Source organism: Exiguobacterium flavidum, from assembly GCF_003344535.1.
Lineage (GTDB): Bacteria > Bacillota > Bacilli > Exiguobacteriales > Exiguobacteriaceae > Exiguobacterium_A > Exiguobacterium_A flavidum.
Map to the genome: position 1 here is coordinate 114,633 of NZ_QPKS01000005.1, position 56,309 is coordinate 170,941.

Annotated in this window: 57 protein-coding genes and 1 tRNA gene (2 of these 58 cut by a window edge); 22 read left to right on the plus strand and 36 right to left on the minus strand. The window is 52.4% G+C overall.

What is annotated here, in order from left to right; genetic code table 11:
• A protein-coding gene (locus DFG60_RS06320; protein WP_114570895.1) for an MBL fold metallo-hydrolase crosses the window boundary here: on the minus strand, positions 1-1,348 show its 5' portion. The gene continues 47 nt to the left of window position 1, outside the view; 1,348 of the gene's 1,395 nt are visible here — the first part of the coding sequence; it begins with the start codon at positions 1,346-1,348; its stop codon lies beyond the left edge, outside the window.
• 90 nt (positions 1,349-1,438) lie between these two features.
• Positions 1,439-2,290 (minus strand): sulfite exporter TauE/SafE family protein, encoded by an 852-nt coding sequence (locus DFG60_RS06325; protein ID WP_114570896.1) that lies wholly within the window; start codon positions 2,288-2,290, stop codon positions 1,439-1,441.
• A gap of 414 nt (positions 2,291-2,704) precedes the next feature.
• Between DFG60_RS06325 and DFG60_RS06330 the strand changes: the two genes are divergently transcribed.
• From DFG60_RS06330 to DFG60_RS06365, 8 genes are all read left to right on the plus strand, one after another.
• Positions 2,705-2,965: a metal-sensitive transcriptional regulator gene (locus DFG60_RS06330; RefSeq protein ID WP_114570897.1), complete on the plus strand. Its 261-nt coding sequence runs from the start codon at positions 2,705-2,707 to the stop codon at positions 2,963-2,965.
• Between the two features lie 64 nt (positions 2,966-3,029).
• Entirely contained in the window at positions 3,030-3,509 is a 480-nt protein-coding gene (locus DFG60_RS06335) for a DsrE/DsrF/DrsH-like family protein (RefSeq protein WP_114570898.1), read from the plus strand.
• An 18-nt stretch (positions 3,510-3,527) separates the two neighbouring features.
• Entirely contained in the window at positions 3,528-3,887 is a 360-nt protein-coding gene (locus tag DFG60_RS06340) for a rhodanese-like domain-containing protein (RefSeq protein ID WP_114570899.1), read from the plus strand.
• 30 nt (positions 3,888-3,917) lie between these two features.
• Positions 3,918-4,214 (plus strand): rhodanese-like domain-containing protein, encoded by a 297-nt coding sequence (locus DFG60_RS06345; protein ID WP_114570900.1) that lies wholly within the window; start codon positions 3,918-3,920, stop codon positions 4,212-4,214.
• Positions 4,215-4,324: 110 nt separating this feature from the next.
• Positions 4,325-4,840, plus strand: coding sequence for a sulfurtransferase TusA family protein (locus DFG60_RS06350; protein ID WP_408608654.1), 516 nt, complete (start codon positions 4,325-4,327; stop codon positions 4,838-4,840).
• A gap of 48 nt (positions 4,841-4,888) precedes the next feature.
• A complete protein-coding gene (locus DFG60_RS06355) occupies positions 4,889-6,028 on the plus strand; it encodes an MBL fold metallo-hydrolase (protein WP_114570902.1) in 1,140 nt (379 codons plus the stop codon).
• Between the two features lie 58 nt (positions 6,029-6,086).
• Positions 6,087-6,314, plus strand: a complete 228-nt coding sequence (locus tag DFG60_RS06360; RefSeq protein WP_114570903.1) for a sulfurtransferase TusA family protein — start codon at positions 6,087-6,089, stop codon at positions 6,312-6,314.
• A gap of 50 nt (positions 6,315-6,364) precedes the next feature.
• Complete coding sequence (locus DFG60_RS06365; RefSeq protein ID WP_114570904.1) at positions 6,365-7,141, plus strand: sulfite exporter TauE/SafE family protein; 777 nt, start codon at positions 6,365-6,367, stop codon at positions 7,139-7,141.
• Positions 7,142-7,185: 44 nt separating this feature from the next.
• Here the strand turns inward: DFG60_RS06365 and DFG60_RS06370 are convergent, their stop codons facing one another.
• The 10 genes from DFG60_RS06370 to gltB form a co-directional block, all read right to left on the minus strand.
• Positions 7,186-7,569, minus strand: coding sequence for a DUF302 domain-containing protein (locus DFG60_RS06370; RefSeq protein WP_114570905.1), 384 nt, complete (start codon positions 7,567-7,569; stop codon positions 7,186-7,188).
• A gap of 338 nt (positions 7,570-7,907) precedes the next feature.
• On the minus strand, positions 7,908-8,441 hold the full coding sequence (locus DFG60_RS06375) for a TraR/DksA C4-type zinc finger protein (protein WP_114570906.1): 534 nt from the start codon (positions 8,439-8,441) through the stop codon (positions 7,908-7,910).
• A 72-nt stretch (positions 8,442-8,513) separates the two neighbouring features.
• A complete protein-coding gene (locus DFG60_RS06380) occupies positions 8,514-9,314 on the minus strand; it encodes a hypothetical protein (RefSeq protein WP_114570907.1) in 801 nt (266 codons plus the stop codon).
• Between the two features lie 198 nt (positions 9,315-9,512).
• On the minus strand, positions 9,513-10,658 hold the full coding sequence (locus DFG60_RS06385; protein ID WP_114570908.1) for a mannitol-1-phosphate 5-dehydrogenase: 1,146 nt from the start codon (positions 10,656-10,658) through the stop codon (positions 9,513-9,515).
• Positions 10,659-11,099 carry a PTS sugar transporter subunit IIA gene (locus tag DFG60_RS13785; protein ID WP_114570909.1) on the minus strand — a complete coding sequence of 147 codons (441 nt, stop codon included), beginning with the start codon at positions 11,097-11,099 and terminating at the stop codon, positions 10,659-10,661.
• 21 nt (positions 11,100-11,120) lie between these two features.
• Complete coding sequence (locus DFG60_RS06395; RefSeq protein ID WP_114570910.1) at positions 11,121-12,557, minus strand: PTS mannitol transporter subunit IICB; 1,437 nt, start codon at positions 12,555-12,557, stop codon at positions 11,121-11,123.
• A 169-nt stretch (positions 12,558-12,726) separates the two neighbouring features.
• Positions 12,727-14,757 (minus strand): BglG family transcription antiterminator, encoded by a 2,031-nt coding sequence (locus DFG60_RS06400; protein ID WP_114570911.1) that lies wholly within the window; start codon positions 14,755-14,757, stop codon positions 12,727-12,729.
• Positions 14,750-15,031, minus strand: a complete 282-nt coding sequence (locus tag DFG60_RS06405) for a PTS sugar transporter subunit IIB (protein ID WP_114570912.1) — start codon at positions 15,029-15,031, stop codon at positions 14,750-14,752. The genes DFG60_RS06400 and DFG60_RS06405 overlap by 8 nt, the downstream gene beginning before the upstream one ends.
• Positions 15,032-15,243: 212 nt before the next feature.
• Complete coding sequence (locus DFG60_RS06410) at positions 15,244-16,713, minus strand: glutamate synthase subunit beta (RefSeq protein ID WP_114570913.1); 1,470 nt, start codon at positions 16,711-16,713, stop codon at positions 15,244-15,246.
• Positions 16,710-21,179: a glutamate synthase large subunit gene (gene gltB, locus DFG60_RS06415; RefSeq protein ID WP_114570914.1), complete on the minus strand. Its 4,470-nt coding sequence runs from the start codon at positions 21,177-21,179 to the stop codon at positions 16,710-16,712. The genes DFG60_RS06410 and gltB overlap by 4 nt, the downstream gene beginning before the upstream one ends.
• Positions 21,180-21,466: 287 nt before the next feature.
• Between gltB and DFG60_RS06420 the strand changes: the two genes are divergently transcribed.
• Positions 21,467-22,303 carry a transporter substrate-binding domain-containing protein gene (locus DFG60_RS06420; RefSeq protein WP_114570915.1) on the plus strand — a complete coding sequence of 279 codons (837 nt, stop codon included), beginning with the start codon at positions 21,467-21,469 and terminating at the stop codon, positions 22,301-22,303.
• Positions 22,304-22,307: 4 nt separating this feature from the next.
• Positions 22,308-22,985 (plus strand): amino acid ABC transporter permease, encoded by a 678-nt coding sequence (locus DFG60_RS06425; protein WP_114570916.1) that lies wholly within the window; start codon positions 22,308-22,310, stop codon positions 22,983-22,985.
• Between the two features lie 113 nt (positions 22,986-23,098).
• Here DFG60_RS06425 and DFG60_RS06430 read toward each other — a convergent pair whose 3' ends face one another.
• Positions 23,099-24,328 carry a putative bifunctional diguanylate cyclase/phosphodiesterase gene (locus tag DFG60_RS06430; protein ID WP_114570917.1) on the minus strand — a complete coding sequence of 410 codons (1,230 nt, stop codon included), beginning with the start codon at positions 24,326-24,328 and terminating at the stop codon, positions 23,099-23,101.
• Between the two features lie 158 nt (positions 24,329-24,486).
• Entirely contained in the window at positions 24,487-25,260 is a 774-nt protein-coding gene (locus DFG60_RS06435) for a GNAT family N-acetyltransferase (protein WP_157964494.1), read from the minus strand.
• 134 nt (positions 25,261-25,394) lie between these two features.
• Here DFG60_RS06435 and DFG60_RS06440 point away from each other — a divergent pair, with 134 nt between their 5' ends.
• A complete protein-coding gene (locus tag DFG60_RS06440) occupies positions 25,395-26,024 on the plus strand; it encodes an FMN-dependent NADH-azoreductase (RefSeq protein WP_114570919.1) in 630 nt (209 codons plus the stop codon).
• Positions 26,025-26,029: 5 nt separating this feature from the next.
• Here DFG60_RS06440 and DFG60_RS06445 read toward each other — a convergent pair whose 3' ends face one another.
• From DFG60_RS06445 to DFG60_RS06455, 3 genes are all read right to left on the minus strand, one after another.
• Positions 26,030-26,914 carry a helix-turn-helix domain-containing protein gene (locus DFG60_RS06445; RefSeq protein WP_157964495.1) on the minus strand — a complete coding sequence of 295 codons (885 nt, stop codon included), beginning with the start codon at positions 26,912-26,914 and terminating at the stop codon, positions 26,030-26,032.
• A 75-nt stretch (positions 26,915-26,989) separates the two neighbouring features.
• Positions 26,990-27,060: transfer RNA gene (locus DFG60_RS06450), tRNA-Thr, on the minus strand.
• 132 nt (positions 27,061-27,192) lie between these two features.
• Positions 27,193-27,390, minus strand: coding sequence for a hypothetical protein (locus DFG60_RS06455; RefSeq protein ID WP_114570921.1), 198 nt, complete (start codon positions 27,388-27,390; stop codon positions 27,193-27,195).
• A gap of 134 nt (positions 27,391-27,524) precedes the next feature.
• On the opposite strand from DFG60_RS06455, the gene DFG60_RS06460 reads away from it, so the two are divergent.
• Positions 27,525-28,706 carry a MalY/PatB family protein gene (locus tag DFG60_RS06460; protein WP_114570922.1) on the plus strand — a complete coding sequence of 394 codons (1,182 nt, stop codon included), beginning with the start codon at positions 27,525-27,527 and terminating at the stop codon, positions 28,704-28,706.
• Between the two features lie 304 nt (positions 28,707-29,010).
• Positions 29,011-30,483, plus strand: coding sequence for a sodium/proline symporter PutP (gene putP, locus DFG60_RS06465; RefSeq protein WP_114570923.1), 1,473 nt, complete (start codon positions 29,011-29,013; stop codon positions 30,481-30,483).
• Between the two features lie 76 nt (positions 30,484-30,559).
• Here putP and DFG60_RS06470 read toward each other — a convergent pair whose 3' ends face one another.
• On the minus strand, positions 30,560-31,357 hold the full coding sequence (locus DFG60_RS06470) for a class I SAM-dependent methyltransferase (RefSeq protein ID WP_114570924.1): 798 nt from the start codon (positions 31,355-31,357) through the stop codon (positions 30,560-30,562).
• 43 nt (positions 31,358-31,400) lie between these two features.
• On the minus strand, positions 31,401-31,715 hold the full coding sequence (locus tag DFG60_RS06475; protein WP_114570925.1) for a hypothetical protein: 315 nt from the start codon (positions 31,713-31,715) through the stop codon (positions 31,401-31,403).
• A 208-nt stretch (positions 31,716-31,923) separates the two neighbouring features.
• Between DFG60_RS06475 and DFG60_RS06480 the strand changes: the two genes are divergently transcribed.
• The 4 genes from DFG60_RS06480 to DFG60_RS06495 all read left to right on the plus strand — a co-directional run bounded on the left by DFG60_RS06480 (position 31,924) and on the right by DFG60_RS06495 (position 34,695).
• Complete coding sequence (locus DFG60_RS06480; protein WP_232818651.1) at positions 31,924-32,796, plus strand: cation diffusion facilitator family transporter; 873 nt, start codon at positions 31,924-31,926, stop codon at positions 32,794-32,796.
• Between the two features lie 76 nt (positions 32,797-32,872).
• Positions 32,873-33,352 (plus strand): GNAT family N-acetyltransferase, encoded by a 480-nt coding sequence (locus tag DFG60_RS06485; RefSeq protein ID WP_114570927.1) that lies wholly within the window; start codon positions 32,873-32,875, stop codon positions 33,350-33,352.
• 105 nt (positions 33,353-33,457) lie between these two features.
• Positions 33,458-34,156 (plus strand): queuosine precursor transporter, encoded by a 699-nt coding sequence (locus DFG60_RS06490; protein ID WP_114570928.1) that lies wholly within the window; start codon positions 33,458-33,460, stop codon positions 34,154-34,156.
• A gap of 149 nt (positions 34,157-34,305) precedes the next feature.
• Complete coding sequence (locus DFG60_RS06495; protein WP_114570929.1) at positions 34,306-34,695, plus strand: PilZ domain-containing protein; 390 nt, start codon at positions 34,306-34,308, stop codon at positions 34,693-34,695.
• Positions 34,696-34,791: 96 nt separating this feature from the next.
• Here DFG60_RS06495 and DFG60_RS06500 read toward each other — a convergent pair whose 3' ends face one another.
• Positions 34,792-36,462: a glycoside hydrolase family 13 protein gene (locus DFG60_RS06500; RefSeq protein WP_114570930.1), complete on the minus strand. Its 1,671-nt coding sequence runs from the start codon at positions 36,460-36,462 to the stop codon at positions 34,792-34,794.
• A gap of 177 nt (positions 36,463-36,639) precedes the next feature.
• Between DFG60_RS06500 and DFG60_RS06505 the strand changes: the two genes are divergently transcribed.
• The 3 genes from DFG60_RS06505 to DFG60_RS06515 all read left to right on the plus strand — a co-directional run bounded on the left by DFG60_RS06505 (position 36,640) and on the right by DFG60_RS06515 (position 38,622).
• On the plus strand, positions 36,640-37,257 hold the full coding sequence (locus DFG60_RS06505) for a hypothetical protein (RefSeq protein ID WP_114570931.1): 618 nt from the start codon (positions 36,640-36,642) through the stop codon (positions 37,255-37,257).
• Between the two features lie 88 nt (positions 37,258-37,345).
• Positions 37,346-38,140, plus strand: a complete 795-nt coding sequence (locus DFG60_RS06510) for a thymidylate synthase (protein ID WP_114570932.1) — start codon at positions 37,346-37,348, stop codon at positions 38,138-38,140.
• The gene (locus tag DFG60_RS06515) at positions 38,137-38,622 is read left to right on the plus strand and encodes a dihydrofolate reductase (RefSeq protein WP_114570933.1); all 486 of its coding nucleotides are present in this window, start codon (positions 38,137-38,139) and stop codon (positions 38,620-38,622) included. The genes DFG60_RS06510 and DFG60_RS06515 overlap by 4 nt, the downstream gene beginning before the upstream one ends.
• Before the next feature lie 75 nt (positions 38,623-38,697).
• On the opposite strand, the gene DFG60_RS06520 is transcribed toward DFG60_RS06515, so the two are convergent.
• The 3 genes from DFG60_RS06520 to fumC all read right to left on the minus strand — a co-directional run bounded on the left by DFG60_RS06520 (position 38,698) and on the right by fumC (position 42,098).
• Entirely contained in the window at positions 38,698-39,102 is a 405-nt protein-coding gene (locus DFG60_RS06520; protein ID WP_114570934.1) for a GNAT family N-acetyltransferase, read from the minus strand.
• A 12-nt stretch (positions 39,103-39,114) separates the two neighbouring features.
• Positions 39,115-40,629 carry a diguanylate cyclase gene (locus tag DFG60_RS06525; RefSeq protein WP_157964496.1) on the minus strand — a complete coding sequence of 505 codons (1,515 nt, stop codon included), beginning with the start codon at positions 40,627-40,629 and terminating at the stop codon, positions 39,115-39,117.
• A 74-nt stretch (positions 40,630-40,703) separates the two neighbouring features.
• A complete protein-coding gene (gene fumC, locus DFG60_RS06530; RefSeq protein WP_114570936.1) occupies positions 40,704-42,098 on the minus strand; it encodes a class II fumarate hydratase in 1,395 nt (464 codons plus the stop codon).
• Positions 42,099-42,215: 117 nt separating this feature from the next.
• Here fumC and DFG60_RS06535 point away from each other — a divergent pair, with 117 nt between their 5' ends.
• Positions 42,216-43,502, plus strand: a complete 1,287-nt coding sequence (locus tag DFG60_RS06535) for a hemolysin family protein (RefSeq protein WP_114570937.1) — start codon at positions 42,216-42,218, stop codon at positions 43,500-43,502.
• A gap of 5 nt (positions 43,503-43,507) precedes the next feature.
• Here the strand turns inward: DFG60_RS06535 and DFG60_RS06540 are convergent, their stop codons facing one another.
• Genes DFG60_RS06540 through DFG60_RS06550 form a run of 3 tightly spaced genes read right to left on the minus strand, consistent with a single transcriptional unit; the run spans position 43,508 to position 46,054 of the window.
• The gene (locus tag DFG60_RS06540; RefSeq protein ID WP_114570938.1) at positions 43,508-43,903 is read right to left on the minus strand and encodes a ribonuclease HI family protein; all 396 of its coding nucleotides are present in this window, start codon (positions 43,901-43,903) and stop codon (positions 43,508-43,510) included.
• Positions 43,896-44,855 carry a CobW family GTP-binding protein gene (locus tag DFG60_RS06545; RefSeq protein WP_114570939.1) on the minus strand — a complete coding sequence of 320 codons (960 nt, stop codon included), beginning with the start codon at positions 44,853-44,855 and terminating at the stop codon, positions 43,896-43,898. The genes DFG60_RS06540 and DFG60_RS06545 overlap by 8 nt, the downstream gene beginning before the upstream one ends.
• Positions 44,852-46,054, minus strand: coding sequence for an HD domain-containing protein (locus DFG60_RS06550; RefSeq protein ID WP_157964497.1), 1,203 nt, complete (start codon positions 46,052-46,054; stop codon positions 44,852-44,854). Before DFG60_RS06550 ends, DFG60_RS06545 begins: the two co-directional genes overlap by 4 nt.
• Positions 46,055-46,194: 140 nt before the next feature.
• Between DFG60_RS06550 and DFG60_RS06555 the strand changes: the two genes are divergently transcribed.
• Positions 46,195-46,686, plus strand: a complete 492-nt coding sequence (locus tag DFG60_RS06555) for a hypothetical protein (protein WP_114570941.1) — start codon at positions 46,195-46,197, stop codon at positions 46,684-46,686.
• A 247-nt stretch (positions 46,687-46,933) separates the two neighbouring features.
• Here the strand turns inward: DFG60_RS06555 and DFG60_RS06560 are convergent, their stop codons facing one another.
• From DFG60_RS06560 to DFG60_RS06605, 10 genes are all read right to left on the minus strand, one after another.
• Complete coding sequence (locus DFG60_RS06560; protein WP_114570942.1) at positions 46,934-47,503, minus strand: deoxycytidylate deaminase; 570 nt, start codon at positions 47,501-47,503, stop codon at positions 46,934-46,936.
• A gap of 42 nt (positions 47,504-47,545) precedes the next feature.
• Positions 47,546-48,796 carry a toxic anion resistance protein gene (locus tag DFG60_RS06565; RefSeq protein WP_114570943.1) on the minus strand — a complete coding sequence of 417 codons (1,251 nt, stop codon included), beginning with the start codon at positions 48,794-48,796 and terminating at the stop codon, positions 47,546-47,548.
• Complete coding sequence (locus DFG60_RS06570; RefSeq protein ID WP_114570944.1) at positions 48,783-49,529, minus strand: 5-bromo-4-chloroindolyl phosphate hydrolysis family protein; 747 nt, start codon at positions 49,527-49,529, stop codon at positions 48,783-48,785. The genes DFG60_RS06565 and DFG60_RS06570 overlap by 14 nt, the downstream gene beginning before the upstream one ends.
• A gap of 316 nt (positions 49,530-49,845) precedes the next feature.
• Positions 49,846-51,201: a sodium-dependent transporter gene (locus tag DFG60_RS06575; RefSeq protein ID WP_114570945.1), complete on the minus strand. Its 1,356-nt coding sequence runs from the start codon at positions 51,199-51,201 to the stop codon at positions 49,846-49,848.
• A gap of 164 nt (positions 51,202-51,365) precedes the next feature.
• Positions 51,366-52,253: a diacylglycerol/lipid kinase family protein gene (locus DFG60_RS06580; protein ID WP_114570946.1), complete on the minus strand. Its 888-nt coding sequence runs from the start codon at positions 52,251-52,253 to the stop codon at positions 51,366-51,368.
• Complete coding sequence (locus DFG60_RS06585) at positions 52,250-53,767, minus strand: ABC transporter permease/substrate-binding protein (protein WP_114570947.1); 1,518 nt, start codon at positions 53,765-53,767, stop codon at positions 52,250-52,252. Before DFG60_RS06585 ends, DFG60_RS06580 begins: the two co-directional genes overlap by 4 nt.
• The gene (locus DFG60_RS06590; protein ID WP_114570948.1) at positions 53,764-54,495 is read right to left on the minus strand and encodes an ABC transporter ATP-binding protein; all 732 of its coding nucleotides are present in this window, start codon (positions 54,493-54,495) and stop codon (positions 53,764-53,766) included. Before DFG60_RS06590 ends, DFG60_RS06585 begins: the two co-directional genes overlap by 4 nt.
• A gap of 143 nt (positions 54,496-54,638) precedes the next feature.
• Positions 54,639-55,325 (minus strand): 3D domain-containing protein, encoded by a 687-nt coding sequence (locus tag DFG60_RS06595; RefSeq protein WP_232818652.1) that lies wholly within the window; start codon positions 55,323-55,325, stop codon positions 54,639-54,641.
• Between the two features lie 421 nt (positions 55,326-55,746).
• Positions 55,747-55,950 carry a hypothetical protein gene (locus DFG60_RS06600; RefSeq protein ID WP_114570950.1) on the minus strand — a complete coding sequence of 68 codons (204 nt, stop codon included), beginning with the start codon at positions 55,948-55,950 and terminating at the stop codon, positions 55,747-55,749.
• Positions 55,951-56,010: 60 nt separating this feature from the next.
• Positions 56,011-56,309 carry the 3' end of an NUDIX hydrolase gene (locus tag DFG60_RS06605; protein ID WP_232818653.1) on the minus strand. 316 nt of this gene lie beyond the right edge of the window, so 299 of the gene's 615 nt are visible here — the last part of the coding sequence; its start codon lies off the right edge, out of view; its stop codon occupies positions 56,011-56,013.

Genomic DNA, 56,309 nt, shown 5'->3' on the forward strand with positions numbered 1-56,309 from the left:
CCGTCAGGTTTTTGACGTTACTGAATCCGGCACGCTGCATGACGCTCATCGCGATGGCGGAACGCGCCCCGGATTGACATTGCATGACGATCGGCCGATCTTTCCCGACCTCGTCGAGGCGATCCTCAAGATGACCGAGCATCAGGTGTCTCGCGCCTTCGATGTGCCCTTCTTCCCACTCCGTCTGGTTCCGGACATCGATCAAGACGACTTCGTCCTTCTCAAGTAACGGCGCAAGCGCTTCGGGACTGATCTCCTCGTACGAATCCGCACCATTCTTAGCGATGGCCGCCTCTGTGTCCGTAAAACCGATGACGTCATCGACGCCGACCGTCTGAAGTGCGCGCATCGCCTCTTTCGCGTCTGCTTCACTTCCGATCAACACGACATCGTTCGCACCGTCAAGCAGCCAGCCACTCCAGGTCGAGAATGATTTGTTCAGCGGAATGTTGAGAGCGCCCTTCGCGTGCGAATCCTTGAATTCCTTTGCTGCCCGTACGTCTACGAGTAGCTTCGATCCACCAAGCTCTTCTCCAGTGAATTTATCCAGTGTTTCCGGGTCGCGACGCAACTCTACGCCTTCCTTATTGATGCGCTTCATTCGCGCGAAATAGGTTGGCGGTTCCGGCTGACCCTCGAGCAGCTGTTTGACGAAGTCTGCTTCAGACATATCCTGCAGTGCCCAGTTGTTGATTTTCTCATAACCGACCGTCGACATCGGTACGGCTCCAAGTGACTTCCCGCATGCGCTGCCTGCACCGTGGGCCGGCCAGACTTGAAGATGATCCGGCAGCTCTTTGAATTTTTTCAGAGAGGCAAACATGTCCTTCGCTCCCGATTCTGCCGTCCCTTCGACCTTCGCTGCCTTCTCGAGCAAGTCAGGCCGGCCGATGTCGCCGACGAAGACGAAATCCCCGGTAAAGATGCCCATCGGGACACGAGAGCCACCGCCTTCATCCGTCAAGACGAAACTGATACTCTCAGGGGTATGACCAGGCGTATGCATGACATCGAAGCGAATGTTGCCGATCTTGAACTGGTCTCCGTCCTTGAGCAATGTATGCGGGTAGTCTTTTACGTATTCATACTTCCAGTCTGGACCGCCCTCATCAGACACATATAGGTGCACTCCAAGCTTCTCAGCCATCTCACGGGCACCGGACACATAGTCGGCATGGATGTGCGTCTCAGCGATCGCGCTTAGATGTAAGCCTTCAGATTTGGCGATTTCCTGGTAGACCTCGATCTGGCGGCCTGGATCGATGACGATCGCCTCACCGGTCTTCTGGCAGCCGACGACGTAAGACATATGAGCTAGACGTGAATCAAAATAGGAACGAAAGAACATGATTATTTCTCCCTTCTTTTAGTAACGATTTCCCCAGTCCATTATAGGTGGGGGGGTATAACTCATTATAGGATCATCCAACTCCAGTTGTCACGCGACAGGTTTTGGTGACCTAAAGGAAATATACCCGATGAGGTACAATGCGACACCTATAAGGAGGAATAGCGCGGAGGTCGAGGCATGGACAAGCTTCAACGTGACGCTCACCGCCACGACGACATAGAATCCCCCAAGCAACCGGTCGACCGTCCTGTCCTTGAAACGAAGGAGTCGCTTTGTTCCGAATGGCGTACCAAGCAATGCTCCCGCGATCAAAAAGATTCCGCTCATATATGGAAGCCCGGCACCGGTTCCAATATGTGTCGCCAGCCCGAGCGTCACGATCAGCATGGCGGCAGCGACGCCTGTCCCGATCGCCCGTTTCAAGTCATAACGCACCCATCCCGTCAGCAGCGGTGTCAGGACGAATCCTCCGCTTACGCCCATCAGGGACGATACGACACCTGCTGCGATCCCGATCACGGACAGCTTGGCGAATCCTGCACGCTGCCCATCGCTCGTCGTGTTCGCCGCCGTCCGCTTCTTCAGAAAACGATACGCGAAGACACTTAAGATGACGATATAGAGCAGCGATGTCAACATGCCCGCCCACTCGACGTTGTCCATCTTGACGACGAGCGGCGCGAGCACCATCGAAGTCAATGCCCCCGATCCGCCAATGATTGCCGCGTCGCGCCAGACGACGTTTTTTCGTTTGGCGTGCGAGAACGCTCCTGTCACAGTCGAACCCAGCGTCAACAGCAAGCTCAGCGCGATCGCTTCGCTCGGCGATTTCCCCATTATGAGCAGAAGAGGCGTCAGGATGATTCCCCCTCCGATTCCGAAAAAACCTGATAATACCCCGATACCTATACCTAATCCGATGAACATCACCATTTCCATGGTTAATCTCCCTTCTTATTCTCTCTAACACCATGTTATCCGCCAACAGTTAATTACGCTAATAAATCATTATTCATTAATTGATTATGTTTATAAATGAAAGAGTTCATCATTCCGTCATTTAATCTGCCCCGCCAAATAAATGTTTCGCCTCTTCGCGCACTTCAGACAACCGGCAATAAGCAGCAGGTTCAGGTAGCGTCATCCAATCTTCTTCATTAAATACGATTAAAAAAATTCACTACCTGTGTCCGTTCAACACGATCATAAACAGAACAAATCAAAAATAAAGCAAAACTTTTTTGCGTTTTTCGGTTGACGACATACCCCCTTAGGTATTAAGCTATGAATTGTTAAGCCATCACGTCACTGTAAACAATGTCACACGCTAACGAGGAGAGGACTTGATCACCCATGGAGTACACCGACAAAATGCAACATCGCATCAAACGGATCGAAGGTCAGTTGAGAGGTATTCTTCGGATGATGGAAAACAACGAGGAATGCAAGGATGTCACAACACAGCTTTCCGCCACACGGTCCGCGATCGATCGCGTCATCGGTGTCGTCGTCAGTGCAAATCTGATCGACTGCATGGAACGGTCCGAAGATGATTCGGCAGCGAATCAGGACTTGGTGGAAGAAGCAGTCAAACTGCTCGTAAAAAGCAGATAATTTTTTTATTCAAAAACATACCCTACCAGGTATAATTCAAACGCTCAATGCGCAGGAGGAAATCATGCAAGAAACTAAAAAAACAACAATCGTATTATTCAGTGGAGACTATGACAAGACGATGGCGGCCTACATCATCGCGAACGGCGCTGCCGCTTACGATCATGAAGTAACCATCTTCCATACATTCTGGGGATTGAACGCTCTCCGCAAGGACGAGGAACTTAAACCGGACAAAACGTTCATGGAAAACATGTTCTCGAAAATGATGCCGCGCGGTGCGGACAAGATGGGACTCTCGAAGATGAACTTCGCAGGCATGGGTCCGAAGATGATCAAGAACGTCATGAAGAAACACAATGCGATGCCGCTTCCCGACTTGATCGAAATGGCGAAGGAACAGGATATCAAACTCGTCGCTTGTACGATGACGATGGACCTGCTTGGACTTCGTCAGGAAGAATTGCACGATGGTATCGAATACGCCGGGGTCGCAGCATACCTCGCGGACGCTCAAGATGGAAACGTCAACCTGTTCATCTAATAAAGGAGGAGACAGTACATGGATTTCATCACCATCGCGTTTCTCGCAGTCGCAGCTTTTCTCGCGTTTAAAATGTTCGCACCGGCAAGAGGAGTCAAGAAAATCGATACCGCTACGCTGAAGCAGAACCTTGGCGACCGAAATCGATATTATCTCGACGTCCGGACGCCGGGAGAGTTCAAAGGCAACCATATCAAAGGGTTCAAGAACATTCCGCTTCAGACATTGCCGACCCAGCTCGACAAGCTGCCGCGCGACAAGGAAATCGTCGTCATTTGCCAAAGCGGCATGCGCAGTAAACGTGCCGCGCAGCTTTTGAAGAAGAACGGCTTCAATAACATCACCGAAGTGTCAGGCGGCATGAGCGCTTGGCGTTAAAAACCCATTCATCTCGAGGAGGAAACGATCATGAAACGACTTACAGCTAAAGAAGTGCAAACGAAACTCGAAAACGGCGAACAACTCAACATCATCGACGTCCGTGAAGTCGAGGAGGTAAAGGAAGGCAAGATTCCCGGTGCTGTCAACATCCCGCTCGGTCTCGTCGAATTCAAGATGAACGAGCTCGACAAGAAGAAGGAATATGTGATGGTCTGCCGCTCCGGCGCACGCAGCGGGCGCGCGTCCGAATATCTCCTTTCACAAGGCTACGACGTCATCAACATGGATGGCGGCATGATGTCTTACGAAGGCAAGACTGAATAACGACCGGTCATATCTGACTGATAACTAATAACCTATTTTCAAAAGGAGCGATTTTGTTGCAAACGATCAAAACCGATTTCGTACTCGACGCTAAAGGACTCGCATGCCCGATGCCGATCGTCCGTACTAAAAAAACGATGAAGACACTCGAACCGGGCCAAGTGCTTGAAGTTCAAGCGACAGACAAAGGCTCGAAGGCAGATCTTCGCGCCTGGGCAGAGAGCACTGGAAACCAGTATCTCGGAACACTTGAAGAAGGCGATGTACTCCGCCACTATGTCCGCAAGTCTTCCGGATCTGATCAGGAAGCACCTGCCTTCGCTGATACGGTCGACAACGAGACTGTCGAAGCAAAGCGTACGGAAAGCGATGCTCTCGTCCTCGACGTCCGTGAGACGGCTGAATACGCGTTCGCTCATGTCCCGGGCGCAGTCAACATCCCGCTCGGTGAACTCGAGTCACGCATCAGTGAACTGGATACGAACAAGACGATCTATGTCGTCTGCCGTACAGGAAGCCGAAGCGACCTCGCTTGCCAAAAACTGAGCGCGAACGGCTTCAACGTCAAGAACGTCCTTCCGGGCATGAGCTCGTGGACTTTCGAGACTGCCTCGACAGTCAACTAAGCATTCATTCAAATTCATCATACATTCGTTTTAGGAGGATATATAAACATGTCAGTTAACGCTATGTCTGCAAAAGAAGTCACACGTAAACTCATCAATCGTGAACCGCTCTTCATCCTCGATGTCCGTAACGCGGATGCGTTCCAGGACTGGAAGATCGAAGGTGAGAACTTCGAACACCTTAACGTCCCATACTTCGATCTGATCGACGGCGTCGATGAGATCCTGGGTGATCTTCCTACGGACCAAGACATCCTTGTCGTCTGTGCAAAGGAAGGCTCTTCGATCTTCGTCGCTGAAATGCTCGAGGAGGCAGGACGCTCTGTATCTTATCTCGCGAATGGGATGAAAGGATGGAGCGAACACTTGGAGCCGATTTCACTCGGTACACTGAATGAGACTGGAGCCGATCGCGGCGAAGTCGTCCAGTTCGTCCGAATCGGTAAAGGATGCCTTTCCTACATGATCATCTCTGAAGGGGAAGCTGTCCTCGTCGACGCAACTCGTATGACGGATACGTATCTCGACTATGCGAACGAACGCGGCGTCAAGATCACTCACGTGTTCGACACTCACCTTCACGCTGACCATATCTCAGGAGGACGCGAGATCGCGGAGAAGACCGGTGCGACGTACTGGTTGCCGCCTAAGGATGCGACTGAGGTGACGTTCGACTATGCAGCACTCGAAGACGGTGTCAACGTCAAAGTCGGCGACACACAAATCGACGTCCATGCTCTCTACTCACCAGGTCATACGATCGGTTCGACTTCGTTCGTCGTCGACGGCCGCTATCTCCTCACGGGAGACATCCTGTTCATCGACTCGATCGGACGGCCTGACCTCGCTGGTCTCGCTGAAGACTGGGTAGGAGACTTGCGCAATTCGCTCTATAAGACATACCGTGAGCTTTCGGACGAACTGATCGTCCTGCCGGCACACTTCATGATCATCGAGGAGTTAAACGCTGACGGCAGCGTCGCTGAGAAATTGAACGTCCTTCTCGCGAACAACCACGGCCTCAACATCGAAGACGAGGAAGTATTCCGTAAGATGGTGACAGAGAACTTGCCGCCGCAGCCGAATGCTTATCAGGATATCCGCGAGACGAACATGGGCAAGATGACTCCAGATCTCGAAACACAGCGTGAGATGGAAGTCGGACCGAACCGCTGCGCGGTTCGGTGATCAATCACAACGAAAACATTCACAACTAAAAAAACAACTTTCAGGAGGAATATCAATCATGAAATCAGAAATGGTACTTGACGCTAAAGGGCTTGCTTGCCCGATGCCAATCGTAAAGACAAAAAAAGCAATCGCAGGACTCGAATCTGGACAAGTCCTTGAAATCCATGCAACTGACAAAGGTGCAAAAAATGACCTTCAAGCATGGGCGACTTCTGGCGGCCACGAGTTGATCAAGCACGAGGAAGAAGCAAACGTCCTCAAGTTCTGGATCCAAAAAGGATAATCAAAGCGGGAGTCTACTTTCAGACTCCCCTTTTTTAAGGAGAGATACCAATGGAATTAGCGTTCATCATCACCATTTTCTTGATCGGCTTCGTCGGATCCTATATTTCCGGCATGGTCGGTATCGGAGGATCGATCATCAAATATCCGATGCTTCTCTATATCCCGCCAATGCTCGGTTTCGCGGCGTTCACTGCGCATGAGGTCGCAGGCATCAGCGCGATCCAGGTCTTCTTTGCGACGATCGGCGGCGTCTGGGCCTATCGCAAGGGCGGATACCTCAATAAGACACTCATCATCTATATGGGCGGGGCGATCCTGATCGGCAGCTTCATCGGTGCCTACGGCTCGAATGTCCTGTCTGAGGATATGATCAACATCGTCTACGGCGTGCTCGCACTGACGGCTGCGATCATGATGTTCGTGCCGAAGAAAGGCATCGACGACATCCCGCTCGATCAGGTCCGCTTCAATAAGTGGGTCGCTGCTGTCTCGGCGTTCATCGTCGGCGTCGGAGCCGGCATCGTCGGCGCGGCCGGTGCGTTCCTGCTCGTCCCGATCATGCTCGTCATCTTGAAGATCCCGACGCGGATGACGATCGCTTCCTCACTTGCGATCACATTCATCTCGTCGATCGGAGCGACGGTCGGTAAAATCACGACTGGCCAGGTCGATTGGGGTCCGGCTGCAATCATGGTCGTCGCAAGCTTGATCGCTGCTCCGCTCGGCGCGATCGCTGGCAAGAAGATGAACACGAAAGTTCTTCAAATCATCTTGGCTGTCCTCATTCTCGCGACGGCAATCAAAATCTGGATCGACATTCTTTGATCGGTAACTTAAAAGGGGCTTCGCTGACGCGAAACCCCTTTTTTTCATTTGCTTGCATCGATCGCCTTGATGAGGCGTTCCTCGACGTCAGAAGCGACTTGTTTGAGTTTTTCGTCCTCGACGAGAGCGATCAATGCGGTCGGACGCGGCATACCGATTTTTGTTTTGCCTTCCTCCGTGAAAACTGCGATCTTACAGGGCAGGAAGTAGCCGGCCGTCCGGTCTTCCGTCAGAACCCGGCTCGCTTCCTTCGGATTGCATACTTCTAAAATGCGATACTCCCCTTCGAAACCGAGTCCCTTCTCTTCCAGTTTGTTCGCAAGGTCAAAGTCCCAAAGGACTCCGAACGCTTCTTCCTTCAATTGTTCCGTGATGCTTTTGACCGCCTCTTCGACCGTTCGTTCAGTAGTGATCGTATAATCGAACATGGAAATACCCCCTTCAGTGTTTTCCTATGTTTGATTCCCTGTCCGGAGCCTGACGAACCGTACATTTACTGATCATCTAAGAAAAAGAGGATGATTCAAAAATCGATCAGTAAACGAAAAACGGGAGTGGATTCGAATCCACTCCCGTTTTCTCGTTCAGTCGACATCACTCGTCCCACTCGACTCCTGCAGGAAAAAGCGCGATATAACGCGCTGTCAGAGACGGACAAGACCCGGATTTCCTTTCCGCTTCGGAATGGGATCCAGCTGCTTGTGTCTCGCCTGAGGAAAGCGAGTGAAGGACGAGTGATGACTTTTGAGTCACCCTTTTGTTTATCTTACTTTCCTTCAGTTCTAGTCGGGTCGACTCCATCTTCGCGGTCAGCGATCGTGTCCGAGCTGCCGAATTCCTCGACCTGACTGAACCCGTCCGCACCTCCGTCGATCTGTTTCGACGTCGCCGTGATATCAGGATTGAGGACATCCTCCTCACTCGGTCTCGAACCGGGTTCATTCCCTCCCCTGCTCGTCTCTTCCTTGGCGTGCTCGAAGCAGAGCAAGGTCTCCGGGATGATGTCGAGGCGATCGAACTCGATTTCCTTGCCACACACTTTACAGATGCCGTACGTCCCTGCCTTGATCGCAGCAAGAGCTTCGTCGATCTCCTCGATCATATCCTCCTCGAGTTCAGTGATCGCATGGTCGCGCTCGCGCATGAACAGCTCGTCTCCAGCGTCTGCAGGATGGTTGTCGTAATGAGAGAGCTCACCGGTGTCGTAGCTTTCTTCCCGGTTCTCGATATAGCCGAGTGTCTTCTCTTTTTCCTTTACAAGCCTTTTCTTGAAATCGGCAATTTGTTCTTTCGTCAACATAGCGACCACTCTCCTCATTGTTCTCTACATTACAAATAGCCGAATTCGAGTCGAGATAAACAATCGCATGATTCAAGAACATTTATAGGAGCGGATCATCCCTCTCAAGTCACATGTTACCGTCAGGAGCTCATTGCCGTCTTGGAACCGGATTTGATGACTTCTTCCGTTCTTCGATGTCGTGATGTCATCAATCCAAAGTTGTTCAGGAGCGATGCTTGAGACGATCGCCACCTTCTCCCGGATGCAGAAGACGTCGAAAGGAAGAAGATTCAGTGTCTCGATTGAAAGCCCATGCTTTCGGAAGAGTGGATCGAGCGTGTATTTCGAGAGGCTGTAGAGCGATTTGCATGGGCCCCCGATCAATAATTGAATGAGGTGATCCGTCGACGTGCCGACACAGAAGCTCTCTTTCTGCAAGATGATCTCACCCGCGTTGCCGGACTCCTCGAAGATGCGTTGCATCATCTCACGGTCGAACACCTCGTCTCCGCGTGAGCTGAGCGTGATGTGGACGAATTCCTCATAATGTGGGGAGCCGATCTCAAAAGCCGGCATATGGCGCACTTCCTCCCGTTCGATCAGGTTGATCAGGTCATGGAGAACCGTGTTCATGTTCCCTGAGACTGTCAGGTCGACGACATGTTGACCGAGCACCATGTTCGCCTCGATCGAATAGAGCAGTGACGGATCTTTTTGTGCCTCGATCATCATCCGGTTCACCAATGTCCGGTGGAGGACACCGATCGTCGTCCGGGATGAGAATTGGCTCGTAAAATGCAACTGTCTGCTCGAAAAGTTCAATTCTCGTCCGACGAGATTTTTCCCCTTCGTCTGTCTGGCTATATATAAGTTCACTTTATAAGCGTACATGCTGGACCACCCGCTTCGCTTTAGGATCGTGTCACTTGGAGGTGACTCCTTTAGCGTAACTTCTGGCAACACTCCAGAATATTCGAAAACGAATATACAGCCAATCCTTGTCATTTTTTTTGAAGGGTCTTGTCGTCCACTGCAAAAATACACATCCTCTCCTCTTCAATGATGAAAAGGGGCAGGATGTGTATGTCTTCATGTAAGCGACTCCGTATTCAATTCGAGGGAATCATATTGTGCGACGATCAGGCGTTCGAGTTCGCTGCCTGATTCGAGTTTCAAATAGTTGCTCAACGCTTCATCGACCCCGCTCTCGGAAATGAACGCGCTCAACTCTACAGATTCCGCATCCTGAGCGTCTTCATATCCCAGCGCGCCGGCAATCCCGAACGCAAGATTGTAGGGAGCATATCCTCTTTCCATCAATTCACGTGCAGGTTTGACGAGCCTGTCCTGTGGACCGAGTTTGCGGATCGGCGAGCGTGCCACCCTGCCTACCTCATCGTGGATGAGGGGATTTTCGAAGCGTCGCATGATTTTTTGGATGTATTCGCTGTGCTCTGCAGCTGAAAATCCATACTTCTCGAGCAGGAGCCAGCCCGTTTCATAGAGCGCCCCCTGGACGACTTTTCGAACTCGCAAATCCTTCATCGCCTCTGCGATCGTCTCCTTCCCGTACTGGTGCCCGACATAGGAAGCGAGTGCATGTCCCGTGTTGACCGTGAACAATTTCCGTTCGATATATGGCGTAATCTCATCGACGAAGACGACATCCTGCAGTTCAATCCGGTTTTCCGGCAGTCCCTTCGTTTCGACGACCCATTCAAAGAATTCCTCTACCTCGACATAGAGCGGGTCTTCATGGTGCTGGAGCGGGACGATCCTGTCTACTGCCGCGTTAGGGAAGTAGATGTCGCGCCCATCAAGATCCGTCGTCTGTTCGACGAATCCCTTCAGCACTTCTGAACCTCCGATCATATTCTCGCAAGCGATCACGTACAAAGGGTCGTTCATGTCTCGCGCCGCGATACCTTCCGCGATGATCGGGGCGACCCGTTCAAGCAGATGTGGTCCGACAGCCGTCGTCACGACGTCTGCCTGCCTGATTTTTTCGATCACTGCCTCCCGTTCCTTCAAGCTCGAGAGCGCGTTGACGTTTTCGACCGTCACGGGATCGACCGACTCAGCGGCAAAGCCGACCTGATAAGAGTTCCGTAGTGCGAGCTCCTCAACGATCGCTTCATTGACATCTACGAACCACACTTCGTATCCGGACTTCGACAGTTGAAGACCGATGAAGCCGCGACCGATGTTTCCCGCTCCGAAATGGACAGCGATCATTTAAGCCACCTCCTGCGAGAGCAGCTCGATGATTTCTCGTTTAGTCGTGGCTGCGACGAGGCGCTCTACGTTATCCTCATCCGAACAGATGATGGCGATACGCGAGAGCAACTCGAGGTGTTCGTCACCGACACCGGCGATTCCGATGATGATTTTCGCCGACTCTCCGCCGAACGGTACGCCTTCAGGCACCTGCATGATCGAGAGTCCCGATTTCAAGACCTCTCCTTTCGCTGAGTCCGTTCCATGAGGGATCGCGACGCCGTTGCCGATATAGACACTCGACATCGCATGGCGTTCCTGCATCGATTCGATATAGGCCGGCTTGACGAAGCCGTTATCGACGAGCAGGCGACCGGAAGCATTGATCGCCTCCGCCTCCGTCTCGAATTTCCGGTTCATTTGAATCGTCTCTTCTGTGAGAAATGTTTGAGTTGCCATGGTATGATTCTCCTCCTGTTGTCAAGAAATCTTGTTGCGTTCCACTTTGATCTCCTCGACGAGCTGATCGTAATACGCCGCGTTCAAGAAGTTCTCTACGGAACGGTGAGTCGCATTCGGCACTTGCTGCATAGCTCGCTCCGTCAAGTCTTTATGTGTGATGACGAGTTGTGCGTCGCTCGGCAAGTTGCTGATCGATGTGTTCGTGACCTTGATCGGCAAGTTCGCCTTGTTCACTTTATTGCGCAGTACGGATGCTCCCATCGCGCTCGAACCCATACCCGCATCGCAGGCGAAGATGATATGCGAGACGTTCGCGAGGTCTTGCTTGCCCGCCATTCCTCTGACGAGTGAGGCAGCCACCGACGACTTGCCTTTCATCGCGCTGACGTTCTCAGTCGCATCTTCGAGCGATACTTCCTTTGCTGCGCTCGTCTTGAGCAGGACGCTCGACACGCCGAACGTGACTGCTGCCGATACGACCACGCCTGAAATCAATCCGAGGTATGAACCTTTAGACGCCATCGCAAGGACAGCGATGATACTGCCTGGTGAAGCTGGCGCGACGAGACCGACATCGAAGAGGACGAATGTGAACACACCGCTCGCTCCCCCTGCGATCATCGCAAGGAGCAAGACAGGTTTCATCAAGACATACGGGAAGTAGATTTCATGGATACCACCGAGGAATTGGATGATCGCAGCACCCGGTGCCGTCCGTTTCGCTGAACCTGTTCCAAAGATCGTGTAAGCTAGGAGCAAGCCAAGACCTGGACCCGGGTTAGCTTCGAGCAGGAACAAGACCGATTTGCCGGCTTCTGCCACCTGATCGATGCCGAGCGGGCTCAAGATCCCGTGGTTGATCGCGTTGTTCAGGAAGAGGATTTTAGCCGGTTCGATGAAGATGCTCGCTACCGGCAAGAGGTGCGCGTTGATGATGCCTTCGACTGCGGCAGCCATCACCTTGTCGAGACCCGTCATGATCGGGCCGAATAGTTTGAATCCGCCGAGCATGAGCAGTCCGCCGATGATTCCGACCGAGAAGTTGTTGACGAGCATTTCGAAGCCTGCCTTGATCTTACCTTCAGACCATTGATCGAATTTTTTGATGACATATCCGCCAAGTGGCCCCATGACCATCGCTCCGAGGAACATCGGGATGTCTGTTCCGACGATGACCCCCATCGTGGCGAGTGCACCGACGACGCCACCGCGGACGTCATGCATCAACTTACCGCCCGTAAACCCGATCAACAACGGGAGAAGATACGTGATCGTCGGACCTACGAGTTCTGCGAGCTCCTTATTCGGTGCCCAACCTGTCGGGATGAAGAGGGCGGTAATGATCCCCCATGCGATGAATGCTCCAATGTTCGGCATGACCATGCCGCTTAAAAAACTACCGAATCGTTGTACGTGGACGCGGACACCGCGCCCTGAATTAGCTGTAGCAGCCATTCGTTCAACCTCCATTCCATGATCGTTTTTTCCTATCGGTAAAGCGACCGGTTTCTTTACGATTTGATTGTATGATGATTGCAAGCGCTTACTCAATCATTCGCAGTTTCCGTTTTGTCATGAATTGATGACAGAAGAAAAAAAGCCCCGGCACGAATGTGCCGAAGGCTTACTGGGCGCCGATCTCCCGCTCGATGAGAAGGCGGAACGATTCATTGACGACCCGTCTGATTTCGTCCAGGTCACCATTTTCGAAGATCGATGTCTGGACGGGCGATTCGATGATTGCCCCGCTGATCGCGCTGAGCAGCATCAGCGCAGCGTCCGGTGCCTCTTCAGGTGCGATCAGCACGAGAAGACGCTCGACTGACTGCTCCGACTGATCCATCGAGGAGAGCGAAAGGGGGCCGGGCAGGTCGAAGACACGGAACGAGCTGCGTTTCACCGTGTCATCCCGTCCGTGAAAGAGCGCGATCGTCGTTCCTGGAATACCCAGACCCGTCATCTCATGACGGCGCAACAGCCGACTGGACAATTGGACGGCGGAGTCGACGAATTCTTCTGCTTCAAAATGGTTGCTGACTGCGAGAAGAACCTCCTCGACGCCGGCACCCGGATTCATGGCCAGTTTGCTCACACTCAATCCCTCATCGATCGAGTGCGCCTGATCAACGATTTCTTTCAGCCGCTTCAAATCGAGTATCTCTTTCTTCACCGGCTTCTTCTCTGCCTGGAACGATTTCGGGAGCGACAGGATCATCTTCCTGACGCGCTGGACTTCCTCCTGAGGCAACAGAGGGTTGACGATCAGATGCGGAATCGGCACCTCTGGAAGCGGTACGGTAGCCAGGATGAAATCGAATTGATCAAGGTTCAGTTGACCGATGCCGAATAAGGAGGAGTTCTGAAGTTCGGACAGCTCAGGGAATTCATGGCGCAACCTGTTCAACAGCATCTTCGAACTGCCGAGACCGGCAGAGCATACGACGAGGACGCGATAAGGGACCTTGACGTTCGGTTGGACGAGGACGGCCCCGAAGTGCATCACCCAGAATGCCAGGTCGTAGTCAGAATAAGAGTGGATTCCGAAGACGGCATGCGCGGCCTGCTTGACTGAATCGAACAACCTCGGATATTCCCGTTCGATCTGCTTGATGACGACCGCGGGATTCGGAGCATTCTGTTTCGTGTAGGACAGCAGATGAGAGACGAGCCCATTCTCGAGGGCATTATCATGCAGGAAGCTTCTGCCGTAGAGGAGAGATACCTGCTCGATCAACTTCTTCACGCGCAGTCGCACGACGATTCCTTCCCCCTCCTCGTTCGAGCCTTGCTCCTCGCTTTGGATCATCCGTTTGATTTCCTCGGATATCCACTGTCGTTCCGTGATCGGAAGGATATCCTCCCGTTTCGACTGGATCAAATCGACCCATTTCAAGACGTCGAGCGGATACGTCTTTAATTCGTACTGCATCTCTTTATGCTCGAACATCCGGATCGATTGGACGGCGAGCGCAAGCGTCCCCCGCATGATCAACCTGTCGCTCCGCTGCTGATCGAGCGGCAGCGTCGCGATGAGAGCGTACGATGAATTGAGGGCTTCGATCCATCGCTGTCGTCGACTTTGCAACAACGCTGGCAATTGGTTCAAGTCGCCTTGCAGAAACCGGAAGAACGCCAGAACATCCCATTGCGCAAAAAGCAAGGAAATCATCATTCGTCTCCGGTTGAATTCAGTGCCGATCACCTCTGCCCCGATCCCTTTTCGGCGATCAATCCGCAGGTTGTGCTCACTGAACCATCCATCGACTTTATCGAGGTCCTGACTGAGCGTGCTCGGGGAGATATGCATCTGATGCGCAAGCGCCTGAAGCTTGATCAGGCCGGATTCGTCCAGCAATCGCCAAGCGAGTTCCACCTGTCTGTCCTCTGTCGTCGGCGACGTCCCGTGAGACAGCAGGAGCTGCTCACGAAGCATTCGTCGCTCGTCTTCCTCCCCTTCGAGGAACCAGCCTTTGCCTCGAACGAGCAGGAGCTTCAATCCGAACGGCGCGAGCAGACGTTCAATCTGCTCACGTTCCCGATGAATCGTCCGCTCAGAAGTCTCGACTGCATCAGCGATCTTCGCCAACTGGACCGGCTCGTCCTGTGCGAGCAGATAGAACAGGATGCCGCGTTCACGCGTCGTGAATTCACTCATGTTCGTTCACCTTCGATTCCATGAACTTGATGACGGCGTCGTAAGCTTTTGCATCGAGAGGTGTCTCGACGGCAAAACGATACGGAGCGTCCACTTGATCAAGAAACTTTTGCGGTCCAGCGACGTATACCGCTGCCTCCGGCAAGTCCTTTGCCCGGCAAAAGCGGACCTCCAGGTCGAGGCATTCCGCAGCTAGCCGTTTTCGCAATATCGAAGCCCCCATCGCACTTGCGACGAAGCCCGATTCACATACGATGAAAATCGTTTTATCCATTCATATCGCCTACCTTCCCTTCCATACTATCTTACGGGAAGACGCAAAGAGAAAGAAAACGCTTTCTGTTTTATCGAGGGACAAAACATTTCCCGGCTTGTCCATCATTCGATGACATAGACTAAAAAGGTCCCATTCCATCAAATTCGATGAAAGGGGACCAGACGATCCATTCACATTCTAAAGACATATGTTAAGAGCGGAAATGCCGGTCAGCCGGTCTTTTCGATTCCCTTCATCATCCTTTCCTCCACTGCCTTCGCGACCTCTCGCCCCTCCCGAATCGCCCAGACGACGAGACTTTGACCGCGCCTTGCGTCTCCTGCGGCAAAGACTCCCGGGATCGACGTCTCATAGGAAGTCGTCGCAATCTTTCCGGCCTTTCCTTCAACTTGATGGATGCTGACCTGCTCCTGTTCGACCCCGCTGAATCCGATCGCGACGTAGATGAGATCCGCAGGGAAGAACTGCTCCGTCCCGTCCACACGGCTGAAAGTCACCGATCCGTCCGAATTTCTCACCTTTTCGTTGCGGACCGTCCATACGCCGTTCAACCTTCCGTCATCACTCGTCGCATAACGCTCGACTTGTATCAGGTATTCCCGCGGATCCTTTCCGAACTGATGCATCGCTTCCTCATAGCCGTAGTCAAGCGTGAAGACGTTCGGCGTGTCCGGCCACATGTTATCATCCGAACGGGTCGCTGGCGCCTCCTCGTGTTTGCCGAACTGGACGACCGATTTGCACCGTTGCCGAAGCGCTGTCGCGACACAGTCCGCTCCAGTATCACCTCCACCGATGACGATGATATCCTTATCCTTCGCGTCATGCTCGTCCAGCAAAACCTTCCCGTCCAGGTGATGCTTCGTCGAAGCCGTCAAGTAGTCCATCGCATAGACGAGCCCGCTCTTCACCGGCGTCTCGAGCTTCCTCGGTTCAGTCGCTCCGATGCACAGAATGACGGCATCGAATCTGGATTTCAGGGAGTCGAGCGTCTCGTCGACTCCCACAGTGAAGTTCAACTTGAAGCGGATGCCTTCTTCTTCGAGCAGGCTGATCCTGCGTTCGACTACTTTCTTGTCGAGTTTCATCGCCGGGATGCCATACGTCAGCAAGCCGCCTGCGCGGTCCTCCCGCTCGAAGACCGTCACGCTGTGTCCCGCCTGATTCAATTGATCAGCAGCCGCAAGCCCGGCCGGCCCCGATCCGACGACCGCGATCTTGAATGGCGTCCGAACAGACGGCTTTCTTGCCTTGACCCAGCCGTTCTCGAATCCGATGTCGATGATCGTCCGCTCGATCTGTTTGATCGCGACGGCCGGGCGATGGATCGCAAGCGTACACGAACCTTCGCACGGGGCAGGACAAACTCGGCCCGTGAACTCGGGGAAGTTGTTCGTCTGATGCAACCGGTGCAACGCCTCTTCGAAGTTGCCGTCTTCGACGAGTCCGTTCCATTCAGGAATCAGGTTATAGACCGGACAGCCGATCCGGACTGCCCCGAACGTCTCGCCGACGTGACAGAACGGTGTTCCACAGTCCATGCAGCGGCTTGCCTGGCGTTTCGCCTCGTCTTCCGTGAATCGTCCTTTGTATTCCTCGTAATCGGTAGTCCGGACACTCGGATGCCGCTCTTCCCCGGTATTCCGCTCTTCCGTCATGAAACCGTCACGTCGTTTCATCTTGCACCTCCATTTCCGCGCACATGCGTCTCGAACGCACGAAGCATCGCTTCTTCCGTATTCAATCCTGCATCCGCATATTCAGCCATCAGCCCCGTCACTTTCTCGTATGTCGCAGGTATGACTCTGCGGAAGCCGGAAGACAAGTGATCCCAGTTTGACAGGATGACGCTCGCCTGCTCGCTTCCTGTCCGTTCAGCATGCTTTCTCAAAAAAGATTTCAACCGGTCCATCTCTTCCGGATCATTGATTGTACCGACGGTGACGAGCTCCCTGTTCACATTGCGCTCGAACTGTTTCAAGTCATTCGGGAAGACGTAGGCGACCCCTCCGGACATTCCGGCAGCGAAGTTCCTGCCGACGTCACCGAGTACGACGACGGCGCCGCCGGTCATATACTCGAGTCCGTGATTTCCGATTCCTTCGACTACGGCGATCGCCCCGCTGTTTCGGACAGCGAAGCGTTCACCGGCCCGACCGTTTAGATAGAGCTCTCCGCTCGTCGCACCATACAGTGCGACGTTGCCGGCGATGACATGTTCCGATGCGACATAGTTGTTTCTCAAAGGAGGCGTGATGCTGATGATACCGCCCGACAACCCCTTGCCGACATAGTCGTTCGCGTCACCCTCGAGCGAAAGCGTGATGCCGCGAGGGAGAAAAGCCCCGAGGCTTTGACCGGCAGATCCGGTCAGCTGAAGCGTCAACGTATCCGACGCGACTCCGGTCCGGCCGGCTGTTCTCGTCAACATCGCACCCGTCTGGGTCCCGATCGCGCGGTCCGTGTTCGTGACCTTGAGTTGGTAGCGCTGACGCTGCTTAAAACCTGTCCCGTCCAAGAGCGGCAAAATCTCCCGCGCGTCGAACGACGCGTGTGTCCGGTGATCCTGTTGGGATTTCTCGTATCCTGTCTGGGCCTGCAAGAAGAGCGGGCTGAAGTCGAGCGTTTGCGCTTTCCAGTGACCCCGGTGTTTCGTCGAGGTCGTCAACAGTTCGGTCCGGCCGATCAGTTCGTCGATCGAGCGGCAGCCGAGCAGGGACAACCACTCCCTCACTTCCTCCGCTATGAAGCGCATGAAGTGGACGACATGATCCGCTGATCCGGTGAACCTTTCCCGCAGGACAGGATCCTGCGTCGCGACACCGACCGGACACGTATCGAGATGGCAAGCACGCATCATGACGCAGCCGACGGCGATGAGCGGTGCAGTCGCGAATCCATATTCGTCGGCACCGAGCATCGCCGCGATGACGACATCCCTTCCAGTCAGCAGCTTTCCATCCGTTTCAAGACGGACACGTTCCCGGAGCCCGTTGAGCGCGAGCGTCTGATGCGTCTCCGCTAGTCCAAGTTCCCACGGCAACCCGGTATGCTGGATGCTCGTCCGCGGGGATGCGCCCGTCCCCCCGTCATGTCCACTGATGACGATGACATCCGCAAGACCCTTGGCAACGCCAGCAGCAATCGTCCCTACCCCTGCCTTCGCGACGAGCTTGACGCTGATCCGAGCCTCTTCGTTCGCCCGCTTCAAATCATGGATCAGCTGGGCGAGGTCTTCGATCGAATAGATATCGTGATGCGGCGGTGGCGAGATGAGCGGGACGCCCGGAGTCGAGGCACGGACCCGCGCAATCCATGGATACACCTTCTCGCCCGGTAACTGTCCGCCCTCCCCGGGCTTTGCACCTTGCGCGACCTTGATCTGAATCTCGTCGGCATGGACGAGATAGTCGCTCGTCACGCCGAACCGGCCAGAGGCGACCTGCTTCACCCGGCTCATTCGGGAGTCACCGTTCTCGTCAAGGCTGTAACGTTCCTCTTCCTCTCCGCCTTCCCCGCTGTTGCTCTTGCCCCCAAGCCGGTTCATCGCGATGGCAAGCGTCTCGTGCGCTTCTTTAGAGAGTGAGCCGTAAGACATCGCCCCCGTCTTGAAACGTTTGACGATCGACTCGACCGGTTCGACCTCCTCGAGCGGTACGGGCTCGGTCGTCTTGAAACCGAAGAGATGGCGGAGGAACGTCGGACTCTCCTCGTTCACTTGTTCGCTATAACGTTTGAACAGGGAATAATCACCTTTCCTGCAGGCATGTTGCAAAAGATGGATCGTCGCCGGATTGAAGGCGTGATGTTCACCGCCGCTCCGGTACCGGAAGAGGCTGCCGGACTCCAAATGTTCCTTCACGCTATCGATTTGCCGTCTCGCCTCCTCCTCGATCAGTTCAAGGGTCATTCCGCTCAGCTGGGAGACCGTGCCGGTGAAGTACCGGTCGACCACGCCTTGCGAGATTCCGATCGCTTCGAAAATCTGTGCGCCGCGGTAGCTGAACACCGTCGAGATACCCATTTTCGACATGACCTTGACGATTCCTTCCGTCACCGCGTTCTGATAACTGTCAGGAAGATTCGTTTTCAACTTTCTTTCGAAAGCTTCCGTAAGTGTCGGATAGACGAGATAAGGATAGATTGCGTCTGCGCCATAGCCAAGCAGGACACAGAAGTGATGCACCTCCCTGATTTCCCCTCCTTCCGCGATCAGGCTCACCTTCGTCCGGAGCCCTTTACGGATCAGATGGTGATGTACCGCACTCGTCGCAAGCAGGATCGGAATCGGCGTCTGCCCGTCCCTTACACCTTTATCGCTCAGGACGATCAGCTCGACACCAGAGCGGACAGCCATCTCAGCTGCATCGAGCATCATCTCGAGTTCCGTCTCGAGGTTTGATTGGAACAGTGTCGAGAGCGTCAGGGATTTGAGCCCCGTCTCTTTGAGCGCTTCCCGTTCCCCTGGTGTCAGGACAGGTGTCTTCAGTTGGATACGCCGGCAATTCTGACGCTTCGGAAGGAGCACGTCGCCTTGTCTCCCCAGCCACGTCGTCGTCGAGGTGACGATTTGTTCGCGCAAGGCGTCGATCGGAGGATTCGTGACCTGAGCGAACAGCTGTTTGAAATAGCGGAACAAGGATTGCGGGCGGTCGCTTAATATCGCAAGCGGGATGTCAGTCCCCATCGAACCGACCGGATCCTTCTTCTCCTCGACGAGCGGCATCAGGTAGTTCTCGATATCCTCACGCGTGTATCCGAACAATCGCTGTTTCCGCGAAAGTTCATCTATCCGCTCCACTTTGTCGCATACAGGCAGCCGGACCTGCTCCTCCTGAAGCCATTCCGCATACGGGTGCCGCATCGCAAGCTCACTTTTAACGGTCTCATCCGGAATGATTCCACCTTTTTCGAAATCGAGGAGTAACAGCTGCCCGGGAGCCAGCCTACCTTTTTCGATGATTTCTTCTGAAGGGAAGTCGAGCACTCCGACTTCCGAAGCCAGCATGAAGTGGCCGTCTCGCGTGATGGCGTAACGTGCCGGACGCAGTCCGTTCCGGTCGAGTGTCGCTCCAATTTGTTTTCCGTTCGAGAAGACGATCGCAGACGGCCCGTCCCATGGCTCCATCAGGCTGCTGTGGTATTCATAATATGCCTTTTTCGCAGGACGCATCTGAGCATGTTCCCACGGTTCCGGAATGAGCAGCAATGCCGTCTCAGCAAGTGTCAGACCGGAAAGATATAAAAACTCGAACGCGTTGTCGAGCATCGAGGAATCGCTTCCCGTCTCATCGAGAATCGGCAGCACTTCAAGCGCTCTCCTGCCGAATGTCGTCTCAGCAAGCCCCTGTTCCCTCGATTTCATCGCCTGAACGTTCCCCTGCAGCGTATTGATTTCCCCATTATGAATCAAATAGCGGTTCGGGTGAGCCCGTCTCCAGCTCGGGAAGGTGTTCGTACTGAAGCGGGAGTGGACGATCGCAAAAGCTGAGCGGAATCGTTCATCCGACAGGTCGAGATAATAGGACTCGAGTTGATCGGTCGTCAAAAGTCCTTTGTACACGATCGTCTCGCTCGAGCTGCTGAGCACGTATGCCTCCCCCGCATCAAGGCCGACTTGACGCTCGAACGTGCGGCGGATGAGGAACAGAGCGCGTTCGAAGGCGATTCCTTCGATTCCGTCTGCCGCGATGAAACACTGGCGAATCATCGGTTGGGTACGTCTCGCCTCATCGCCGATTCCCGAGGCATCGACCGGTACCGTCCTCCAGGCGATCAGTTTCTGTCCTTCCGTCAAGATGATGGATTCCAGAAGCCGTTCAAGACGCAGCCGTTCCTTTTCATGGTGTGGCAGAAAAAGCATCAATACGCCATAATCGCCGCGCGGCGGAAGCGTCACATTCGGCAGTGCTTGCCGAAAGAGCTTATCAGGGATCTGTGTCATGATTCCGGCACCGTCACCGGTAGCCGCATCACTTCCCTGCCCTCCCCGGTGCTCCATCCGGCAGAGCATCGAGAGTCCTTTTGCGACGATTTCATGGCTCGCCATGCCCTTCTTGTGAGCATAGACACCGATGCCGCATGCATCATGCTCATGCCGCGGATCGTACAGCCCCTGCTTTTTCGGCATAGAATCAAAAGTCATCTTCTTCACTCCATCCGTTCGAATTTTCTGTATTTTCTGTTAAAACATAGTTTACATGGATTTATGTTTATTCGCTAGTGCGTATAAACATTTTTTCGATTTATTGAGGTCACAAATATCTTTGCAAACGCTTACATATATTATGAATATATATCCATTATTTTGTCGTTTCATCCATTTACTGCACCCCCGCATCAAGTAAGAAAGAAAACATTGCATCATCCGTTCCTCGAATGCTATTTTTATGGGTGGAGATCATGTTAGCAATTATGGAAAGAGGTCGACAGATGAGAAAGAAAACCAGTATCATCAGCGGATTGCTGATCAGTTCTGCGCTAGTGCTCGGAGCATGTGGAGCAGAAGAGGAAAAGAGTGCGTTCGATACGATCAAGAAGGATGGCCTGACGGTCGCGACGGCCGGAACGCTTTATCCTACGTCCTACCACGATGAGGAGACGAACAAGTTGACCGGGTATGATGTCGAGGTCGTCAAGGAAATCGCCAAGCGGATCGATGTGAAGGTCACGTTCAAGGAAATGGGCTTTGACGGCATGTTGACGAGCGTCGACAGCGGCCAGGTCGACCTTGCCGCAAACGATATCACGATTACCGATGAGCGGAAGACGAAGTTCTCTTTCTCGCAGCCGTATAAGTACACATACGGGACTGCAATCGTCCGGAAAAGTGACCTGTCAGGCATTTCATCGATCGAGGACCTGAAAGGGAAACGGGCAGCAGGAGAGGCGACGACGACTTACATGGCGATCGCGAAGAAATATGGTGCCGAAGAGGTGACATACGACAATGCTACGAACGACCAGTATTTACGTGATGTCTCGACGGGACGGACAGACGTCATCCTGAACGACTATTACCTCCAGACTCTCGCCCTTGCCTACTTCAAGGATCTCGATATCACGATCCACCCCGATATCGCCTACAATCCGAGCGAAGTCGGTCTGATCATGGATCTCGACAACAAGGAGCTTCAATCCGAGGTGAACGCCGCGCTGACAGAAATGAAGAAGGACGGGACATTGGCTAAGTTATCCAAGACATTCTATGCCGACCAGGATGTCTCCGTCATCCCGAACGTCAAGACGACCATCGTAGATGTGAAATAATCCGATGACACGCATTGATTGGGGTTCGATCATCGATATGCGCCTGGCGATGGATTCATTGCCTTATATCCTTGGTGGACTCGGGCATACGCTTTGGATTTCGCTTGTCAGCATGGGGATGGGTCTATTGATCGGTCTGCCTCTTGCGATCGGCAGGAGGTCTCGCTTCATCATGCCCCGGCTCGTCTCTCGCATGTATATCTCGTTCATGCGCGGGGTGCCGATCCTCGTGCTGCTATTCATGCTGTATTACGGGTTCCCGATCATCGGAATCGAGTTCGATGCTTTGACTGCCGCGATTCTCGGATTCGGCTTGAGCAGTGCCGCCTTCATTGCGGAAATCATCCGGGCAGCTATCGGATCAATCGACCGCGGACAAAACGAAGCCGCCTTGTCGCTCGGTCTATCTAGAAGCCGTATTTTGTTCGGCATCATCGTACCGCAGGCATCACGGGTCGCGATTCCGCCTTTGTCGAACGTTCTGCTCGACTTGGTGAAGGCATCCTCTTTGGCTGCGATGATCACCGTTCCGGAGATCTTCCAGCGTGCAAAGATCATCGGCGGCAGGGAATTCGACTACATGACCGTCTATATCGTCGTCGCATGCGTCTACTGGGGAATCTGCGTCTTCATATCGGCGATTCAGGATTTTCTCGAAAGACGATTCTCCCGCTATTTGTGAACCCTAGCCTGATCAATTCAAAAAGCGCATCGCAGCTGATCCCCTTTCTCAATTTAGGGGGCAGGACGATGCGCTTTTATTGTTGTTCATATTTCAGACTTCCGGACTTTCGTCTAGCTCGTCAACAATTCCCGCCAACTTTCGGCCCGGAGCGGTTTATGGAATAGATACCCCTGGAATCGATCACAGCCGAGGCTTCGTACGAGGGCCGCCTCCTCCTCATTTTCTATACCTTCCGCTACGATCGTCTTGCCGAGTCGTTTGCCGAGCAGGACGATCGTCTCGATCACGGCACGCTTCGTTTTGGAGTTGTGGGATGAAGCGATGAGTTCCCTTGGGATCTTCAATTGCTGGACCGGCAATCGTGACAGCGTCTGCAGCGAAGAATAGCCCATCCCAAAATCATCCAGGGCGATGTTGACGCCGAGGGCTTGCAACGACTTCAGCCGCTCTACGATCCTCTCCTCTTCCTCGAAAGCGACGTGTTCCGTCAACTCGATTTCAAGCAATGAGGCGTCGAGTTCCGTGTCAGCCAGTGTTTGAACGACTTCTTCGAAGAAGTCCGGCTGAATGACCTGCCATGGCGAGATGTTGACAGCGATCGTAAGGCGCTTCCCCGTCTCGTCGCACCACGCCTTGCACTGAAGGCATGCCTCGTACAGGACATGGCGTCCGATCCGCTCGATGAAGCGGGTCCCTTCGGCGATCGGAATGAATTCTGAAGGAGGAATGAGTCCAAATACCGGGTGTTGCCAACGTAGGAGCGCTTCTGCCCCGGTGATCAGCCCGGTCTTGATATCGATTTGTGGCTGGTAGACGAGATAGAACTGTTTTTCCAAATCGCTTTCGTAGAAAGCCCTCTTCAGCTGCACTGTCCGTTTTCTTGAGCGGACGGCATCAGCCGAGGAAACGAGAAACGTTCCCCGACGACTCTTCTTCGTGTCGCTCAAAGCCACTTTCGCGGCAATCAGGCTCTGTTCCGTCGTCATGACGGAAGCGACCTCTGCAATCCCGATGCTCGCCGTCAGCATCACCTTATCACTCTTGATGTAGATCGGTTCTGTGATGGTTCCCAGTATGTCTGCGGCCAGCTCCTCCTTATCGGCACTGTCGATGTCGGCGAACATGAGAAAGGCGCTTCCGTCCGCCTTTCCGATACGGTGCTTCGGGAAGCGGTAAGCAAGTCTTGCGACAAGCAATTGCAGGACGAAATCTCCTTTTTTGTAACCATACGTCTCATTGATCATCTCAAAATCGTCGAGATCGATCAACAGCAGGACACCGTCCTGCAATGGTTCTAACCTCGACGCCGAGACGATATCGATGAATTTCGCGCTATCCAACGGACATCACCCCCGGTCTCTTCCGAATGACGAGTGGAGCATGAAAGGAAAAGTTCGTCATATGTGTTCGATCGCATTCATCGTATCTTCTGTCGTTCCTTTCATTTACGATCGTCCTCCTCTCGTCAGCATTTCTTTCCATCAATCGTGTAAACAACTCACACTTGTCGCTTCATCTCATATTGTCTGATGTTCGATTCCGTCCATCCCGCCTGAACGAGTGATCGCTGCAGATCAGTGTCGGTCGTATGGAAGTGAAACGTCTCGTACGGAAGCGAACAGACTTCATCCAGTAACTGTATGATTCCGCCTTCCTGCGCGCGCGCCTCGAGAATCTGGCCATTCTTGACGGCTGCCGCACCGTCCCCCCCCCGATAGAACGATGGTTCGATGTGATGCATCGCTTGTGCATCCCGTTGCCAGATCGGTTTTTCCGAAAGTTCGACAGAGGAGTATGCAGACCAGGACACTTCTTCGAGCGAACTCGATGCCGTGCGCCGCGGTCTTGAATAATAGCGGATTTCACGATTGATCGTGTATCCGTTCTTTTCATAGAAGGCGAGTGCCCGGTCATTGCCGATGATCACCTCAAGGAACAGGATGTCAAATCCATGCTTCGATGCATGTTCCTTTTGCCGGTCGAATAATCGTTGTGCTATCCGAGCCTTTCTGTACTCCGGTGCGACCGCGAGACCTCCGCATCTCAACACACGCTCCCCGTCGATTTCCTTCAGTCCGTTCAGCCAGATGCCGACCGGCTCTTTCCCGTCATACGCCAGGAAAGAATGTTCCAATTCATTGTGATCACGTCTCATGATCCGCTCGACGAACTCCTCGTACGTCAATTGCATCGGGATCATATAATCGCTGAAGCCTTTCGTAAAGGCCGTATATGTATCCTCAAGCGAGTCTGCTCGTTTGATTTCAATCATCTTCGACACTCCCATTCTGATTTCAATTTCTTCTCCACCCCTTTATTTCGCCAACAGTTTCTCGATTCCTCTACCCGTGTCAGTTTGAGAGGGAACGGGTAAAGGAACGTATTCTTCAAAAAGGAAGTGATATGATGTCCACCCTGCTATTCATAGAGGCGAACGACACCGTCAATCAGCCCCAAAGTGTGAGCTCGATGCTGAATGAGACATTCCTCGAGTCATACCGAAAAAATCATCCGGAAGACAGAATCGTCTCGCTCAACCTGTTCGAGGAACGTCTTCCCTTTTTTGATTTGAAGCTCGCGGCGTCCGCCTCGAAAATGTTCAAAGGCGTTCCCTTGACACCGGAGGAGGAGCTCGGCGCGAAGCAGGTCCATCAGTATCTTGACGGCTTCCTGGAGGCGGACAAAATCGTCTTCTCCTTCCCGATGTGGAATCTCACCGTGCCTGCTCCACTTCACAACTACATGGACTACCTGGCGCAGGCTGGACGAACGTTCAGATACACGCCGGAAGGATCGATCGGATTGGTAGAAGGCAAGAAGGTGATGCTCATCCATTCGCGAGGCGGTAATTATTCGGAAGGCGAAAAAAGTCAAACCGACCACGCACTCCGTTATATGACTGACCTGTTGCACTTCTTCGGAGTGAACGATGTGGAATCGATCGTACTCGAGGGACACCAGCAAAACCCTGAGGAAGCGGATGGACTAATTAAAAATGCCGTCTCAGCGTGTGAGACGGCAGGGAAAACATTCTGAACTGGTCACCTTCTGAAATTGTAATATAAGTGTTCGGCGTGTTCCTGTTCCATCATCTTCGCATAGGGAATCAATCGGAACGCCCTGAACAGGGCATAGGATGCCGTGAAGTCATCTTTCATTTGTTCAGGATTGATTTTCAATTCTTCGAAGAGACAAGCTCGTTGGTAGTAAAAATGGGCGAGTTGGCTCGAATCCGCAAGGACTAAGCTTTCTTCAATTCCTTCCTCAGCCAACTCTAGCCCTTTTTGGTAATTGCCAGCACTGTACATTATCTGACCGAAGTTGTAGATGATCTTCAGGCGCAACCTTCTCAAATCGCCTGTGTCATAGTCCATCTCGAGCAGGCTTTCGTAAACTTTCTTTGAGTGATTGTATTCTTCCTGCTCCGCATAAAGGTTTGCGATCCCCATTTTAATCTTTGTGAATGCCTTCGGCGACTCATACCAGACATCCTCGTTCGTCGTGAGCCGGCTCAGCAAAGAGGCACAGCTCCTCGTATCTACATTCCCTAACTTTCTCGAAGTGATGATCAGGTAGTAGTCGAGCAGAAGATTGATTTCCTTACGATCAGTCTTGCCCTTCTCCGCGCTCGCTTCCTCGACGATTGCAGTGAACTCTCCGCGTCTTGCCATACCCGAGTACTTTCGATCGATCGTCATGAACAATTCACTGAAATATTGGTCTTGGAACAAATGGGAGAGCGAGACGCGCAGCCGCTTTGCGATCATTTGAAGCAAATCGACCGTCGGGGAATTCTTCCCGTTTTCGATCTTGCTGATTTCAGCCTGACTGCAGATTCCTTCGCATAGTTCCTTCTGAGTCATTCCGCGTGCTTTCCGCAGATTCTTGATCTCATTACCGACAGACCATGACTGATTTCCGACCATTTCGTCTCCCTCCCCCATTCTCAAATCAAACGAAAGAAGCCTCCAGCACTAACGAATAGGCTGAAAGCTTCATTATGCTTCCGGCGAGAATCGAACTCGCACTGCAGCATTACCATTGCTGAGGTCTGCCATTAACCTACGGAAGCGCTTAATCTGATATCAGTATAGCGTATAATGAAAGAACCGGCAAGTCCGTCCCTCTCCGTGTTGATTGAATGGAGCTACCGGGAAGACATGCCGTTTCCTTTTCTTCTAATTAAGAATTTCACATCGAAGAATCAATAGGTCGTCTTCGTCAATGCGTTGTCATAGACGACAAGAGCTGAATAATGTTCATCTGCCTTCGAGGCGACGAAAGTAGAAAACTTCAGCGTGATGATGGCGTTCGTCCCGACACCCTGTTCCTCGAAAAACGTATTCATCTTTTCTTCCAATTCTTCAGGCGCTCGGCCGACGAGTACTTTTGTATGCAGCATAGATTTCTTTCCCTCCAGTTCTGTAGATACCTCTTTCACGCTAATTAGTTTCCCCTTTTTTTCAAAAAACGAAACGCTTGAGCCACAAAATGGCATACTAGACCTATCCAGGCAAAGGAAGGGGTCATTCGATCATGAGAAGATTCGATTTCAGCGAGACAGTGGACAGAAAGGACACTTCATCCGTCAAATGGGACGCCCTGAAGGCATTTTATGGATCAGACGATCTTGTTCCGATGTGGGTCGCCGATATGGACTTCAGGACACCGGATGCCATCAGTGAGGCACTTGCTAGACGGGCAGCCACCGGTCAATTCGGATATTCATTTTTCGGTGAACGGGAGAAGCAGGCCATCATCTCCTGGTTCGACCGTCGATTTAATACTTCGGTCTCCCAGGAGGATTTATTATATGCGAGCGGTGTCGTGACCGCGCTCTCGCATACGATTCTCGCCCTTACGGATGAACAGGATGAGATCATCATCCAGACACCTGTCTATCCCCCGTTCTTCCAGGTAGTCAGCGACAACGGGCGCACTTTGGTCGAGAACGAACTTCTTTTGACAAAAGATGGCTATGTGATCGATTTCAGTTCGCTTGAAGAACAGATGAGGACGGCGAAACTTATCTTGCTCTGCAGTCCGCATAATCCGGTCGGACGAGTATGGCGAAAAGAGGAACTTGAACGAATTTATCGTCTAGCTGAGACGTACGACGTCCTCGTCGTCTCGGACGAGATCCATGCAGACCTCGTCTTCAGTGAATCGACACACCTGCCCTCGATCGATTTCGGGAGAGAACGGACAATACTGATCAGTGCACCATCGAAATCCTTCAACATTCCGGGGCTCTATGCTTCCTTTATGATCGCACCGAACGTGGAGCACCGGAAAAAGATCAAAGCCGTACAGCAAAGACATTTCGTCCACCCGAACACGTTCGCACTCGTCGCCTTCGAGGCTGCCTACCAGTCTGAGGACAGCGAGGCTTGGCTCGATTCGCTGATCAATTATCTTGAGGAGAACAGAAATCACGCCGTTCGACGGATTCGGGACGAGATGCCAATGCTAGAAGTTCAGGTCCCGGAAGCTACTTATCTGCTCTGGATCGACTTCACTGCCTTGTTGCCGGACATAGAAGAACGAAAACTGTGGCTTCGCGATGAAGCACAGGTCGCGTTGACGCACGGAGAGCCGTTCGGAAAAACAGGTGAGTCATTTGAACGGCTGAATTTCGGATGTCCGCGTCAGCAGCTCGACTTGGCGCTCGACCGATTAGGGCTTGCTTATCAAAAACAAATCCGTGATCGTATCTGATATCGACCGTCCTTCTGCGGAGAGCTTCCAGTGAAGGGCGGTTTTGCTATACCCGATCGATGTTGAAAAATCATTTCAGAAGGATGACAACACGGTGACGCATCGATTAAGGAAAAATTACTGAATTCCGAAAATTTAAACTTGATATTGGATGATACACCTCTTCAAGCTTACAACCCCAACGGTTGAAGTCGATTTTTCCGCTCTTGAGCTGACTTGCATGGACTTGAAGATCCTTGTTAAGGTAGTTGTCATATCCGCCGTATGCCAACAACCACGGTGAAAAGCATTGGAGGAATTGAATATGACGCAAGAATGGATTTCGATCGCCTTGTATCTCGGTTTGATGCTCGCGATCGGGTGGTTCGCCTTCAAGCGAACGACCAACTCGGAAGATTATATGCTCGGTGGCCGTGACCTCGGCCCTGGAGTGACGGCGCTCTCTGCCGGTGCATCGGACATGAGCGGCTGGATGCTGATGGGTCTGCCCGGCGCGATGTATGCGACTGGCGTTTCCGCTATCTGGCTCGCAGTCGGACTGTTGATCGGCTGTTACGTCAACTATGTATTGTTAGCACCACGTTTCCGTCTGTACACGGAGATGGCGAATGACTCGATCACGATTCCTGACTTCCTCGAAAATCGTTTCAAGGATAACTCACGAGTGCTGCGAATGGTTTCGGCAGCGGTCATCATCGTCTTCTTCACATTCTACACATCTGCCGGCATCGTATCTGGCGGTAAGCTGTTTGAAAGCTCATTCGGCTTCGATTATCACTATGGTATGCTCTTGACGATCGCGGTCGTCGTCGCCTACACACTCTTTGGCGGCTTTCTCGCAGTCAGTTGGACCGACTTCGTCCAGGGTTGTATCATGTTCATCGCCCTCATTCTCGTCCCGATCGTCGCGTTGACGGACGTAGGCGGAATGGACGGTGCGGTGTCTTACGCTGAAAAGCTCGATCCGTCGCTCTTCGACCCGTTCAAGGGGACGACGCTCCTTGGAATCATCGGATTCCTCGCGTGGGGTCTCGGCTACTTCGGTCAGCCCCATATCATCGTCCGCTTCATGGCCATCCGCTCAGTCAAGGACTTGAAAAAGGCCAGACGTATCGGTATCGGTTGGATGTTCATCTCGATCGTCGGCGCCATGATGACAGGTCTTGTCGGAATCGCCTATTTCGAAGGACAGGGCAACGGGCTCGGTGACCCGGAAACGGTCTTCATCCGCTTCTCTGACGTCCTGTTTCATCCGTATATCACCGGATTCCTGATGGCAGCGATCCTCGCAGCCATCATGTCGACGATTTCTTCCCAGTTGCTCGTCACGTCGAGTGCGTTGACGGAAGACTTCTATAAGACATTCTTGAAGAAGGATGCTTCGGACAAGGAAATGGTATTCACCGGCCGTATGGCCGTTCTCGTCATCGCCATCGTCGGTTCGATCCTTGCGTGGAATCCTTCAGCAACGATTCTCTCGCTCGTCGGATACGCGTGGGCAGGATTCGGTTCAGCCTTCGGTCCGATCATTTTGCTGTCCCTCTACTGGAAGCGGATGACGAAGCAGGGTGCGCTCGCCGGCATGCTGACAGGCGCATTGACAGTCATTCTCTGGGTACAGCTTGATTTGAGCGCTACACTCTACGAGATGGTACCAGGTTTCTTCGCAAGTCTCTTCATGACCGTCATCGTCAGTCTCATGACGCGTCAACCCGTTTCGTCCGTCCAAGAAAAGTTCGAGGACATGGAAGACGAGATGAAGGACATCGCCCAGTAAGCTGGCCGAAAGAATCGATTCATACGTCAAAAGCTCCCACTCCGCTACTTCTGCGGGATGGGAGCTTTTGACGTATTCACTTCTCCAATTCGATGACCCCGTAATGGAACTTGGATGATTTACGGACAGCCCGTTCGAATCCGAAGGCATCGAACCAGTTGCTTTCGAAGTGAGCCTTCAGGACGACCCGTTGTCTCGCGACCCGTTTCGCCTCATCGATCGCCGGCTTCGACAGACCTCGCCCATCGGCGATCGAACGCAGTGGATCGAGATGGCGCGATTCCGTGATCGTCTTTTCGAACATCGGATCGAAAAAGACGACATCGAACGAGTTGGCCGGCAAAGTCTTCATGTATTCTAGTGAATCGGCGGTCACGACCTCGATCCGGCGCATCGCCTCGTTCAATATGTCGCTCTTCTCCTTCCAACTCGAGAGTCCCCGTCTGACGAGGAAGGAAGTCAACTGACGACTCTCGACGCCGACGACCTTCCCTTCGGCTCCGACGGCGTGACTCATCACGATGCTGTCCGAACCGAGGCCAAGCGTGCAGTCGAGCACTGTCATTCCCCGTTTGAGCTTTGCTGACGCGACGAGCGGGTCATGTCCGGAGCTGATGAGTTGTTTGACACGGAAGACAGCACTGGACGGATGGAAAAAAAAGGGTTCTCCCATGCCTTCAGGATAGAGTTCAAGACGACGCTTATCAAGGACCAGAATCGGTTTGTCGTATTCCTTCTGAAGCATGCTGATGCTCTTCTTCTTTCTCGCAACCCGGATGACGGTAAGATCAAGTGACGCTTCGATCATATCGAGCTCCTCTTCCATCCCGTCGACCGGTCTGAGGCAGGTCGTCAACACGACTTGTTCCTCCATGGTCAATTCCTCCTTGCACAAAAATAAGCCAGCCGCAGCCAGCTCATTTCTTTTTCTTGAGCAGATCCTCGATGTCCTCGATCAGCGCTTTCTTCGAGATCAGGTCCTCTTGCTTTTCCTGTTCCACCTTCGCGTCCACCGTCGTCCGCTGGAGCAGTGCCTGGAGCGTTTCGTCGATTGATGATTTCAGGTGTTCGCGATCTTCCTTGTTCATCGCAATGTCATGCTTCGGTTCTTCTCCCTGCTCATCAAGCTGACGCAGACGTTCCGTCAACTGCTTCGCTTCCCGGTTCAGATCGGCATACAAGCGTTCGATCTGCTCGAGTCGTAATTTGATGCCGTCGCGTTCTGTAAACATGGTGCATGGCTCCTTCCGCCGTTCGTGTTCTATTTATAACTTTACCATAATCGTCGAAAAATGAAACTGTAATATCTATTTTCAACATTAATCGGTTTCTTTCCCGGACGAAACTTTATTGCTTTTCTCGAAAAATGTTTGCATAGACCCACCAATTTCCACCCTGTTATACTCATTCGAGTATCCCTAATTCATGGAGGTGGTCTCTTTGACTCATTCCGTCGACCATCCGTCCCGCGCCATCCGTGGCGCCGTCGTATCGATCGTCGCCTACCTGTTTCTTTCGTTCTTGAAGATCGCAGGCGGACTGTCGTTCGACTCGCGCGCATTGCTCGCCGACGGTTTCAACAACACGACGGACATCATCGCTTCCGTCGCTGTATTCATCGGGTTGCGGATCGCAGCACGCCCGAAGGACGAGGATCATCCATACGGCCATCAGAAAATGGAATCGATCGCCGCGATGATTGCTTCCCTCATCATGCTCAGCGTCGGACTCGCCGTCCTCTTCAACAGCTCGCGCTCGCTGATCATCGGTGACTTCACCACTCCGTCTCCGACTGCAGGATTGTTCGCCCTTCTTGGAGCGATCATCATGTTTCTCGTCTATGTCTACAACGCAAGACTCGCCAAGCGGACACATTCGATCGCTCTTCGCGCAGCCTCGAAAGACAACCTCTCCGATGCCCTCGTCTCGCTCGGGACGGCAATCGGGGTGCTCTTCTCGACGATCGGACTCGCCTTCATCGATGCAGCCCTCGCGGTCATCATCGCGTTCATCATCATCAAGACGGCTGTCGAGATTTTCCTTGATACCGTTGTCCATCTCTCGGACGGGTTCGCCCCTGAACTCGTCGACCGCTACGCCTCTTCCGTGCTTTCGATCGAAGGCGTCGAAGAAGTTCGCGACGTCAAAGCCCGCCACCTCGGAAACCGGATCCTCGTCGACATGACGATCGCCGTGTCCGGAAACTTGACGGTTTCACAGGCCCACGCGCTCAGCGATGAAGTCGAGGAAATGCTCGCTGATAAACACCGTGTCTCCTATACTCATGTCCATGTCGAACCGGTCGAGCATTGACGCTCCGGGTATTCTTTGCATTTTCTTGAACCTCCTCCCTATAATATAGAGAGCAGATGAAAGGGAGGCTGGCCAGATGGAACTTAAACAACGTGCCGTCCGTCACGTGGACCGAATGGAATTCGACCACTTCATCAAATATGGCGAAACGGCGTATGGCTTGACGCAGGCGGAACTTCGAGGCTATGAGCTTGAACTCGGCGAGGAAGGATTCTTCGATTCAGAGGAACATAGCTATCCCGAGGATTTCTATTTCGACGTCCTCGTCGAAGACGAGATCGCCGGCCGTGTCATTTTGATCAAGTCCGATCACTATTACCAGATGGACCTGATGATTTTCGATTCCCACTCCGGAAAAGGTTACGGGACCGAAGCCGTCAGGAAGGGGCTCGATGCTTCGAATGTCCTGCGTCACCACGAGGTACGGGTTTTCGTCCTCCCGTCGACACCTCACATGGCTGCCGTATCCAGAATCCTTGAAGTGAACGGATTCGAGCGTGCCGGCTCCTACTACAGAAAGGGACAGCGGAAACGCTACGTCCTCGCAAAACCTTGACTGGGTATGGCCCCTTGATCAGAGGGGTCTTTTTTCTGTGCTTTACAGGCTTTGAAAAGAAGCGTAAAATCTAAATCTGAATGATTTGAAAGGAGAAATTCCCCTATGAATGAATGGCTCTGGATTCCATCCATCCTCTTGACGCTCAGTCTGCTTCTCGTAGGCTACCGTCTATTCGGCCAAGTCGGCCTCTATATGTGGATCGCCATCGCGACGATCATCGCGAACATCCAAGTCACCCAGCAAGTCGAACTCTATACCTATATCTTCACGCTCGGCAACGTCGTCTACGGGTCGAGTTATCTCGCAACTGACATCCTGAACGAGAAATACGGACGTAAGGCCGCCCGGCGCGGTGTTTGGATCGGTTTCTTCTCGCTCATCACGACGACGCTGCTCATGCAGTTCAGTCTTCTTTATACCCCGCTCGAGGACAAGCTCGCGCTCGAGATGTCAGATTCGCTCAATATGCTGTTCGGCCTGCTGCCATGGATCGCCGTCGGCAGTCTAAGCGCCTACCTCGTCTCGCAGCTGTTCGATGTCTTCATCTACACGAAAATCAGGGAGCGGACGGGCGAGAAATGGCTCTGGCTGCGGACGACGGGTTCGACGCTTGCAAGCCAGTTGCTCGACACGCTCACGTTCTGCGCCATCGCTTTTCATGCTTTACCGTTCGACATCTGGTGGCAGATTTTCGTGACGACGTATCTTGCCAAGTTCGTCATCGCCTGGTTCGCCACTCCGTTCATGTACATCGCTAAGAGGATGCATCCAAAATCCTCTAAAAGTGACCTTGCGGCGTGACCGACTCGTATGAATTGAACGTCCGGACCAAGACTGGAACGGGCGTTTTTTTCTGTCTTCCACCGATTTTTGGACAACTGTAATTTTTTTACTGAATCGTTAAAGAGGAGGGCCACAGCGGACGATAGTGAATAGAGGAGGAGTACACCATGCGTATCCGAAGAAACGAATCGTACCGATATGAGTTGGACGATCAGCCAGCCGGTTCGTTCTACCTCGAACGAAATGGGAAGCGCAGTTCAGCCGGTAAGATGAAGGTATTCAACATCTCGCCGAGCGGCTTAGCGATCCTGACCTCTCTGCAGCTGCCGGTCGAGCCGGACACGAAAATCATCGTCTCCTTTTCGCTCGATCATGCAGGAGATGCTTTCGAATTCAAAGGCAGGATCATGCACCATAAATGGATTGGTCAACAACACCTCTATGGGCTGCTCCTCGAGACGAGTTCGAGCGATCAACAGCGTATCACCCAAGCCGTCAAACGCCATGCGAAAGAACGTCATGAACGCAGGAAGCGCGCAGCGAATATGCCGCTCTAAGTTCTCGTTTCCCTCTCCTGCTCAATCGAAAAAAGGGACTTGCCATTCGTCTTGCGACGGTCCGGTAAGTCCCTTTCTCCATTCATTTCCGGGCGATCAAGCTTTCGTCCGGTAGACGACTGCCTCGTAAGGGCGCAGCGTCAGTTCTTGACCGGCATGCGGGCGATCGGCATAGTTTCCGATCACGATATCAGACGTGTCATGATCGAGCGCAACCTTCGTCTCCTGTTTGTCGAACGAACAGTAGATATACCATGTCTCGCCCTCATGGTGGCGTGAATATGCATATACCGTCTCATGGTTTTTATGCAGCAACGTGTAGTCTCCATACACCATCAAATCATGCTGATGACGCAGGGCGATCAGTTGTTTGTAGTAGTAGAAGATCGAGTTCGGATCTTTCAGCACTGCTTCGGCATTGATTTCCGGGTAGTTCGGATTGACCTTCAACCACGGCTTGCCTGTCGTGAATCCGGCGTTCTCCTCGGCTGACCATTGCATCGGCGTCCGCGCGTTGTCACGTCCTTTGATATGGACGGATCTGAGGAGTTCTGCAGGTGATGCTCCGAGTGCGGTCCGTTCCCGCCACATGTTGCGGATCTCGATGTCTTCATAATCCTCGATCGATTCGAACGACACATTCGTCATACCGAGTTCTTCCCCCTGATAGATGTACGGAGTTCCTTGAAGCATGTGGAGTAGCGTCGCGAGCATCTTCGCCGACTCGACGCGGTAGACCGAGTCGTCACCGAAGCGGCTTACGACACGCGGCTGGTCATGGTTGTTCCAGTAAAGCGAGTTCCAGCCTTTTCCGTGAAGCGCCGTCTGCCATTTCGTGAAGTTCTCTTTTAACTTCGCGAGATGGAAGGGGACCACGTCCCACTTTCCGCCTGGTCCTGAATCGAGATCCATATGTTCGAAGGTAAAGACCATGTTGACTTCCTTACGCTCCGGATTCGTATACAGAATCGCATCCTCCGTCGTAGCACCCGGCATCTCGCCGACCGTCAGGACATCGTATTGACCAAACGAAGCATCATGCATCTCACGTAAATATTCATGGACGCGCGGTCCGTTGACGTAATGTTCCCCGCCGTCACCGTAGAGCGCTCCTTCACCGACTTTCCCGTCTGGCAAGCCGTCCGCCTTCGAGATCAAGTTGATGACGTCCATCCGGAAGCCGTCGATGCCGCGGTCGAGCCATCGCTTCATCATCGCATAGACATCGCGGCGCATCGTCTCGTTCTCCCAGTTCAAATCAGGCTGCTTTTTTGAGAAGAGATGAAGATAGTATTCGTCCGACTCGACGTCGTGTTCCCAGGCCGGACCTGAGAAAATCGATCCCCAGTTATTCGGCAGCGTGCCGTCCGGATTGCCCTTGCGCCAGATGTAGTAGTCGCGGTACGGGTTGTCCTTTCCCTTCCTTGATTCGACGAACCAGGCGTGTTCATCCGAGGAGTGATTGACCACGAGGTCCATGACGATCTTGATTCCATGTTCATGGGCGCGCGCGAGCAAACGATCAAAGTCGTTCATCGTTCCGAACTCCTCCATGATCGCTTCGTAGTCGCGGATGTCGTATCCATTGTCATCGTTTGGCGAATCATAGATCGGGCTGAGCCAGATCACGTCGATCCCGAGCTCTTTCAGGTAGTCGAGCTTCTCGATGATTCCGACGAGATCGCCGACCCCGTCTCCGTTCGAATCCTTGAAGCTGCGCGGGTAAATTTGATAGACGACGCTATCGTGCCACCATTTTCGTTCCATCCTAAAATCGCCCCTTTATGTAGTATTGTGCAACCGCGTGCACTGTTGTGTGAAGCGCTTCCATCTGATTCCATCGTCATCTTACCATGCCGCTATCGCGACGACAAGATTATTCCTTTCTGCATCTTGTTTCAAATAAATCTAATTCAGGAATTAGTTTGGAAAGGGGGTGGCGCCATGTATCGCCGATATTTCTTGTTTTTGATTTGGATCATCGCAATCGTCTTCATTCTTCTCTTCGGTAACAACCGTGTGTTTCCGGACGGGTTCCTCTTCGCCTTCCTCCGTTTCGATCAGACTCAGTATGATGCCTCGGCACTGAGCCTGTTCGCCTTGCTTGGCATCTATCCGGCCCTCTTCTTCCTGCTGTTCCTCGATGAGCGCCGTTTCCTGAAACCGTCTCCGATCCTCGCTTCGATCGGTTCATTCGTCCTCGGCTCCTTCGTTCTGATGCCCTATCTTGCACTTGCGATTCCGAAACGATCGTTCGTTCCATTCAAGAGGCGCCCATTCATTCCTTATGCTTGTGCGCTGCTCGCCGTCCTGAGCGCGCTCGTCTTATGGCTTGCCCTCGCAAGGTCCGACTGGACGATTTTCATGACGTATTTCCAGTCGAATCAATTCGTCCGGACGATGAGCGTCGATTTCCTCATGTTCTATATTCTCCAGATTTTCATGTTCGCAAGAATCCGAAAACGAAACGAACGAGGATTCGACCCGAGAGACTTCATTCCGATATTCGGTCTGCTCGGATACTTATTCCGCCGGCACTTGCCAAACGCGGTCGTCGATTGAGACGGCCGCGCTTTTGTCCATTTCGTCATTTTATTTGAGGAATAGCATTGTTATACTTAACACCAGAAGAGAGAAAGAGGTGGAGCAAATGCAACAGTATCATGCGCTTTGTCAGGATGTCCTAAAAAACGGGGTACGCAAGGAGGACCGGACGGGAACGGGCACGATCAGCCGTTTCGGTCATCAGATGCGTTTTTCGCTCGCTGACGGGTTCCCCCTTCTGACGACGAAGAAATTACATACGAAGTCGATTTTCCACGAGCTGCTGTGGTTCATCTCCGGCGATACGAACATCCGGTATCTCCAGGAAAACGGAGTACGGATTTGGAACGAATGGGCTGACGATAAAGGGGACCTCGGACCGGTGTACGGGGCACAGTGGCGCTCGTTCCCGAAGCCTGACGGTGGCGCAGTCGACCAACTCGCCGAGGTGATCGAACAGATCAAAATAAACCCGGATTCACGACGGCTGATCGTCAGTGCCTGGAATCCTGGTCAGCTCGACCAGATGGCGTTGCCGCCGTGTCATCTCCTCTTTCAGTTCTACGTCGCGGACGGCAAGCTGTCCTGTCAGCTCTATCAGCGTTCTGCTGACGTCTTCCTCGGTGTTCCGTTCAATATCGCGTCTTACGCATTACTGACACATATGGTCGCGCATGTGACAGGTCTCGAAGCTGGTGAATTCATTCACACGCTCGGAGATGCGCATATCTACTCGAACCACCTGGAGCAAGTGGAACTTCAGCTGACACGCACGCCGAAGAAATTGCCTACTCTCCGGTTCGCCCGAAAAATCGACAGGATCGAAGACTTCACCTTCGAGGACATCATCATCGAAGGATACGAGGCGGATCCGCACATCAAAGGAGTGGTCGCCATATGATCAGCCATGTCGTCGCCTACAGCAACAATCATGTCATCGGAAAGGACAATCAGCTCCCTTGGCATCTTCCCGCCGACTTGCGCCACTTCAAGGAGACGACGCTCGGGAAGACGATCGTCATGGGCCGGAAGACGTTCGAATCGATCGGATGGCCTTTGCCGAAGCGAAAGAACATCGTCGTCACCCGGGACGAGGACTTTTCAGTTGAAGGTGTCGTGATCGAACATGATCTTCGGTTCCTCGAGCGGTTCGTCGATTCGAGCGAGGAGGTCTGTGTCATCGGCGGAGGAGAGATCTTCCGGCAGACCCTCGAAGCGACGCGACGGCTCTATGTGACGATCGTCGACACCGAGATCGAAGGGGACACGTTCTATCCGGAAATACCGGCAGACTTCGTCCAAGTCGCCTCGTCGTTTCATCCGAAAGATGACCAAAATGATCATGCCTTCGAAATACGGCAATATGACCGGACGATCGACTGAGACGAATGCACATCGATATGACGAAAAAGGATGAGGCTGCGCGTATATCGCATCGCCTCATCCTTTTTCGTGTCATCATTCCAAGATCGTCTTGCGAAACCCATAGAACGGCCGGTATCCATTCGACTCGTAATAGGTGCGGGACGTGCTGCTTGCGAGCATCTCGATCCGTGTCCGCGGATGCTTCGCATGGATCACACGCAACAGTTCCTTCCCGATTCCTTGGCCCCTGTACGCCTCGGCGATCAAAAGTTCGCATACATACAACGTGACTTCCCCGTCCGTCAGCGCCCGCACGTATCCGACGACCTTGTCCTCGTCAAGTGCGACGAAGCAGCAGTTCGAGTTTTCGAATGCCTTCCTGACTTCTTCCGACCGTTCGACCAGATTCGTCCAGCCTTCGGCAGCATTCAAGGCATTGATCGAATTGAAATCGAACGTTTCATATGGACGGCAGACGATTGAATTCGCAGTCGTCATTCATGTTCCTCCTCACGCCAAATGGATGACCCACTGTCTTATCCGTTCTGCAAGTGATTCCGGATCGAGAGGCAGCACCGTATAATCTACGACACCGCGGTGAATCGCCTCAGCAAGCAGCTCGTCCTCTGATTCCGCGATTGCCATGAACTGTGTCTCTCTCCCCCGTTCGTGCTTCAGCCAGTCGAGCAGCCTGAAGTCGTCGGCAGCGATTGCCCCGAGCGGAAGGACGAGTAGTTCGAGCGATTCGATTCCAGGACGGACATACTTGCGAATCTCGAAATCATAACGAACATGCTCGACATGGAGCAGTTCGATGACGCTCTCCTCTTCTCCTTCGAGCGACAGAGAGATGGCCGCCTTGATTTTTTCGGATGTAAGCGAATGATCGAACCCGATCACCCGGTCCCGGCCCGTCCTCTTTGCCTTGTAAAGTGCTTCGTCGGCTTGAGTAGAGGCAACAGAAAGCGTCATGTCCGGAGCGGAGATGATGGTGAAACCGATCGAGACCGTCACACGTAATCCTCTATCGAACGAATGGTTCGACACCCGTTCTCTGATCCTCTCCATCATCCGGAATGACGCAAGTTGATGTTCGCAGGAGAACAGGACCATGAACTCCTCTCCTCCGTACCGGATTAATTCGTCCTCAGGGCGTATGACATCCTTTATGACAGCCGCCACTTCTGACAAGATGACGTCGCCTACCGGATGACCGAACGTATCGTTGATTCGTTTGAAGTGATCGAGATCAAAGATGGCAAGTCCGAAGACGCCCTCCTGCCCGGCACGGGACCTTCTTCGTTCGAACGCGCCATTCAAATACTTCCGATTGTACGCACCGGTCAGTTCATCGACAAGGACCGTCTTTGAGACGAAGTCACTTTTTCTGATCAGCCGGCGGAGACGGAGCAGTCGTTCATCGAAGCTGACGCTCTCATCCCAGTAATCATCAGCCCCTGCTTCATACGCTTGCATCCTTCTGTGCGGTGAAGCTGGCCCGAGCACGATGATCGGGGTCCAGGAGGATTCTGACCGTTTGAGCAACTTCTCGAAGTTCTCCCGTTCTTCCGACCTCATGGAGTCCTCAATGATGATTGCTTTCGCATGAAGGTCGTACCCGATTTCGAGCGCTTGTTGGACAGATTCAGGAAAGCGCGTCACGTAGCGATTCGCCTCAAGAAAACGCTTCCAAGATATATTCCCAAGAAAATCGCCTGTCACATGGAAGAGAAGCTCCTTCCTTGCGACGGACCGTTTGCCTCTGCTTGATATGAACGAGATGAAGGATGAACTCACCTCCTCGATATGAGTCAGTTTCGCAGGATCCGGATAGTTACGGATTTGCGACGCTGCTGTGTCCGCAAACGACGTCAACACCTCGAGCCCTTCGATCTTACCGCCTCGTCTGAGCCAGTTCGAGAAGGCATCAAGCTCCTGAAGTGGAACTTCCTCACGACGAAGCAATCGCTCCACCATACTGATCGTCTGTGCAATATATCGTTCTTGTTCTGTCCTGCGCTTCAAGACGGCCTCCTTTTCCTTCTCCCCTCGGAGAACGACGAAAGCGATGGACAAAAGCCCGTCGCTTTCTCAGTTCATTATGATTTCAGGTTTGGTCGTACCATCGAAGAAGGCACGATCCATTCCTCGTACTGTTGTTCAGTCAGTAGCCCTGTCGCAAGAGCAGCTTCCTTGAGCGTCGTCCCGTTCTGGTGAGCGGACTTTGCGATTTTCGCCGCGTTTTCGTAACCGATGTGCGGATTGAGGGCCGTGACGAGCATCAACGATCGCTCGACGTTCTCTCCGATGACCGTGACGTCAGGTTCGATCCCGACTGCACAATGATCGTTGAACGAGTGCAATGCATCCGTCATCAGACGGACCGACTGGATGAAGTTGTACATGATGACGGGCTTGAAGACGTTCAACTCGAAGTTCCCTTGGCTTGCCGAGAATCCGATCGTCGCGTCATTCCCAAGCACCTGTGCCGCCACCATCGTCAGCGCCTCGCTTTGAGTCGGGTTGACCTTGCCCGGCATGATCGAGCTGCCCGGCTCGTTTTCCGGTATCGTGATCTCCCCGATTCCGGCGCGCGGACCTGAAGCGAGCCAGCGGACATCGTTCGCGATCTTCATCGCGTCCATCGCAAGCGCCTTTACTGCACCGTGCGCGAATACGAGCTGATCATGGCTCGTCAAGGCATGGAACTTGTTGACGGCGCTCGTGAAGTCCTTGCCAGTCTCTTCACTCATTTTCGCTGCGGCGCGGTCACCGAACTCCGGATGCGCATTGATCCCCGTTCCGACTGCCGTACCGCCGATTGCCAGTTCAGAAAGCGGTTCGATCGTCAATTCGATCATTCGCTTCGAGAGCTCAAGCATCCGGACCCAGCCGCTGATTTCCTGGCCGAGCGTGATCGGTGTCGCGTCCTGCAGGTGCGTCCGTCCGATCTTGACGATGTCCTCGAACTGCTTTGCCTTAGCATCGAGCGTCGCATGCAACGCATCGATTGCCGGGATGAGGTCATCGAGCAGTACCGTCTTGGCTGCGATATGCATCGCCGTCGGGTACGTATCGTTCGAGCTCTGAGACTTGTTGACGTCATCGTTCGGATGAACAGCCTTGTCGATTCCCTTGTCCTGCAATTGTCTTGTCGCTACACGCGCCACGACTTCGTTGACGTTCATGTTCGATTGTGTGCCTGATCCAGTCTGCCATACGACGAGCGGGAATTCCCCGTCCAACTCGCCTGCGACGATCCGGTCGCAGACATCTGCGATCGCATCCGCTTTGTCTGCATCGAGCACTCCCAGGTCCTTGTTCGCAAGAGCTGCGCCCTTTTTCAGGATGGCGAAGGCACGAATGACCTCGATCGGCATCTTCTCCGTCCCGATTTTGAAGTTCTCGAGACTGCGTTGTGTCTGCGCTCCCCATTCTTGCGCATCCGGTACACGAATTTCCCCCATCGTGTCGCGTTCTACACGGTATTGCATGTCAATTCCCCCTTATTCGATTACTACAATAATTATTCTACCGGAAAGATGGAGGAATGGGAATCATCGGGGAGGGATTCGGGAAGAGAAAGTTATCTGAAAAAGGGGTGATCAAGAATGTCCTTGACCTGGTTCTTGAATTTGCTGATCGTCTTTTTCCTCATCCTTGCGAACGGCCTGTTCGCGATGACGGAACTTGCCCTCCTTTCATCGAGCCGAGAGAAGCTCGAGCAGTTCGAAAAGAATGGACATAAGTCAGCGAGCATCGCACTCGATTTCCTGGAGCGTCCGACTGATCTGCTGTCTTCCGTACAAGTGGGCATCACGCTGATCGGCATCATCAACGGGGCTTTCGGCGGAGCGACGCTGTCCCGTCCGGTGATCGCATACCTCGCATCGTTCCCCTCCATCTCCCCATACGCGCAGACGATCGGTTACACGCTCGTTATCAGTCTGATCACCTATATCTCGCTCGTCATCGGAGAGCTCGTACCGAAGAGGATCGCGCTCGTCAGCCCGGAGCGCGTCACCTTGTTCGCAGCCCGGCCGATGCGCCTGTTCTCGACGGTTCTCCGTCCCTTCATCGCGTTCCTCAGCTGGTCGACCCATACGCTGTTCAAGTGGATGGGGCTCGAAAAGCTCTCGAGCGAAGACTCGGCCGAGGATGAAGTGCGACAACTCCTCGCCAGGGGATTGAAGGAAGGGGCGTTCGAAGCACAGGAAGCCGAGCAGGTGTCTCGTGTCTTCGCCTTCCATGATCAATATGCCTATGAGCTGATGAAACCCCGGACCGTGATCGAGTGGATCGATTTGAACGATTCGAAGGACGCGATTGCCGAAACGCTTCGCACCTCGCGTCATCGGAAGCTTCCTGTCGGGCGGGAAGACCTCGACCACTTTCTCGGTTATCTTGACGCGAAGGAAGTGCTTGCTGAAGAGATGATCGATTCGTTGACTTCCTCGATCAAAAAGCCGTATCTCGTCCCGCGTCAATTGAAGGCGAGCACACTCTTACAAGAGATGCGCAAGGAAGGAAAAACAGTCGCCTTCGTCCTCGATGAGTATGGCGGCTTTCTGGGGCTGATCACATTGTTCGACATTCTTGAAGCGTTCGTCGGGGAGATCGAGACGGATGAGCCGCCAGAGCTCACCCTGCGAGACGACGGCTCCTTTCTAGCGGACGGTCTGCTTCACATCGACGACCTGAAGCGAAGGTTAGGGATCGAATCGTCCTTGCCGGGAGAAGAGGATAATGCTTATCATACGGTCGCAGGACTCGTCCTTTACCGGCTCGGACATTTTCCGAAGCGCGGCGAATCGATCGCGACGCACGGTTACCGGTTCGAAGTCGTCGACCTTGACGGAAGGAGGATCGACCAAATCCTCATAGAAAAGACAGACTGATGGAATCAGTCTGTCCGTAATGCGGCCTTCGCTATGCGGTCCGCTTTGTTGTCGTTGCTGGGAATCCATTTCAAAAAGGCGAGCGGAAGACGGTTGAAGCGTTCAAGCGTCGGCTCGAATACGACTTGAATCCGTTTGTTCTTCGTGAACTCCCGCTCGACAGCAAGGGAGACGGCCTCTGAATCCGTCCGGAACGAGAACATCCCTTCCCCCGCCTCGGCGAGTTCCTCCGCCAAGTCGACAGCCTTCTCGAAAGCTTGGAACTCTGCCTCATGATTGTTCGTCGCGGTGATCCGGTAGGAACGCTCGATCACTTCACCGGAAGACGTCTTGCAAAACAGGCCGATCGCGGCATCATCATTCGAAGGACGGACAGCGCCGTCGAAGTACAACTCAACCATGGGACACCGCCGCTTCTACGCCGCGCCGGATGGCTGCTTCGTCCAAGTTTTTACCGATGAAGACGAGTGTCGATTTCGGATCTTCCGTGAATGTTCCGCGGCGGGCAGTTCCGTATATCATACCCGTCCCTTGAAGAATGATTTTGGCGTCCGTCCCGTCGAAACGAAGTATCCCTTTGTAGCGGTAAAGATCCTCCCCGTATGCCTCGATCACTTCGCGAAGCACCGTCGCGAATCTCGATTGATCGAGCGGACGTTCCTCGACGATCGTCAAGGCGGTGAAAGTCTCTCCCGCGCGTATGCTCGCGTCTTGCCGGAGCGACAAACGCTGCTCCTCGTCGAGCGGAAAATGGAACGTCTCGAAAAGCTCTTTCGCAGAAACATCGCTCTGAATAGTTTCGATGACTTTCGCGCTCGGATTGATTTCCTCGATCGACTTCCTCACTTCCGCAGCTTTCTCCTGATCGAGAAGGTCGATTTTATTCAAAAGGACGACGTCCGCGAATCCGATTTGCTTCACAGCCTCCTCGTAGACGAGATTTCGGTCGAAATGCGCGCCATCGACGAGCGTGACGACACTTGATATAACGAATTGCTGCTCGATTGCCGACTCGAAGTAGAACGTCTGCAGAATGGGTCCTGGGTCTGCGATGCCAGTCGTCTCGATCACGAGCCGATCAAATTTCATCTCCCCTGCCTTATGTTTCTTCGCGATCCGCAGAAGTGTATCCCTGAGGTCGGCACGAATCGAACAGCAGATGCATCCGTTCGTCAATTCGATCATCTCTTCGTCTCCGCGTTCGATCAATGCCTCATCGATATGGATCGCGCCGACCTCATTGACGAGCAGTGCGAACTTTTCTTCCGGGTTCGAGACGAGATGGTTGAGCAGCGTCGTCTTCCCGGCACCGAGGAATCCGGTGATCAATGTAACTGGTATTCGTTTATTCATAAAGCTTCTCCTTGTTTCAAGCGTTCAGCACGCCATTTTTCTTTTCTGGCATCGAGCAAATCGATCGCATGTAAATACCATGCTTCAGATGTCTGCGGCAATACACTCGATCCCCATTCCCGTTTACCGTGGTGTGATAGAATCATGTGCAGGATGCGGTGATGTGCAGCGATTGGTAATCGAATGCCCGATTCGCGCAGCGCGTCCTCGAAGACGAAGCAGCCGTACGGCATATGGCCGACTAGAATTCCCTGCTCGTCAAGCCCAATCCCTCCAAGGTCCTCACTGGAAGACTCGACTTGCAGCAGCTTCGAGAAACGCTCCGGGGTTGCTCCTAAATGATTATATTCAAAGAGTTTTCCGATGTCATGGAAAAGGATTCCGACCGCAAGCTCGTTCCAGTTCGGGTTCGCATTCAGGATGGCGATTGATTTCGCCGCCGTATAGAGCGCATCGAAACTGTCGTCCCAGGCGAAGGATTGGCGATCGCTCTCAATTGAATGATAGAGATCATTCTTATGATCCGCCTCTCCCTCCTGGACGCATTTCAATAACGTCAGGTAAGGCTGCTCCGCGCTGCTGATCCCGCGGCCGATCTCAAGCATGCAGGCCGTATGCTTCAACAGCCCGCCGATGTAGGCATGATGATGGAACAAGGCTGCCGGACGAAGCGAGAAGTCATCCCAGTACTTTTTCAAAGTGCTCAAGCAAATCGTGCGATATGGTTCGTCGAGCGTTTCGATCAGCGTCAGCAACAGGTCCCGGTACTCAAGTAACGATTCTCCTGCAGGCATCTGAGGAAGCAAGGAACTTGCATCTGAAGGGTCTCCTGGAGTCACTTTTTGGACAGTCAGCGATTTGTTTCCCGAACCTGCCGGAAACTCTTCGACCTTTGCGACGACTTGGACAACTCCCGTCTCACGATAAGGAAGGATTGCTTTTTCCGCGCTTTCCTTGTTCAGCCACTGTTTTCCTTTGAATGAACCTCCACCCGTATTGAAAGTGAACTGCAACCACTGCTTTCCGGTCTGGGAAGTCCTGATCTCTGAAGCCGCGACGAGAAGCGTCTCTTCGACCGTTTCCCCAGGACTGTGTGAATCGAGGGTGAACCCTCCTCCCCCCACTCCATCGCTGACCGGAAAGTCTGATCCGGTATACGAATTCGGGACTGTCGGCGTGATCGCCTTGAATAGATGCATATACATTCCTCCTTCGGTCCTTTTCATTGTACTAAAAAGAAGACTTCCTGGACTAAACAGAAATTTCATTGAAAGCGTTTTCTTGAATGTTTATACTAAAATGTGAGCTATTTAATTTTAACGGAGGGAGGAGTTCTTTCATGAAGAGGCTATCCGAACGCTACGACGAACTGCTTCCGACCATCCAGCTGATGCTTGCGACAGACGTCGCAATCCCTGAAGTGACGAGAGAGGATGTCCGTCGGGCCGTCGAGAGGCTCGATGTTCAAAACACATCTCTTCTCGAGGAATTGATCGATCACGAGGTCGCGAGCACATCGCTCCATGTCGCAAAATCTGGTTTTCCACTTCATTCTCTTCAAACGAAGCTGTTCGTCCTGTCGAATTTCTGTCGGGATGCAGGAGTCACTTTCGAAGAGGTACATGAGATGTCCACGAAATCGATCATTGAGCGGCTTCATACAGTCGACTTCTCATTCCACCGTTTTTTACATCATTTATCTCTGCACCACGGACCTGTCGATACGATTTGTCAGCAACTGATGAGCATTCTTGGAGGAGGAGCGAAAGAAAAGGCCTCTTCGAAAATGTTGCTTGAGACAGTCAAAAAAAAAGACCCGACTCTCGATTGAGTCGGGTCTTTCAATTCAACGACCTGGCATTCCAGCTCCTTGAAGGGCAGTGTGTGAAGATATGGCGTTCCATTTCTTCACGGTCTACAATCATTCTTACATGCTTCGTTCCATCTGTCAACATTCCATACAAAACTTCAAAAAAAGTGGGATTCTCGCTGAACGAGAACCCCTAATGGAAGAGTGAATAATTACCATGGCAATGCTTGATTTCATCTTACAATGCTTTGGAAGCGTTTACAACCCTTTAAGGCAAAGTTTTTCCGGAAATTTTTTCAGCATATTGTTCATCACCGATCGGCAGATGCAAGACCTCTATTCCGCTCGCCCGCATCAGATTGAGTCCATCCCCATATTCGTAGCCGACCGAATAGACGACCCGTTCGATTTTAGAAGCGATCAACGCCAGGCTGCAGCCGTGACAAGGACTATGCGTGACATAGGCCGTCGCTCCCTTGGCACTCGTCGAGTCGGCCGCCAGCTTCCCGAGAGCATTGATTTCGGCATGAATTTCATGTTGCTTGGACCAGAAATGATGCTCTTCCTGATCGTCACAGGAGTCGAAATACATCCCTTCGTGTAAGATCGATAGCTGTCCCTGTTGTTCAACCCGTCTGAACAGGACGCCGTCCTTTTTTAAGTAACGTTCATTGCAGTTCAAGTGGCCGCTCGGGGTACCATTGATCCCGATCGAAATCGGTTTTTCATCCTTGACGATGACACACGCGACTGATTTCGATGCACATTTCGAATGCCGACTAGCCATCATCTCAGCAAATAGCAGCCACGTCGTATCCCATTTTCTCTGCTTTTCCATCCATCTCATCCTCTCAAAAAAAACACGGCTTGCGCCGTGTTCTTACAGTGGTCGGTTCGGCAACTCCCGGCTCCGCGCTGCAACTTCGATTACTTTCTGTTTCAGTTCGTTTTCCATCCGTTCAAGTTCATGCTCTGCATCTCGTCGTTTTTGCTTTCCTTCCTGCTGGATACGCAAAGTTTCATCTAGCGTCTCAATCAAGTTTTGATGGGCGACTTTGAGTGATTCGACGGAAACGATTCCCTTTTCGTTCTCCTCGGCGATTTCGATCGAGGAATCCTTCAGGAGACGGGAATTCTGCTCGAGCAGTTGGTTCGTCGTCTCCGTGACATCCTTTTGCATCGCCAAGGCGTTCTTTTGGCGAGTCAAACTTAGCGAGAGAACGACCTGGTTCTTCCAGAGCGGAATCGTGTTCACGACAGCCGACTCGATTTTCTCGGCAAGAATTTGGTTGTTTTGCTGGATTACACGAATTTGCGGTGCCATTTGAAGGCTGATCGTCCGAGAGAGCTTGAGATCGTGGATCTTCTTCTCGAAGCGGTCCGTCAACTGAATCAAGTCATTCAACTCCTGCAGTTTCGTTTGATCCCGTGTCATCTCGACTTCTCGACGAAGCGGCTCGATTTCATTTTGGCGCACTTCGCCGATCTTGACCTCACCTGCAGCGATATAGATGTTGAGTTCTTCGAAGTATCGCTTGTTCTTCTGATACATCTGATCGAGCAGTGTGATGTCCTTCATCAGCCCGAACTTCGATCGATCGAGATTGTGGACGACCTCTTCGAGATATGCACTCATCTTTTCATATTGAAGGAAGTAGGTATCGGCCTTCTTCTTCGCGCGTCCGATCAATGGGACGTTCGACCAGAAACTCTTCTTCTCCTGCAGCGTGTCAGGATCCATCTGGCGGACACGTTGCATCAAATCAGACAGCAGCTTTCCTGCATCTCCGCCATCCTTCATCTTGACCTCACTGAGCACCTGGTCAGAGAACTGTGACAGCTCACGCTGTACCGGTGCACCATATTGGAGGACAGCGTCCGATTTTTTAAGATCAATCACCTGCAACAGGCGTTCGATTTTTTGACGCTGTTCTGCCGGAACGTCGCTCGGTATCGCCGCCTGTGGAGTGAGCGCTTCATTCATCATCGTGTTCGGCATGAGTGACTCGTCCGTCTCAACCGCAGGATTAGAGACTCTCGGCAAGTCTTGTTGAGATGTCATCCGCTCAGGTTGAGGTTGGGGCGATTCATCTGGCCATTGCTCCCAAGATTTTTCTTCAGAATGGTTCATCTTTTACCCGCTCCTCTTGTCTGCGCTGCTCATTTTCTTGAGCGAGCACCTTTTCTATCGTCATCAGTTCCCGCTCAAGATCCACTGTGTCTTCCTCGAGCAGCGTGTTTTGATGTTGTTTTAGTTTTTGACCGATCATTCGAATATTTTCGAGCAGTTGATCCCGTGTTTCGAACTGGATTTGAGCACCTTTCCGCTCAAGTTCTGCAAACTTCTCCGTCACGGACAGAAGTGAATCCAGGTAAAAAGTGAAGAAATCCCGGACCTTTTTCATTTCACGGGGAGAAGCGTACAATTCCTCGAAAAGAATATGTGCCTCGCGCGAGACGAATCTCATCTCGGATCGAATTTCCGTATCACGGATGGTCGGGGCGATCGCATCATACTGAAGCAGCTTCTCGTAACCTTCTTCAATCGTCCGCTGAAGGACTTGGAGCTCTAAGTCATCTGTTTCCGAAAACTTTCTGACCGCCTTCTCCGGTCGCAGAATGACGCTTCCGACATGTTCCTCTTCATCCATGAGCAATTTCTTCTTGACGCTTCTTGTTCGTTCGATTTCATTGGTTCCGCGTTTCGTCCGATATCTTTTCCCTGGACGTGAACGATATCCGCTCCAAATGAACCACAATCCAAGCGCTATGAAGACGACGGGAAAGTCGAATACATCTGCGACTTGAAGAAACAGGAAAACCATCCCGATTGCCGCGAGCGTCCACCAGGTTGATGGCTTCATTTCATCACCTCTTCTGTCATATGTCATTATGGTTGACTTTCATCGCATCACTTCTTCTCAAACAGTTCCGAAAGGACGGAGCAATAGGAATATTGATACGCCCAGTAAAACGAGAATGCTATATCATTCTACTTCGGATCGCAAGGCGCGACTTCCTGCTTTCCTCTATAATATCACTACGGAAGAGCAGAGAAAAAGTTCCTGACTTGCGCGATTCGTTCTCCTTAATTACACCATTCCCTGACTCGAGACACATCAGACCACAGAATGAGAAAAAGACAGCCTGCATACTACAGGCTGTCTGACGATATCGTTATCATAAGTCCATGAACAGCGATACGATCGGCCAGATCAAAATGATCAGAATGGCGATCGGACTCAGGTAACAGACGCTGAAGCGCCAGAACGGCATCAGCTTAGTCATCGTTTTTCCAGTACCAAGTTCCCGTGAGACGATCGATCTGTCGAGACGATAGCCCGCGAAAAGCGACAAGAGCAGAGCGCCTACAGGCATCAGGACGTTCGAGACGATGAAATCCATCCAATCGAAGAATGTCTTCCCTAAAACTGTGTCGTTCAACACGCCGAACGACAAGGCAGAAGGTATGCCGACGATCGCCACGAGAAGCGTCGTGGTCAAGGCGATTTTCCGTTTGTCTCGTATGACTGCCTCGTCCTTCAGATCAGTCAATGATGATACGACGACTTCGAGCATTGCGATTGAAGAAGTGATCGATGCAAAAGCAAACAGAAGGAAGAACAGGACTAGGAAGAACACACCAAATTGCATCTGGTCAAACACGCTCGGAAGCACGATGAACAGCAAAGCCGGTCCTTCCGCAGGATCGAGCCCTGCAGCGAAAACGGCTGGGAAGATGGCCAATCCGGCAAGGAGCGAGACAAGAACATTCAACGTGACGATCCAAGAAGCCGATCGCGTGATCTGTCCGCTTTCTTTCATATAAGAAGCATACGTCAACATGGCAGATACACCAACAGATAGTGAGAAGAAGGCTTGCCCGAGCGCACTGAGGACCGAGGTCCGATTCAATGCGCTAAAATCAGGTTTCAAGAAAAATTCGACTCCTGCATACGCGCCCTCAAGCGTCAACGCACGACCGACTAGAATGATGAAACAGACGAACAATAGTGGCATCAATATCTTGCTCATCCGTTCGATCCCTGCTTGGACCCCGTTCAAGACGATCCAGAGGGTGACAGCGAGAAAAGTGATTTGCCCTGCGACAGCATACAGCGGGTCGCCTGATACTTCGCCGAACAACTCACCGAGTTCCTTAGCCGAGAGTCCATTCAGCGCACCTGTCACGGACAGAACCGTGTAGATCAAGACCCATCCTCCGATGACGCTATAAAATGACAACAAAAGAAAACAGGTTATGATTCCGATCAATCCGATGAAAGTCCATCGTTTATGACCCAGTTCCTTGAATGCCTGCAATGCCGTTTTTCCACTTGCCCGCCCAATGATGAATTCCGATAAGAGAACTGGTAAGCCAAGCAATAACGTAAAGATCAGAAACAAGAGAAGAAAAGCTCCTCCCCCATTCGTCCCTGTCGTGTACGGAAACTTCCAAATCGCTCCTAGTCCGATCGCGGAACCCGCGGCGGCCAAGATGAATCCAATCTTTGAAGCCCATGCATTTGACTTCATGGAGCCTCACCTCCTTTTCAAGTTCTGTCTCATTGTACAAAACTTGAAAAGAGATGTCACCCTTTAACGGATATTCTCTTTAAAGCATAAAAGCACAGAAGGATTTTCGCAAAGAAAAACCGCGGTCAACGAGGCCGCAGCATTTCATTAACGAACTATATTCATCAAACAGGACGATCCTTCAGAAGACCTGCGAACATTTTGAGTCGTTTCGGTAAGACTCGGACCGTCACTGGTGTCTCAAGAGCCTTCTCACCGTCCGTATCGATGATTTTCGGCACGTTCGTCCGCAACTTGAACCCTCGCGTCAGGATGTGGGTGAACGAAGGCTCGGATTGCAATCCGATTTTCTGTAAGATGACGTCTCGAATCGTCGTCAAGTTCAATTCGTCGATGATGACGAGATCGAGCAGACCGTCCCTGTATGCTTCTTCGGACAGGTTCGTCTCGATTCCGCCAAGCGACTCTCCATTAGCAGCAAGGATCAGGACCGCTTCGCCTGTCAGCTTCTCTCCCTCCTCGAGATCAATTTCATACGTGAAGGGTTCAGCCTCCATCGATGAGCGGATCGTCGAGAGATAATACCCCATCTTCCCGAGTCTCGCCTTCTCCTCTGAATCGATTCCGATCGACGCCTCGGCAATGAGACCTACACCGAGGAAGTTCAGGAAGTATGTCTCATCGACCTGTCCCAGATCGACATCAGTCACCCTGTTCGTCGCGATTACATCCGCAGCTTGCCGGGGTGCTAGCGGAAGACCAAGTGTACGAGCGAAATCGTTGCATGTTCCGCCTGGAATGATGCCGAGGATGGGCGGATCGTCGAGCACGGAAAGACCGTTGATCACTTCGAACACCGTTCCGTCTCCGCCGATGACGATCAGCGCATCGTACTCTTTTGCACCGCTTGCGAACCTTGCAGCATCACCGGCCTGCCTCGTTTGGCGAACATCTATTTCTTCGTAATCGCTTGATAACGGACCGATCACATCAGGTAACAATCCCTCGTCCTTAGGACCAGCAGTCGGATTCGTGATGATCAAGAGCTTCATTTGATCAGGCCTTCCTTCTTCAAATAGGTTTCTGCTACTGCTCTCGCACTCTTTCCTCCATAAGCCACTTCCTCATTCATGGCGGACATCTCTTCATCCGTGATCTTTCCAGAGAGCTGTTCGAGGGCAGCCCCGATTTCCGGATACTTTTCGAGCGTCTCCGTCCGTAGCAGAGGAGCTCCTTGGTAAGGCGGGAATAGCTGCTCGTCATCCTCGAGGACGACCATGTCGTATTTCGCGATTTCAGGATCAGTCGAGTATGCATCTATGACCTGCACATCGCCAGCCTCGATCGCCTTGTAACGGAGTTTAGGCTCCATCGTCACTACCTCTTTGAAGTTGACGCCATAGTTCTCTTGGATTCCTTTATAGCCGTCCTGCCGATCCTTGAATTCGAGCGTGAAGCCTGCAGTCAGCTGGTTTGCGACCGCCTGCAGATCGCTGATCGTCTTCAAATCATATTGCTCGGCCACTTCACGCGGAACGGCGACTGCATAGGTGTTGTTGTACGCCATCGGCTCAAGAAGGGACAAGTCTTGCTTCTTCAGTCCTGCCTTCGCCTGCTCGAAAACGGCCTCGGATTCATTCGACTCCGGTTTTTCGTTCGTCAGGCTGGCAAGAACCGTACCGGTGAACTCGAGATAGAGATCGATTTCTTCAGATTTCAAAGCTTCGTAGACGAACGTCGTCTTGCCGAAGTTCGGCTTGACCGCGACAGCGAGGTCCGATTCTTCCTCGATCAGCAGCTTATACATGTTCATGATGATCTCAGGCTCGACACCGAGCTTGCCGGCGACAGTGAGGTCCGGCTTTTCTGCACGGTTCAACGCGAAAGGTGTAAGGATGAGGACGAGAATCAAACCGAGTGCTGCGAACAACCTTCCCTTCTGCCGCTTGCCAGAAGCGATTTCCGTCTGCCTGAGCAGAAAGTCGAACAGCAGGGCGAGCAATGCAGCAGGGATCGCCCCAAGGATGAGCAGGTTGTTGTCATTGCGGTCGATTCCTAGCAAGATGATGGAGCCGAGACCTCCCGCTCCGATCAATGCCGCAATCGTCGCGGTCCCGATGATCAAGACCATCGCCGTCCGGACACCGGCCATCATGACCGGTAAGGCGAGCGGCAGTTCCACCTTACGAAGACTCTGTCCTGGTGTCATACCACATGCCCGTGCCGCCTCCTTGATGGACGGATCGACCTCGATAAGGCCCGTGTAAGTGTTCCGTACGATCGGCAGCAGCGCGTAAAGGACGAGCGCGATCACCGACGGGACAGTTCCGATTCCGACGAGCGGAATGAGCAATCCGAGCAATGCGAGTGACGGGATCGTCTGAATGACGGATGTCGCCCCGATCGAGACCTCACTCGCGCGACGGTTTCGGGACAGATAGATACCGAGCGGGATGGCAATCAGGCAAGCGATGACGAGCGAGAGGACCGAGAGCTGGATGTGTTCGATCAATGCTTGGATGAGTTCTGATTTTCGTTCCGTGAACGTCTCAATTAGTCCGTTCATTCCGTCACCCCCCTGGTCTGTCCAAGGAACTCGCGGACGAATGGATCAGTCGTTTTCAACAGCTCGTCCTTATTGCCGATGAACACGATATGACCTTTGTCCATCAGGCAAATCCGACTGCCAAGCTTCAAAGCTTCGTTCATGTCGTGTGTCACGAACAGGATCGTCTTCCCGAGTTCCGAGTTGAGGCGAAGAAGGTCGTTTTGGAGCTGCTCCCTCGTGATCGGATCGAGTGCAGAAAACGGCTCGTCCATCAGGATCACATCCTGTTCAGCAGCTAAGGCCCGCATGACGCCGACCCGTTGTTGCTGTCCCCCTGACAACTCTGCCGGATACTTGTTTCTCAAATCGGGACTCATCCCGGTAAGGCTGAACAGTTCATCGATTCTCGACTCGATTTTCTTCTTATCCCAGCCGAGCAACTCAGGGACGACCGCGACATTCTCAGCTACCGTCATATGGGGGAACAGAGCGATTTGTTGCAGCACGTATCCGATACGCCGTCTCAGTTCATGTTCGTCGATCGACATGATCGGTTTACCTTCGATCCATATCTGTCCGTCCGTATGGTCTATCAATCGGTTTACCATCTTCATCGTCGTCGTTTTCCCGCATCCCGATGGACCGATCAAACAAAAGATCTCTCCGCGATCGACTTTGAATCGCAGATGTTCGACGGCGACCGTACCATCCGGATAACGTTTACTGACGTCTTTAAATTCAATCATGAACCATCCTCCTCACGTGTTGCCTATATGTAGTCCTCCCGAATTTTCCCCTTCTTTTGCCACTTTCAAACCTTTAAATCCCAATCGGTGAAGACAAAAAAACGCCCCCGTCAAGGAGGCGTGCACTATAGATTATATCAAGGTCAGTAGATCGTCACTTCGACGGTTCTGCGTCCCCATTGAATCGCTTCTTCTTCTGTCTCCATCATCAAGTCCATGATTTTGCCGTTGATGACGCCGCCTGTATCGATGGCGATCGCATCTCCGAATCCTTTGACATGTACTTTCGTTCCCAGTGGAATGACGTTCGGATCGACAGCGACGATTCGGCGACCTTCATAAAGAATCGTGTTCGTCACGTCGTAGCCTGAAGCCGTCAGAACTTTTCCATCATACGTACCGTTCAGCGCAGCATCGTTCGTATACGCGGTAGTCTCGAACATCTCGACCCGCCCGCCCGCGGCTTTCGCTTCATTCCGTTGCGGCGTTTCCGTCCGTACGGAAGTTTTGGCTACTTTGCGGTCTGCAGCTTTCTTTTCTTCGGCTGCAGCTTTTTTCTCAGCTTCGGCCGCTTTACGTTCAGCGATTTTTTTCGCCTGCTCGATTTTTCTTTGCTCATCGGCACGTTTCTTCGCCTCGAGCTTTGCTTTAAGTTCAGCCTTCTTCTCAGCTGCGATACGTTCCTTATCCCGCTTCATCTCGAGCGGATTCTGTACGATTTGTTTATCTGTCCCAATACCGATCTGGGCTGCATATGTGTGATCTGGTTGTAGTGTCGCGAATCCGATGATGGATAACATCGCCGCGAAAAGAGCGTGTTTCAGCTTCATGTAGTCAATCAACCTTTCTGGCCAGTTGTGGCTTACACAACTTATCATGCAGAAAATTGATTTGAGAAGTCTTTAAGTCAAACTGAAATATATCTGTCAAAAAGACAACCTCGGAAAAACACGCTTACAATTCTTGCATAAAGCATTGGTATTAAAGGATTATTCGAGTGTATACCTTCCTCGCAAGCCTCTAACACCCTGTAACTCTTCTGTAATATTTCTGATAAGTGTGACCAAAACGGCTCAACGGAGCCGTTTTTGAAAAAAGTGGCAATCTCTACTCATCAAATGTCCAGAAAATCCTATGCATATTTTCAAGCAGACATTTGGATATTCATATATATTACATCTTCATTCATTTTTATGTATGAAAAAGCTCTTCTGCGTTTCCGCAAAAGAGCTTCCTGATAATTCCACTTCATTACTTGCGTTCAAGCAGTTCGATTTCCGATTTCAATAGCACCTGTTTTTCGAACTCGAAACCGAGTGAATCGAAGTTTTTAGTATGTGAAAGGTCGCCGACGACAGTATTCGTAAGAACAGCAGTCACTTCTGCAATCCAGCCTTCCTTCGTCTTGACCATGTCCCCCACCTGGTAATCGAACAATTCTTCAGTTTCTTCCATGCATCTCATCTCCTGATCCATTCAGATAACTATTATCATATAAAAATTTTTGTAAAAAAGCTAGTCTGAGCGCAGTTCCTGCAAGAACTGGCGCAGTATTCTTGCCGTCAATCCCCAAATGAGGTAGTTCTCGTGTTCATAGAAATGCTCCGTCACTTCGAAACGACGATTTACGTAAGCTTCGCGGTTCGCCATCCGTTCGACCGGTACCGTCTTACCCGGTTTGATCTGCCACTCCATCTCTCCACGAATCGGGTCAGCCTGCAGCAGCTGGCTGAGCGGAACAGTAAAGACGTGGTCCACTTCATCAGGCGACGGGTTCAATACATCCGAGTGGAGTATTCCGACGAAAGGATAGA

Excerpts from the sequence above, each read along its gene's own strand:
- DFG60_RS06325 (WP_114570896.1), bottom strand. The coding sequence starts at position 2,290 with ATGGAAATGGTGATGTTCATCGGATTAGGTATAGGTATCGGGGTATTA.
- DFG60_RS06330 (WP_114570897.1), top strand. The coding sequence starts at position 2,705 with ATGGAGTACACCGACAAAATGCAACATCGCATCAAACGGATCGAAGGT.
- DFG60_RS06335 (WP_114570898.1), top strand. The coding sequence starts at position 3,030 with ATGCAAGAAACTAAAAAAACAACAATCGTATTATTCAGTGGAGACTAT.
- DFG60_RS06340 (WP_114570899.1), top strand. The coding sequence starts at position 3,528 with ATGGATTTCATCACCATCGCGTTTCTCGCAGTCGCAGCTTTTCTCGCG.
- DFG60_RS06345 (WP_114570900.1), top strand. The coding sequence starts at position 3,918 with ATGAAACGACTTACAGCTAAAGAAGTGCAAACGAAACTCGAAAACGGC.
- DFG60_RS06350 (WP_408608654.1), top strand. The coding sequence starts at position 4,325 with ATGCCGATCGTCCGTACTAAAAAAACGATGAAGACACTCGAACCGGGC.
- DFG60_RS06355 (WP_114570902.1), top strand. The coding sequence starts at position 4,889 with ATGTCAGTTAACGCTATGTCTGCAAAAGAAGTCACACGTAAACTCATC.
- DFG60_RS06360 (WP_114570903.1), top strand. The coding sequence starts at position 6,087 with ATGAAATCAGAAATGGTACTTGACGCTAAAGGGCTTGCTTGCCCGATG.
- DFG60_RS06365 (WP_114570904.1), top strand. The coding sequence starts at position 6,365 with ATGGAATTAGCGTTCATCATCACCATTTTCTTGATCGGCTTCGTCGGA.
- DFG60_RS06370 (WP_114570905.1), bottom strand. The coding sequence starts at position 7,569 with ATGTTCGATTATACGATCACTACTGAACGAACGGTCGAAGAGGCGGTC.
- DFG60_RS06375 (WP_114570906.1), bottom strand. The coding sequence starts at position 8,441 with ATGTTGACGAAAGAACAAATTGCCGATTTCAAGAAAAGGCTTGTAAAG.
- DFG60_RS06380 (WP_114570907.1), bottom strand. The coding sequence starts at position 9,314 with ATGTACGCTTATAAAGTGAACTTATATATAGCCAGACAGACGAAGGGG.
- DFG60_RS06385 (WP_114570908.1), bottom strand. The coding sequence starts at position 10,658 with ATGATCGCTGTCCATTTCGGAGCGGGAAACATCGGTCGCGGCTTCATC.
- DFG60_RS13785 (WP_114570909.1), bottom strand. The coding sequence starts at position 11,099 with ATGGCAACTCAAACATTTCTCACAGAAGAGACGATTCAAATGAACCGG.
- DFG60_RS06395 (WP_114570910.1), bottom strand. The coding sequence starts at position 12,557 with ATGGCTGCTACAGCTAATTCAGGGCGCGGTGTCCGCGTCCACGTACAA.
- DFG60_RS06400 (WP_114570911.1), bottom strand. The coding sequence starts at position 14,757 with ATGAGTGAATTCACGACGCGTGAACGCGGCATCCTGTTCTATCTGCTC.
- DFG60_RS06405 (WP_114570912.1), bottom strand. The coding sequence starts at position 15,031 with ATGGATAAAACGATTTTCATCGTATGTGAATCGGGCTTCGTCGCAAGT.
- DFG60_RS06410 (WP_114570913.1), bottom strand. The coding sequence starts at position 16,713 with ATGAAACGACGTGACGGTTTCATGACGGAAGAGCGGAATACCGGGGAA.
- gltB (WP_114570914.1), bottom strand. The coding sequence starts at position 21,179 with ATGACTTTTGATTCTATGCCGAAAAAGCAGGGGCTGTACGATCCGCGG.
- DFG60_RS06420 (WP_114570915.1), top strand. The coding sequence starts at position 21,467 with ATGAGAAAGAAAACCAGTATCATCAGCGGATTGCTGATCAGTTCTGCG.
- DFG60_RS06425 (WP_114570916.1), top strand. The coding sequence starts at position 22,308 with ATGACACGCATTGATTGGGGTTCGATCATCGATATGCGCCTGGCGATG.
- DFG60_RS06435 (WP_157964494.1), bottom strand. The coding sequence starts at position 25,260 with ATGATTGAAATCAAACGAGCAGACTCGCTTGAGGATACATATACGGCC.
- DFG60_RS06440 (WP_114570919.1), top strand. The coding sequence starts at position 25,395 with ATGTCCACCCTGCTATTCATAGAGGCGAACGACACCGTCAATCAGCCC.
- DFG60_RS06445 (WP_157964495.1), bottom strand. The coding sequence starts at position 26,914 with ATGGTCGGAAATCAGTCATGGTCTGTCGGTAATGAGATCAAGAATCTG.
- DFG60_RS06455 (WP_114570921.1), bottom strand. The coding sequence starts at position 27,390 with ATGCTGCATACAAAAGTACTCGTCGGCCGAGCGCCTGAAGAATTGGAA.
- DFG60_RS06460 (WP_114570922.1), top strand. The coding sequence starts at position 27,525 with ATGAGAAGATTCGATTTCAGCGAGACAGTGGACAGAAAGGACACTTCA.
- putP (WP_114570923.1), top strand. The coding sequence starts at position 29,011 with ATGACGCAAGAATGGATTTCGATCGCCTTGTATCTCGGTTTGATGCTC.
- DFG60_RS06470 (WP_114570924.1), bottom strand. The coding sequence starts at position 31,357 with ATGGAGGAACAAGTCGTGTTGACGACCTGCCTCAGACCGGTCGACGGG.
- DFG60_RS06475 (WP_114570925.1), bottom strand. The coding sequence starts at position 31,715 with ATGTTTACAGAACGCGACGGCATCAAATTACGACTCGAGCAGATCGAA.
- DFG60_RS06485 (WP_114570927.1), top strand. The coding sequence starts at position 32,873 with ATGGAACTTAAACAACGTGCCGTCCGTCACGTGGACCGAATGGAATTC.
- DFG60_RS06490 (WP_114570928.1), top strand. The coding sequence starts at position 33,458 with ATGAATGAATGGCTCTGGATTCCATCCATCCTCTTGACGCTCAGTCTG.
- DFG60_RS06495 (WP_114570929.1), top strand. The coding sequence starts at position 34,306 with ATGCGTATCCGAAGAAACGAATCGTACCGATATGAGTTGGACGATCAG.
- DFG60_RS06500 (WP_114570930.1), bottom strand. The coding sequence starts at position 36,462 with ATGGAACGAAAATGGTGGCACGATAGCGTCGTCTATCAAATTTACCCG.
- DFG60_RS06505 (WP_114570931.1), top strand. The coding sequence starts at position 36,640 with ATGTATCGCCGATATTTCTTGTTTTTGATTTGGATCATCGCAATCGTC.
- DFG60_RS06510 (WP_114570932.1), top strand. The coding sequence starts at position 37,346 with ATGCAACAGTATCATGCGCTTTGTCAGGATGTCCTAAAAAACGGGGTA.
- DFG60_RS06515 (WP_114570933.1), top strand. The coding sequence starts at position 38,137 with ATGATCAGCCATGTCGTCGCCTACAGCAACAATCATGTCATCGGAAAG.
- DFG60_RS06520 (WP_114570934.1), bottom strand. The coding sequence starts at position 39,102 with ATGACGACTGCGAATTCAATCGTCTGCCGTCCATATGAAACGTTCGAT.
- fumC (WP_114570936.1), bottom strand. The coding sequence starts at position 42,098 with ATGCAATACCGTGTAGAACGCGACACGATGGGGGAAATTCGTGTACCG.
- DFG60_RS06535 (WP_114570937.1), top strand. The coding sequence starts at position 42,216 with ATGTCCTTGACCTGGTTCTTGAATTTGCTGATCGTCTTTTTCCTCATC.
- DFG60_RS06540 (WP_114570938.1), bottom strand. The coding sequence starts at position 43,903 with ATGGTTGAGTTGTACTTCGACGGCGCTGTCCGTCCTTCGAATGATGAT.
- DFG60_RS06545 (WP_114570939.1), bottom strand. The coding sequence starts at position 44,855 with ATGAATAAACGAATACCAGTTACATTGATCACCGGATTCCTCGGTGCC.
- DFG60_RS06550 (WP_157964497.1), bottom strand. The coding sequence starts at position 46,054 with ATGCATCTATTCAAGGCGATCACGCCGACAGTCCCGAATTCGTATACC.
- DFG60_RS06555 (WP_114570941.1), top strand. The coding sequence starts at position 46,195 with ATGAAGAGGCTATCCGAACGCTACGACGAACTGCTTCCGACCATCCAG.
- DFG60_RS06560 (WP_114570942.1), bottom strand. The coding sequence starts at position 47,503 with ATGGAAAAGCAGAGAAAATGGGATACGACGTGGCTGCTATTTGCTGAG.
- DFG60_RS06565 (WP_114570943.1), bottom strand. The coding sequence starts at position 48,796 with ATGAACCATTCTGAAGAAAAATCTTGGGAGCAATGGCCAGATGAATCG.
- DFG60_RS06570 (WP_114570944.1), bottom strand. The coding sequence starts at position 49,529 with ATGAAGCCATCAACCTGGTGGACGCTCGCGGCAATCGGGATGGTTTTC.
- DFG60_RS06575 (WP_114570945.1), bottom strand. The coding sequence starts at position 51,201 with ATGAAGTCAAATGCATGGGCTTCAAAGATTGGATTCATCTTGGCCGCC.
- DFG60_RS06580 (WP_114570946.1), bottom strand. The coding sequence starts at position 52,253 with ATGAAGCTCTTGATCATCACGAATCCGACTGCTGGTCCTAAGGACGAG.
- DFG60_RS06585 (WP_114570947.1), bottom strand. The coding sequence starts at position 53,767 with ATGAACGGACTAATTGAGACGTTCACGGAACGAAAATCAGAACTCATC.
- DFG60_RS06590 (WP_114570948.1), bottom strand. The coding sequence starts at position 54,495 with ATGATTGAATTTAAAGACGTCAGTAAACGTTATCCGGATGGTACGGTC.
- DFG60_RS06595 (WP_232818652.1), bottom strand. The coding sequence starts at position 55,325 with ATGAAGCTGAAACACGCTCTTTTCGCGGCGATGTTATCCATCATCGGA.
- DFG60_RS06600 (WP_114570950.1), bottom strand. The coding sequence starts at position 55,950 with ATGGAAGAAACTGAAGAATTGTTCGATTACCAGGTGGGGGACATGGTC.